We start from the raw sequence: 56,198 nt of genomic DNA on the forward strand, positions 1-56,198 counted from the left end.
GCGGATCGAGCGCACCGGCGAATGGTCGAGCCATGGCAGCAGGGCAATAATCATCACCGACGAACCGAACAGCACCACGCCCCAGAATTTCGCATCCAGCACCTGTGGCAGCATGCCGATCACCAGCACCAGGCCGATCGCAGCGACGATCAGCTTGGTGCGGAAGGCCAGGCGCGACTTGAGCCAGATAAACACGACGTAGGCGGCGACGGCGGCCATCATCACGTACATGAAGTCGGCGGTGGTGGCGCGCAGTACCGAGTAGAACGGCGTGAAGTACCAGGTCGGCGCGATGTGCGCCGGGGTTTTCATCGAATCGGCCGGCAGGAAGTTGTTGTATTCCAGGAAGTAGCCGCCCATCTCGGGCGCAAAGAACACGATTGCCGAGAAAATCAGCAGGAATACCGACACGCCGAAGAAGTCCTTGGTCGAATAGTACGGGTGCGACGGGATCGCATCGACCGGATGGCCATCCGGACCGATGTTGTCCTTGATGTCGATGCCGTCCGGGTTGTTCGAACCGACTTCGTGCAGCGCGATCAGGTGGGCGGCGACCAGGCCCAGGATCACCAGCGGCAGCGCGATGACGTGGAAGGCGAAGAAGCGGTTCAGGGTGGCGTCGGAGACGACATAGTCGCCGCGGATCCAGAGCGACAGGTCAGGGCCGATCAGCGGGATCGCGCCGAACAGGTTGACGATCACTTGTGCGCCCCAGTACGACATCTGGCCCCATGGCAGCAGGTAGCCAAAGAAGGCCTCGGCCATCAGGCACAAGAAGATCGCAAAGCCAAAAATCCAGATCAGTTCGCGCGGCTTGCGGTAAGAGCCATACATCAGGCCGCGTGCCATGTGCAGGTAGACCACGATGAAGAACATCGAGGCGCCGGTCGAGTGCATGTAGCGCACCAGCCAGCCCCACGGCACTTCGCGCATGATGTATTCGACCGAACCGAAGGCCAGGTTGGCGTCCGGCTTGTAGTGCATGGTCAGGAAGATGCCGGTAACGATCTGCAGCACCAGCACCAGCATCGCCAGCGAGCCGAAGATGTACCAGAAGTTGAAATTTTTCGGAGCGTAGTACTTGCCCCACTGGTCGTTCCACAGCTTCGACAGCGGGAACCGGTCGTCAACCCAGGCCAGGGCCTTCTGGCCGGCCGGTGCGGTGTCCGGGAGCTTCGTTTCTTTGAATGCGCCTGCCATGTTACGCCTCGCCTTTCTCGTCTTTGCCGATCACCATGCGCGTATCGGACAGGTACATGTACGGTGGGACGTCCATATTGGTCGGCGCCGGCTTGTTCTTGAACACGCGCGCGGACAGGTCGAAGGTCGAGCCGTGGCAAGGGCACAGGAAGCCGCCCGGCCAGTCGTCGGGCAGGTTCGGCTGGGGGCCGGAGGCCAGGCGCGACGACGGCGAGCAGCCAAGGTGGGAGCAGATCCCAACCGTGACCAGCACTTCCTTGTGTTCGGTACGCGCGCGGAAAGGGTTCTTGGCGTATTCCGGCGTCGGCAGCTGGTACTCCTTCTCGGAGTGCGGGTCGGCCAGCTCGCCCGTATCTTTCTCGAGGGTGGCCATCATTTCGGGCGTGCGGCGCAGGATCCATACCGGCTTGCCGCGCCATTCGACGACCTTCATTTCCCCCGGCTTGACGTCCGCGATATCGACCTCGACCGGAGCACCGGCGGCTTTCGCACGCTCGGACGGCTGGAAGGTACTGACGAGGACGCCCGCCGTGGATACTCCAACGACGCCGCCTGCCGCGCATGTAGCGACGAGCAGCCCGCGTCGGCCTGAATCGACCTGTTTTTCGTTACTCATACCAACCCCACTCCGTGAAAATACGAACTTTAAGAATCAAGTAAAGAGCTTTCAGCAACACAAAATTATATGTGAACGGCAATAACGATTGGAAAATAATTATCAACCGGACACAACAAGCTTGAAATCTGAAGCGGTTTTGCTGTCGTGCGAGGGCGTGCGTAGCTGCCCCAAGGCTTGCGGTATGATGAACACCATTGCCTCAATAGTAACGAAAGGGCTGGCATGAGCATGGTGGAAGAGTTTAAAAAGTTCGTAACGCGAGGCAACGTCGTCGATCTTGCCGTCGGCGTGATCATTGGCGGCGCGTTCGGGCGGATTGTCGATTCTCTGGTCAAGGACATCATTATGCCGCCGATCGGAGCGTTGTTGGGTGGCCTCGATTTCGCCAATTATTATGTGCCCCTGAACGGCCAGGGCACAAGTTTGCCACTGCTCGAGGCGCAGAAAGCCGGCGCCGTGCTCGCTTACGGCAATTTCTTGACCATCCTCCTGAACTTTATCCTGCTGGCGTTTGTCATCTTTCAGATGGTGCGCATGGTGAACCGCCTGCGCAAGCCGGTCGTCCCCCCCACCGTGGCCGAGGCTGAAGAAATCCGGCTCCTGCGCGAAATTCGTGACGCGTTGACAAAGTGAAAGACGGCAACCTCACTCCCATCCAGCCAGTCCGCCCCGTCAGGCGGCTGTGGCTGCTATTTGCCCAGACAGTCACGGTCGCGCTGGCCATTTATGTCGTGGTGGCCGCGATGCGTCCCGAATGGCTCGAACGCGCCCCCACGCAAGTGACAATCGGCACCGCGGGCAAGGCCGTGCCAGTCCTGCAGGGGCCGCCCCTGCCGGCCAGCGGCAGCTACCGCGATGCCGCCGGACGCGCCATGCCGGCGGTCGTCAATATCCTCACCAGCAAGGCGTCGCGCGAGACCCATCCGCTGATGAAAGACCCGTTATTCCGGCGTTTCTTCGGCGACCGCCTGCCGCCCGAGGAGCAGCTGGCCAGTCTCGGCTCGGGCGTGATCGTCAGTGGCGATGGCTATATCCTGACCAATAACCACGTGGTCGAAGGCGCCGATGCCATCGAAGTCGGACTGGCCGATGGGCGCAAGATCGCGGCGCGCATCGTCGGCACCGACCCTGAGACCGACCTGGCCGTGATCCGCATCTCGGCGCGCGACCTGCCGGTGATGGTGCTGGGCGACCCCGAGCGGGCGCGCGTTGGCGACGTGGTGCTGGCCATCGGCAACCCGTTCGGGGTTGGCCAGACGGTCACGCTGGGCATCATTTCTGCGCTCGGGCGCAACAACCTGCACATCAACCACTTTGAAAACTTCATCCAGACCGATGCCGCGATCAATTTCGGCAACTCCGGCGGGGCGCTGGTCGATACCAATGGCCAGCTGCTCGGGATTAATTCGGCGATTTATTCGCAGACCGGCGGCTCGGTTGGCATCGGGTTTGCCATTCCTGTCAACACGGCAAAGACCGTGCTTGACTCGATCGTCCAGCACGGCACGGTGGTGCGCGGCTGGATCGGCGTCGAATCCCAGGACATCACGCCCGAACTGGCCCGCAGTTTCAGCCTGGGCCGCGAGAGCGGCACCATCATCGCCGGGGTGGTGCGCGGCGGCCCGGCCCACCGCGCCGGGGTGCAGCCGGGCGACATCCTGGTTGCCGTCGGCGCAAAGCCGGTGGCCAATACCCGCGAGATGCTCAACCTGATCGCTCAGCTCGAGCCGGGAGAACAGGCGCAACTCCGTATCCTGCGCAAGAACCGCGAGGCCACGCTCGACGTTACCGTCGGCACGCGCCCACGCCCGCCCCAGTAACTTTATTTTTTGGAACCCGCATGCACCTGCGCGACCTGACGCAATTTTTAAGCGAGCTCAGCGAAAACAACAACCGCCCCTGGTTCATCATGAACAAGCCGCGCTACGACATCCTGCGCGCGGAATTCCTCGACGTCGTCACCGAGCTGATCCGCGAACTGGGCAGCTTCGACAAGCAGGTGGCCGGCTGCGACCCCAAGAAGGCGATGTTCCGCATTCACCGCGACGTGCGCTTTGCCAAGGACAAGCGGCCCTATAAAACCCATTTCTCGGCTGGCATCGCACCGCTCGACAAGCGCCGCCCGAGCGCGGCCGGTGGTCCGACCTATTATTTCCACATCGAGCCCAATGGCAATTTGCTGTTTGGGGCCGGCGAATACCTGCCGCCGGCGCCACGCTTGAAGGCGATCCGCGAGCATCTCGTCAACGATGCGCCAGGCTTCACCAAAATGTTGAAGAATAAGCATCTACGGACGACCTATGGCGACTTGCAGCAAGAAGACAAGCTGCAGCGTCCTCCAAAAGGTGTCGATCCGAATCATCCCCTGGTCGAATACCTGAAGCTCAAGAGCTTTTTCGTCTGGGTCGAGGTGCCGCTGCTGCTGAACGCACCCGAGCTACTGGTGCCGCAACTGGCCAGCGGCATGAAGGACGCATTCGCGCTGGTCAGCTGGCTGCGCACGGTGCCGCAACAGCACGACGAGCCGCAATAACACCCTGTTCATACATTCATTACGGAGGGCGACTATGGCCTTGCAACATGCAGTTTCGGGCGAACGTATTGCCTTGCAGCGCGACGACACCGACATCGCCCATTTCACCTCGATTGCACTGATCAAGACCGATCACCTGGAATTGATCCGCTTGGTGCTGCCGAAAGAAAAGCCGATGCCTGAGCACCGGTTGGAGGGCGAAATGACGCTGGTCTGCCTCGAGGGCGAAATTGCGGTTGACGCGCATGGCCGCACCACCATCCTGCAGCCCAACGAGATGGTCTACCTGGCGGGCGGAGAGCCGCATGCGATCCGGGCAAACCAGGATGCGGTGGCCTTGATGACCATTTTGCTGGGACAGGGGCGCTCGGGTGGGGCGGCCAGCGAAGCCAGGGCCGCCAGACCCGATTCCACCGGTCCAGCCTAGGTTCCGGCCGGCACCGGCACCGGCACCGGCATTAGCGGGTGTGGCGCTGGCGTGCAATGCGCAGCGCCATCGCTTTACGCTACCTCATCCCTCGGATCGCGTGCCAGCAACTGCTGCGCCATCTCGGTTGCCGCTACCCCTTCGAACAGTACCGCCGCCACGGCGTCGGTGATCGGCATGTCCACGCCCAGCCGCTGCGCCAGCGCGCGCACCGACTTGGCGCAGGGAACGCCTTCCGCGACATGCCCGAGTTCGGCCACGATGGTATCGAGCTGCTTGCCTTGCGCCAGCGCCAGCCCGACGCGCCGGTTGCGCGACAAATCGCCCGTGCAAGTCAGGATCAGGTCACCCATGCCGCTCAAACCCATGAAGGTGCCGGGTTGGGCGCCCAGGGTTACGCCCAGGCGGGTGATCTCGGCCAGTCCACGCGTGATCAAGGCCGCACGCGCGTTCAGGCCCAGCCCCAGTCCGTCGGCCGCGCCGGTGGCGATCGCCATCACGTTTTTCACTGCGCCGCCGACTTCCACGCCGACGATGTCGTCGCAGGCATAGACCCGCAGGTTGTTGCCGTGGGCTGCGGCAACCACGCGCTCGCGCAGCGCGCCCGAGGTCGACGCCACGCTCAGCGCGCAGGGCAGGGCGCGCGCGACTTCTTGGGCAAACGATGGCCCGGACAGCGCCGCGCCGGGTACCGTCTCGCCCAGTATTTCGAGCACGACCTGGTGCGGCAGCAGGCCGGTGCCGGCTTCGAAGCCCTTGCACAGCCACACGACGTTGGGAATCGCGCGGCCCTTCAATTGTTGCAGCAGCGGGCGCAGGCCGGCCACCGGGCAGGCCAGGATCAGCAGCGGCGCTTCGTCTTCGTGGGCATCGATGACATGCGCCAGCGCGGCTTCGAGATCGGCGCCGACGCGCAGGCTGGCAGGCAGCGCAAAGCCCGGCAGGTAATGCAGGTTCTCGCGCGCGGCAGCGGTCTCGGCCATCTGTTCTGGGTTGCGTCCCCACAGCAAAACGTCGTGGCGGTCCGCCAGCGCAATCGCTACGGCGGTGCCCCAGGCGCCAGCGCCGAGGACGGTAATCTTGGAAATGTTTTTTGTTTGTTGCATGTTTTTTAAGCAATCGACATTACAGGCCCCAGACGTCGGACGGGCGCACGAAGCCCATGATGCCATCGCGATGGCGCACGCGCACCCAGGTCGATGCGGTCGGGTCGACCAGTTCGAGTACGACGCCCTTGTCGGCAGTCATGAGCACAGCTGCAGATTCGTCCGGCGCGGCAAATACCCTGGCCCCGGGCGTGCTGACGAGCACGTTGCGGCGGGCCCGCAGGCCGGTCGCTTCGGTCCAGGCCAGTTCGCCACTCACGTCGCGTACCTTGACCCAGTCGCCATAGCTGAGCACTACCTGCAGCGGCATGGCGCGCGGGGCGATGTACAGCTTGACGCCCCTGGTAGTGGGGGTGTCGTACAGGATCACCGGGGCCGGGCCGACGCTGCGAAATTCGGCCGCGAGCGCTGACGGTGCTGCCAGGACGAGCACGCATGCAAGGCGGCAAAATGGGAACATGGCGGGCCTGGGAAAGGAACGGAACCGCAGTGTAACCGGGGACGACCACCGTAGGGGGGCCGGAAGGCAGGCGGGCACCAGACTGCGGCGCCCGCGAAGAGTGGCTTACTGCGCCGGTGCTGCGGCAGCTTCGGTCATTGCCTGCTGGCGCTGCTGGTAAAAGGCTTCGAAGTTGATCTCGGCCAGGTGTACCGGCGGGAAGCCAGCGCGGCTGATCACGTCGGCGATGTTGGCGCGCAGATATGGGTAGACGATGTTCGGGCAACCGATTCCCAGCAGCGGATCCATCTGGTCAGCAGGGATGTTGCGCGCTTCGAAGATGCCAGCCTGCTTGCCTTCGACCAGGAAAGCGACCTTGTCCTTGACCTTGGCGGTGACGGTGATGGTCACGGTCGACTCGTAGATGCCGTCGGCCAGGCTGTCGGCACCGACGTCGAGCGACACTTCGATGGTCGGAGCTTCCTGCTCAAGGAAGATTGCCGGGGAATTCGGTTGCTCCAGCGACATGTCTTTCAGATAGACGCGTTGGATTTGGAAGACTGGTTGCAGGTTTTCGTCGGACATGGAACGCTTTCGTGAATGTTTGAATGGACGGACGCGCCGTCACGGTGCTTTGGTCAAACGCGACGGTAATTGTATCAAAATCAATTTGGAAGCAATACCCCTCGTGCGGCAAGCCGGAAGCCCGTCAATACGGGCTGGGCGCGGCGCGCACGAAGTTCAAGGCAGACTCAGGCGCCCTGGAGCATGGCATCGAGCCGGCCGGCCTGGTCGAGCGCATACAGGTCGTCGAAGCCGCCCACGTGGGTATCGCCCACGTAGATTTGCGGCACGGTGCGGCGGCCGGTGCGCTGCATCATGATCTGGCGTTGCTCCGGGTCCAGGTCAACGCGGATGCGTTCGATCTCGGTCACGCCTTTGCCTTCGAGCAGGCGCTCGGCGCGGACGCAGTATGGGCAGCTGGCGGTGTGGTACAGGACGACGTGTGCAGCCATGGTGATTCCTTCCTAAAGTTGTTTACTTGGTTACCGGCAAACCAGCCGCGGTCCATGCCGCCAGGCCGCCTTCGAGCGCATGCGCTTCTTCGAAGCCGGCAGCCTGGAGCTGGCGCACCGCCTTGTCGGCGCGCGCGCCGTTCTGGCACACGACGATGATGGTGCGGCCCTTGGACTTGTCCAGTTCGCCGATACGATTGCCCAAGTCTGCCAGTGGGATGTTTTTTGCGTCGCGCACATGGCCGGCTGCGAATTCGTCGGCGCTGCGCACGTCCAGCACGACGGTCTTGCCACGGTTGATCATCTGCGTGGCCTGCAGCGGCGAGGCGCGCTTGCCGCGCGGCGCCAGGGCTGGCCAGAGCAGGGCAGCGCCCGAAACGACAGCGATTGCCACAACGAAGATATTATCGATAATGAAATTCACAAGGCTTCCAATGGTTGAACTGAATCGGCGCATTATAAAATAGATGCACGACCGGATATCAATCGCAGTATTTTCTTCATTTAAAGTTGAGCTTATGTACAAAATCGTATTCATGCGCCACGGCGAATCCACCTGGAACCTGGCCAACCGGTTCACCGGCTGGGTCGACGTCGACCTGACCGAAAAAGGCATCCAAGAGGCCAAGAACGCTGGCCGCGCGCTGCGCGACGCTGGCTTCACCTTCGACCTGACCTATACCTCGGTGCTCAAGCGCGCCATCCGTACCCTGTGGCTGGCCATGGACGAGATGGACGCGATGTATTTGCCGGTCAAGAACGACTGGCGCCTGAACGAGCGCCACTATGGCGCCCTGCAGGGTCTGGACAAGGCTGAAACGGCAGCGAAATACGGCGACGAGCAGGTGCTGGTCTGGCGCCGCAGCTACGACACCCCGCCCCCGGCCCTGGCTGCCGACGACGAGCGCACCTCGTTCCACGACCCGCGCTATGCCGGCCTGGACAAGGCGCAGATTCCCTTGACCGAATGCCTGAAAGACACCGTGGCGCGCGTCATGCCTTGCTGGAACGAGGAAATCGCGCCTGCAATCCGTGCTGGCAAGAACATCCTGGTCTCGGCCCACGGCAACAGCCTGCGCGCCATCATCAAGATGCTGGACAACATCAGCGACACCGATATCGTCGGCCTGAACATTCCAAACGGCCAGCCGCTGGTGTACGAACTCGATGCCGATCTCAAGCCGATCAAGAGCTATTACCTGGGCGACCAGGCCGCCATCGCCGCTGCCGTCGCGGCCGTGGCCAACCAAGGGAAGGCCAAGTAAATTTGCGTTTGCCATTCATGAAGTCGGCCGCCGGCGCACTGTTGTGCGCCGCCTTGTGCACATCCATGGCCATCGCGCTGTCCAGCCCTGCCTACGCCCAACGCCAGACCGACCGCAGCCGCCAGAAGGTGACGGCGGAAAAGCAGCGCGCCGGGATCCAGCAGCAGCTCAAGGCGATCAAGCGCGAGATCGCCCGCACCGAAAGCGAGAAAGAAGACGCGGCCGACGAGCTGGCCGAGTCCGAGGCCGCCATTTCCGACGCCAACCGCGCGCTGCGCGATCTGGCCGAAGAGCAAGACCTTACCAGCACCCGCGTCAACGCCCTGGCGCAGGAACAGGCGCAGCTCGGACAAACAATTGTTAATCAAAAGAAACAATTGTCCAGTCTCTTGCGCGAGCACTACGTGGCCGGTAACGAAGACCGGATCAAGCTGCTGCTGTCCGGCGACAATCCGAACCGCATCAACCGCGACCTGCAGCTGATGGCCTATGTCTCGCAAGCCCAGGCCAGGCTGCTCGCTTCGCTGCGCACCAATCTGGCCCAGGTCGAAGCCAACCGCGACAAGGTCGAGAACGCCCAACAAGAGCTGCAAGAAATCGCCGATGAGCAGCGCGACCAGAAAGCGCTGTTGGAAAAGGAAAAAGGGCGGCGCACTGCGCTGCTGCAGAATTTATCGACCAAGCTGTCCGACCAGCGCAAGCAGGCCGACCGCCTGCAGCGCGACGAACAGCGCATGAGCGGCCTGGTCGACCGTTTGACGCGTCTGCTGCGAGAGCAGGCCGAGGCCGAGCAGCGCCGCCAGGTGGCGCTGGCTGCTGCCAGGGCCAAGGCACAAGCCGAGGAAAAAGCCCGCGCGCTGGCACGCGCCAAGCTCGCGGCCGAGCGGGCCGAACGCGAACGTATTGCGCGCCAAAACGCCAAACCGGGCACCAAGCCAGCACCCGAGCCTGAGCCCGAGCCACCGCAAGTGGCCGAGCAAGCCAAGCCGGTCGAGAAACCGGCGGCCGAGATCACGCTGGCCCCGGCAGCGCCAAGCGGCGCCTTTGCCAGCCTGCGCGGACGCCTGAGCGCGCCGGTTAGCGGCAGCATTGCTGCCAGGTTCGGCGCCCGCCGTGGCGAAGGGCCGACCTGGAAAGGCATGTTCATCAAGGCACCCGAAGGAACCGAGATCCGCGCGGTCGGATCGGGGCGCGTGGTGCACGCCGACTGGATGCGCGGCTTCGGCAACCTGATCATCATCGACCACGGCGGCGAGTACCTGTCGATCTACGGAAACAACTCGGCGCTGCTGAAACGCCCGGGCGACATGGTGCGCGCTGGCGAGGCCGTTGCGAGTGCCGGCAACACCGGCGGCAACGCGGAATCGGGGCTATACTTTGAACTCAGGCATCGCGGCAAGGCCTTCGATCCGGCAAGCTGGATCAAATTCTAAGGGCACATTTATGAGCAGCAAAGCAAAGAATTTCAGCCTGATCGGCCTGGGGATGGTGGCTGGCGTGGCCGCGTCGTTCCAGTTCTCGGCCCATGCGCAGAAAGACGTCCAGTCGCCGTTGCCGCTGGACGAGCTGCGCCAGCTGGCCGATGTGTACGGCCTGATCAAGACCGATTATGTCGAACCGGTCGAAGACAAGAAGCTCTTGTCCGAAGCCATCGGCGGCATGGTCGGTTCGCTCGACCCGCACTCCACCTATCTCGACCGCAAAGCCTTCCGCGAGATGCAGGAAGCGGTGCAGGGCAAGTTCGTCGGCGTGGGCATCGAGGTCGCCAGCGAAGACGGCTATGTCAAGGTGATTGCCCCGATCGAGGATACGCCGGCGCACAAGGCCGGCATCAAGTCGGGCGACCTGATCACCCGCATCGATAATGTGCCGGTGCGCAATATGTCGATCGACGATGCGATCAAGCGCATGCGCGGCAAGCCCGGTACCAAGGTCACGCTGACGATTGCCCGCCGCGGTGAAGACCGCCCCTGGGTGCTGCCGCTGGCGCGCGAGCAAATCGTGGTCCAGAGCGTCAAGGCCAAGATGGTCGAGCCGGGCTATGCCTGGCTGCGCGTGAGCCAGTTCCAAGAAAACACCGTCGACGAACTGGCGAAAAAGGCCAAGGCGCTGTATGCCGAGAACCCGGACATCAAGGGTTTGGTACTCGACCTGCGCAACGATCCGGGCGGGCTGCTGCCGGGTGCGATTGGGGTGTCGGCCGCCTTCCTGCCCAACCCAGATCAATTGATCGTCTCGACCAAGGGTCAGTTGCCTGATTCTAACCAGCAGTTCTACGGCCGCCGCGAGCACTACGCGCCGCGCGGCGCCGATCCGCTGGCCGGACTGCCGGCAGGCTTGAAAACGGTGCCGATGGTGGTGCTGGTCAATGGTGGCTCGGCCTCGGCCTCGGAAATCGTCGCCGGCGCGCTGCAAGACTACAAGCGCGCCATCGTCATGGGCAGCCAGACCTTCGGCAAGGGCTCGGTGCAGACCCTGCGCCAGCTCTCGGCCGATACCGCGGTAAAGCTGACCACGGCGCGCTACTACACGCCGCAAGGCCGTCCGATCCAGGCCACCGGCATCGCGCCCGACCTGCGCGTGGACGAGACCCTGGAAGGCGACGCGCTGGCCGTGCTGCGCGTGCGCGAAGCAGACCTGCAAAGGCACCTGGCGAGCGAAGCCGAAGCTGCCGATGAAAAAGCCCGGACGCCGTCGGCCAAGGATGCCCGCGTGGCACTCGAAGCGCAGCAGCGCGCGCTCGCGCAACTGAAAGACCGCAAGCCGCTCGACTACGGCAGCAAGGACGACTTCCAGCTGGCCCAGGCGCTGAATCATTTCAAAGGGCAGAAGGTCGTGCTGGCCAAGGTCGATGCCGATGCCGCCAAGCCGGCGGCCCCGAAGGTGCTGCCGGGGATGGAGACCAAGCCGCCGGAACTGAAGGCGCCGCCGAAAAAATAAGCATCGGCAGTGCGCTGCTGGCTCTTGAAGCAATGAACGACACCCAACTGCTGCGCTACTCGCGCCACATCCTGCTCGACGACATCGGCATCGACGGCCAGCAGTGCCTGCTCGATGCGCATGCGCTGGTCATTGGCGCCGGCGGCCTCGGTTCGCCGGCCGCGCTCTACCTGGCCGCGAGCGGCATCGGTCGTATCACCCTGGTCGACGACGACGAGGTCGACCTGACCAACCTGCAGCGCCAGGTGATGCACACGACCGCCCGCATCGGCCAGCCCAAAGCCGAGTCCGGCCGCGAAGCGCTACTGGCCATCAATCCTGGCATCGAGGTGGTCGCCCTGCGCGAACGGGTGAGCGGTGAGCGCCTGCGCGAACTGGTGCGTGGCGCCACTGTCGTGCTCGATTGCAGCGACAACTTCGCCACCCGCCACGCGGTCAATCGCGCCTGTGTGCTGGAAGCCAAGCCGCTGGTGTCGGGCGCCGTGATCGGCTTCGACGGCCAGCTCTCGGTGTTCGACACCACCAGGGCCGACGCCCCGTGCTACGCCTGCCTGTTCCCTGAAGACAGCCACTACCAGGATGCCGCCTGCAGCAGCATGGGCGTGTTCGCGCCGCTGGCCGGGGTGGTCGGTGCGATGCAGGCAGCCGAGGCGCTCAAGCTGGTCGCGGGCATCGGCCAGCCGCTGGCGGGGCGCCTGCTGCTGCTCGATGGGCGGGCCATGGATTGGACCGCGATCGGCGTCGCCCGCAATCCATCCTGTCCGGTCTGCGAGGACCGGATAGCGCCACACAATTAACAAAGGCGGCGCACGGCAAGCTGGCATACAATTGCTAACCCTTGCCAGCCGCTCCGGTGGCAGTGGCGCCCAACATAGTTCGCACTTAACGTTCCTGCAAAGAGTATCTATGCACATTGATTCGCAACGTAAGCAAGGCCGCGCACGCGGCTTCACCCTGGTCGAGATCATGGTCGTGGTGGTCATCATTGGCATCCTTGGCGCACTGGTCGTGCCAAAGCTGCTGGGCCGCACCGGCGAGTCGCGCGTGACCGCCGCCAAGGTCGATATCGCCACCATGATGCAGGCACTCAAGCTCTACAAGCTCGACAACCAGCGCTACCCGACCACCGAGCAGGGCCTGAACTCGCTGGTGACCAAGCCTACCTCGGGCCCGGCCGCCAATGGCTGGAAGTCGGGCGGCTATCTCGAGAAGCTGCCAAAAGACCCATGGGGTAACAGCTACCAATACCTGTCGCCAGGCATTCATGGCGAAGTGGACATCTTGTCGCTGGGCGCCGACGGCCAGCCCGGCGGAACCGGCGAGGACGCCGACGTCGGCTCCTGGGAGTAAGGTTTTCCATGCGGGCTCGTGGCGCCCTGCTCAGGACCGGCGGCTTTACCCTGGTAGAGCTGCTGGTCGTGATGGTCATTATCGGCATCACGCTGGGGCTGGCGTCGCTCAACGCGATTCCGTCGCCGCGCCAGAACCTGCAACAGGAAGCCCAGCGCATCGCCTTGCTGCTGCAACTGGCGCGTGACGAGGCCATTGTGCGCAACCGCCAGGTGGCGTTCGAGGCCAATCCCGAACGCTACCGCTTCACCGTGCGCAACGATACCGGCTGGGAGCCGGTCACGCGCGACGACCTGCTGCGCGAACGCACGTTCAAGAGCGGCCCGCTGCGCCTGGTGCTCGAACCCAACAACAGTGCCAATCCCGAATCGCTGCGCATCGTCTTCGGCCGCGAGCCGGTCGACAAGCCCTTCGTGCTGACGCTTGCCAACGGTCCCGACGCGGTCGCGATCCGCGCCGACGGCGTCGGGCACTTTACGGTCGAATGAGTAGTCCGATGAGCATGCATGCACCTCGCCATTGCGCCGCATCCGGCTTCACCCTGCTCGAAGTGCTGGTGGCGCTGGTGATCGTCGGCACTGCGCTGGGCGCCGGCCTGCGCGCGGTTGGCAGCCTGACCTCGAACAGCGCCGGCCTGCGCGCCTCCATGATGGCGACCTGGTCGGCCGAAAACCGGCTGGTGCAGATTCGCCTGGGCCGGGAATTCCCGCAAGTGGGCAAGCGCAATTTTCCGTGCGCCCAGGGTGACCTCCAGCTCGTTTGCGAAGAAGAAGTCATCACCAGCCCCAACCCGCAATTGCGCCGGATCGAAGTATCGGTATTCGACGCCGAACGCCCCGAACGCCGGATCGTCAAACTGATACAACTCGTCCTGAGGCCGTCGCGTTCATGAGCCAAGCCGATCGTTCACCGAAGCACTTGCCCATGCCGCGGCGCGGCGGCTTTACGCTGGTTGAGCTACTGGTGGCGATCAGCATCCTCGCCATTCTGGCCGTGCTCGGCTGGCGCGGGCTCGACGGCATCGTGCGTGCCCGCATTGCGCTCACCGAAAACATGGAAGTCACGCGCGGCATGCAGCTCGCGTTCGCCCAGATGCAGAGCGACTGCGAGCACCTGGCCGAGCGCGAACTTATCGGCCGTCGTCTCAACCTGCAATGGGACGACAACCGCCTGACGCTGGTGCGCAAGGTGTACAACGAAAACGAACCTTCGCAGCTGGCGGTCGTGTCCTACCGCGTGGTGAACGGGGCCCTGGTGCGGCGTGAATCGCGCGAGACGCGCGACCTGGCCCAGCTCGAGGCGCTGTGGCAGGCAGCGGCCAGCGACGCGCCGTCCGAATCGGCCCCGCCAGTCATCCTGCAAACCGGGGTGGCCGCGATGCAGGTCCAGTCCTGGCAAAACAATGCGTGGCAACAGCAAGCGCCGGCCCCGGTCGAAGGCGCGCCAGACCAGGAGCCGACCGGCATCCAGGTCGGCCTCACTTCGCTGGGTGTCAACGGACCCATGGTCAAGTCCTTCCTGCTCGGAGGAAGCTGATGGCCCGCGCCCAGCGTCCGGTGCCGCCACCTTCCCTGCGCCAGCGCGGCGTCGCGGTGGTGACCGCCTTGCTGCTCACCACGCTGGCAATCTCGATCGTGGCCAGCCTGTTCTGGCAGCAGCAAGTGCAGGTGCGCTCGATGGAAAACCAGCGCCTGCAACTACAGACGCAGTGGATCCTGCGCGGCGCGCTCGACTGGGCCAGCCTGGTGCTGCGCCAGGATGCCTATACCTCGCAATACACGTCGCTCGACCAGGTCTGGGCCACGCCGCTGGCCGAGACCCGGCTTGACCAGTACATCGAGCGCGAACGGATCGAAGGGGAAACCTTCGATGCCTCGCTGTCGGGTAATATCGTGGACGCCACCTCGCGTTACAATCTCGGCAATTTGGCAAAAGACCGCATCAAGAACCCGGCACAGGTAAGGATCTTCGGCCGGCTGCTGGAGAACCTGCGCCTCGATGCGCGCCTGGCCGAGCGGGTGGCCAATTTCGTCGCGCAAGGGCAGCAGTTGCCGATGGTGTCCGATGGCCAGGGCGCGCCAGGGGGCCAGGCTGGGCAAGGTGAACAGGCTGGGCAAGGGGAGCAAAACGGGCAAGCTGGGCAAAACGGGCAAAACGGGCAAGGCGGGCAAGGCGGCGTCATCATGCAGCCGGTGCCGCCCACGGCCGGCGTGCCGATGCCATTGCTGATGGCAGACGACCTGCTGGCGGTAGAGGGCGTTACGCCGGAGATCATGGCCAAGCTGCGGCCCTTCCTGATCGTGCTGCCGGCATCGCCGACGCCACTGAATGTGAACACCGCGCCGCCAGAACTGTTGTCGGCGCTGGTGCCGAACCTGTCGCTGTCCGAGGCCAACAGCCTGGTGGCGCGCCGCAAGACGGCCGCCTGGCGCGACCCTGAAATGTTCAAGAGCCAGGTGCCGAACGCAAGCACGCTGACCGATGAATTCAGCGTAAAAAGTAACTGGTTCCTGGTGCAGAGTCGAATCCGGCTCGACCGCGCCGCCTTGAACGCCGAGTCGCTGATCCAGCGCAAAGACGGCGTGATCGGCGGTGGCGGCACCGATGTGGTCTGGACCCGCCAAAACTAGAAGAAAGCGAGACAGTTTGACTACTCTTTATATCCGGCACCCGGCCCGGGCCGAGGGCGAGGGCGCGTTGTGCCGGTTCGCGCTGGTGTCCGATACCGGCGCCATCGAGCAGCAGGGAGAAGGCGCCTTGCGCAACCTGGCCGATGTGGTCGCCGCCTGCCGCCGCGTGGTGCTGCTGCTGGCCGGCGCCGACGTCACGCTGCTGGCGGTCAAGGCCCCGCCTTTGAGCCAGGCGCGCCTGCGCACGGCCCTGCCGGCGCTGGTCGAAGAACAGATCCTGGGCGATCCGCTCGATTGCGTGCTGGTCGCCGGTCCGATGCTACCCGACGGCCGCCGAGTGGTGGGCGTGGTGCACCGCAACTGGCTCGAGGCCATGGTGAAGGCCTTGCTCGGGATGGGTGCGCGCGCAGTCGCCGCCATGCCTTCGCAGTTATGCCTGCCACTGCTGCCGGGCAGCGTCAGCGCCGCCATCGGCCACGGCGAACTGCTGCTGCGCCAGGGCCAGTACGAAGGCATCGGCCTGGAGCTCGACGGCAACCCCGCGGCGGCGCTGCAGACGGCGCGCGCGCTGTCGGGCGATGCGCCGATGGTGCTGTACGTGCCGCACGAGCAGCTGGGCGAATACCAGGCGCTGCTGGTCGAGGCCGGACCCGGCGTGACGCTCGAAAGCGACGCGTGGCAACACTGGATTGCCGGATCAAAGACCAGCACCCTGGACCTGGTGCCGGGCCTGGGCACCTCTGGCGTTGCCCAGCGCGACTGGAGCCGCTGGCGCTGGCCGATCCGCCTGGTGCTGGCCGCGGTGGTGGTCAATATCATCGGCATCAACATCGAATGGCTACGCCTGGAGCGCGAGGCCGATGCGGTGCGCCAGGAAATGGCGCAGACCTTCCGCAACGCCTACCCGAACCAGCCGGTAATCGACCCGGTGGCGCAGATGCGCCAGAACATCGCGCGTGCCAAGCTGGCCGGCGGCCAGCTCAGTGCCGACGAGTTCGGTTGGATCGTCGGCGTCTTCGGCGAAGCAGTACGTGGTCTGGGACGTCCACCCGGAATTGCGTCAATGGAGTTCCGGGAACGTGCCCTGACGGTGCGCGTCAAACCAGAAACGGTTGACCCGGGGTTGGTCAGCCAGCTGCGCGCCGCCCTCGGGTCGCGCAACATGAGCCTCGAAGAAACCGCGCCCGCCACCTGGGTGATCCGCAGTGCCGGTCTCAGTACCGGACTCAGCACAGGAGCGACGCAATGACGCCAGCAGCAAACATCGGTGCACGTTTCAGTGCCAGGGTCGGCGCAGTGCGCGAACGCGCTTTGACCTACTGGCTGGCCCGTACCGAGCAAGAGCGCAAGTTCCTGGCAGTTGGCGCCGTCATTGTCCTGGTCGCGCTGGTCTACGCGTTGCTGCTGGCGCCGGCCCTGGAGGGTCGCGACAATCTGCGCCGCTCGCTGCCAGTGCTGCGCCAGCAGGCCGCCCAGTTGCAGACGCTGGCCGCCGAGGCCTCCACCGTGGCCGCCAACCCGGCGCCTGCCGCGCCTCCCATGACGCGTGAGGCGCTGCTCGCCAGCATGGGACAACGTGGCCTGGTGGCCGGTTCGATCACCATGACTGGCGAATACGCCAAGGTCCAGTTCAATGGCGTGTCCTTCGCCAACCTCGCCACCTGGCTAGATGCCCAGCGCCGCGAGAACCGGGTGCAGGTGCAGGATGCCGCCTTTACCGCGCTGGACGCCGCAGGACAGGTCGATGCCACGCTGACACTGCGCCAGAACAATGGCGCAGCCCAATGAAGCGGTTCTTCTTGTGGCTGGTGCCCATTGCGCTGGCAGTCATGGTAACGGTGCTCGCTTTCCTGCCCGCTTCGTGGCTGGGCCCGCTCGTCGAAAAGCAGACCGGCGGTCGTTTGACTCTGGGAGATGCGCAAGGTACGCTCTGGAACGGCTCAGCCTTTATAGGCGGGGCGCCGGGCCAGGGCGGGGCGGTGACGCCGCTGCTGCCGGGACGCTTCGCCTGGCGCCTGTCGCCGCTGGTGCTGTTCGGCCAGGTCAGCATGACGCTGGAAAACCCGCAGGCGCTGGTGCGGCCGGTTGCCATCGAAGGCAGTTGGTCGCAGTGGCAGGTGAGCAGCGGTGAGCTGCTGCTGCCGGCCGAAGGCCTGGCCGGGCTCGGCGCGCCGCTCAATACACTGGCGCCCTCCGGCAGCATCCGTCTGGTCTGGAACACGCTCGACCTGCAGCGCCAGCCGGGTGCGCTCGCCGTGCATGGCCGTACCGTGCTGACCCTGTCGGACATGGGCTCGCGCATGTCGCCGGTCAAGCCGCTGGGCAGTTACGAGATGGCCTTCGACTGGCGCGGCAACGCGGCCGACCTGAACTTGCGTACCGTGCGCGGTGCGCTTTTACTGTCGGGCTCCGGTATGCTGCAACATGGCCGCCTGCGCTTTTCCGGCCAGGCTTCGGCCGCGGAAGGATACGAAGCGACGCTGGGCAATATGCTCAACCTGCTGGGCCAGCGTCGCATGGTGAACGGCAAAAACATAATCGCACTCGAGTTCAGATAATGAAAACAATGATCCGCTCCACGTTCGCCCTTGCCACCCCCACCGGCGCCCGGCGTTTCCCGGCGCTGCGCCGCCTTGCGGCCGGCGCCATGCTGTGCTGCGCCACCGCCGGCGCCATCGCGCCGCTGCCCGCCTCGGCCCAGGACAGTGCGAACGCCGCGGCGCTGAGCTTTGTCAACGCCGACATCGAGTCGGTGATCAAGGCGATCGGCCACTACACCGGCATGACCTTCATCATCGACCCGCGCGTCAAGGGCACGATCACGCTGGTCTCCGAGCGCTCGCTGTCCAAGACCCAGGCCTTCGGCCTGCTGACCTCGACGCTGCGCCTGCAGGGCTATGCCGTGGTCACCAGCGGCGACGGCTACGCCAAGGTGGTGCCGGAAGCCGAGGCCAAATCCCAGTCGTCGCCGACCCAGATCGGCGGCGTGCGCGCCAGCAAGGCTACCGGCGACCAGATCGCCACCCAGGTGTTCTACCTGTCGTACGAGTCGGCTGCCAACCTGACCGCCGTGCTGCGGCCACTGATTTCGCCCAACAATTCGATCATGGCGAACCCGGGCAACAATACGCTCGTCATTACCGATTACGCCGACAACCTGCGCCGCCTGGCCAAGATCATCGGCGCGCTCGATGCCCCGGTCGCGGCCGACCTCGACGTCATCCCGATCCGCAACGCCATCGCTACCGACATCGCCGCGCTGGTCAGCCGCCTGATGGAGCCTGCCGCCGGCGGCGACTCGGGGCGCGTGAGCGTGCTGGCAGACCCGCGCACCAATTCGGTGGTCGTGCGCGCCCCCTCGCAGGCTCGCGCCAACCTGGCCAAGTCGCTGATCGCGCGTCTCGACCAGCAAACTTCGTCGCAGGGCAATATCCACGTTGTCTACCTGAAGAACGCCGAGGCCAGCCGGGTTGCCCAGACCCTGCGCGCCGTGGTGTCGCAGGATTCCTCGGCGGTGCCGGTGCCGCAGCAGGGCACCTCGGGCGGCTCGATCCAGGCCGGCAGCACCACCGGCGGCGGCGGCCAGGGCGGTCTCGGCGGCCAGCAGGGCCAGCAGGGCAGCGTCGGCATGGGCGGCTCCGGCAACTCGTTCGGCCAGCAGGGCCAGCTCGGGGCCGGCGGCGCCGGCGGCGGCCAGGGCTCGGGCTTCATCCAGGCCGATGTCTCGACCAACAGCCTGATCATCACCGCGCCGGACGCCATCTACCGTAACCTGCGCGGCGTCATCGACATGCTCGACGTGCGCCGTGCCCAGGTCTATATCGAAGCGCTGGTGGTCGAGGTCACCTCCAACCGGGCGTCCGAATTCGGCGTGCAATGGATTGGCGCCAGCGGCGATTCGGACAGCAAGTACCGGGTCGGCGGCCTGCAGTCGTTTGCCACCAATGGCAACAGCAATATCGTCAACCTGGCCGCCGCCGCTAGTGCCGGCCTGAGCGGCGGCTCGGTGCCGAGCCTGCCGGGTGGCCTGTCGATCGGCCTGTTCCGCCAGGTGGCCGGCGACCTCGGCCTGGGAGCGGTCGCCCGCTTCCTCGAGAACGACGGCAACGCCAACATCCTGTCGACGCCAAACATGATCACGCTCGACAACGAACTGGCCACCATCAAGGTCGGCCAGAACGTGCCGATCATTACCGGTTCGTTCACCACCGGCACCAGCGGCAGCTCGAACCCGTTCCAGACCATCGACCGCAAGGACGTCGGCCTGCTGCTCAAAGTGCGCCCGCAGATCTCGGAAGGGGGTACCATCAAGATGGCGATCTACCACGAGAATTCGAGCGTCGACACGTCGACCCGCACCTTGTCCTCGGGCGTGACTACCAACGTGCGTGCGATCGAAACCAATGTGCTGGCCGACGATGGCCAGATCGTCGTGCTCGGTGGCCTGATCGAAGACACCGAGGGTGATGGCGAGGAGAAAGTACGCGGCCTGGGCGATATCCCGATCCTGGGCAACCTGTTCAAGTACCGCAGCCGCAACCGGACCAAGACCAACCTGATGGTGTTCCTGCGTCCGGTGGTGGTGCGCAGCAAAGAGGCCTCGGCCTCGCTGGCAATGGACCGTTACGAATACATGCGCGGGGTGGGCGCTGCCGGCCAGACTCAGCAGGAATCGATCCTGATGCGCGACCTGGGCGCGCCGCTGCTGCCACCGCTGACCAACGGCCAGCCGCCGACCGGCGGCGCGATGGCGACCGCGCCGGTGCAGACCACCCCGGCGGCAGGCGCCGCGCCGGGCGCAGCCAGCGGACAGCCAGTGCCGCAAGGACAGCCGCAGGCACGTCCCGGCTCGGAGTTCCGGCCGCTCACGCCTTCGAACCGGAAATAAGCCACCATGAACAACTTGTTGCCTTACGCCTTCGCCCGTGACCACGGCGTGCTGGCGCGCAGCGGTGACGAAGGGGCCCCGGCGATCGAGGTGCTGGTCTCCGGCGCCACGGCGCCTGCCGCGATCGCGGAAGTCTCGCGCCGTTTCGGCCGCATCACCCTGCGCCGCCTGGAGCGCGACGAACTCGACGCCGCCATCGCCAAGGCCTATGCCGGCGCCGGCGGCGATGCCTCGCAGGTGGTAGACGAGTTCGATGCCGACCTCGATCTGACCAAGCTGCTGCAAGACGTTCCCGCCATCGAAGACTTGCTCGAGTCGTCCGACGACGCGCCCGTGATCCGCATGATCAATGCGCTGCTGACGCAGTCGCTGCGCGAAGGCGCCTCGGACATCCATATCGAACCGTTCGAGCAGACCTCGGTCGTGCGCTTTCGGGTCGACGGCGCGCTGCGCGACATTGTGCGGCCGAAAAAAGCCATTCACGCGTCCTTGATTTCGCGCATCAAGATCATGTCGCAGCTCGATATTGCCGAAAAACGCCTGCCGCAAGACGGCCGCATCACCCTGCGCGTGGGCGGTAAGCCCGTGGACGTGCGGGTCTCGACGCTGCCTACCGGCCACGGCGAACGCGCCGTGCTGCGCCTGCTCGACAAAGAGGCCGGGCGTCTCGACCTGAGCCATCTGGGCATGGCGCCCGACATGCTGCCGCAGTTCGACCGCCTGATCAACCAGCCCCATGGCATCGTGCTGGTGACCGGCCCGACCGGTTCCGGCAAGACCACCACGCTGTACGCCGCGCTGTCGCGCCTGAACGCCTCGACCACCAACATCATGACGGTGGAAGACCCGATCGAGTACGACCTTACCGGCGTCGGCCAAACCCAGGTCAATGCCCGCATCGACATGACCTTCGCCAAGGCCCTGCGCGCCATCTTGCGCCAGGACCCGGATGTGATCATGATCGGCGAGATCCGCGACCTGGAAACCGCGCAGATTGCGGTACAGGCCTCGCTCACCGGCCACCTGGTGCTGGCGACCCTGCACACCAACGACGCCGCCTCGGCCGTGACGCGCCTGCTGGACATGGGCATCGAGCCCTTCCTGCTGTCGTCCTCGCTGCTGGGCGTGATGGCGCAGCGCCTGGTGCGCAAGCTCTGCTCGCAGTGCAAGGTCCAGGACGCTTCCGGCTGGCACGCGGTCGGTTGCGAACGCTGCGGCCACACCGGCTACCATGGCCGGGTCGGGGTCTACGAGCTGCTCGAAACCACCGAACTGATTCGTGCCCAGATCCACAACCGCGCTTCTGAAGCCGAGATCCGCGGCGCGGCGCAAGTGACCGGCATGAAGATGATGCGCGAAGACGGCGAGCGCTGGCTGGCGGACGGCACCACGACGCGCGCCGAGCTGGTGCGCGTGACCAAGGATTAACCGGTGATAGTCAACTAATGCCAGCATTTCGCTACGAAGCCGTCGACGCCGCGGGCAGCACCCGCAAGGGCGTGGTCAATGCCGACAATCCGCGCGCGGCGCGCGCCGACCTGCGCACGCAAGGCCTGACGCCGCTCAATGTCGAGCAGATCGCGGCCCAGCTCGATGAAGCCGGCGTGGCCCGCTCGCGCGGCTTCGGCGAGCGCCTGTCGCAGGTCGAGCTGGCACTGTTCACGCGCCAGCTGGCCAGCCTGCTCGAGGCCGGCCTACCGCTGGAACAGGCGTTTACCGCATTGCTGGAACAGGCCGAGCGCCCGTATGTGCGCGACCTGATCGCTTCGATCCGCTCCGAAGTCATCGGCGGGGCGGCGTTCTCGAGCGCGCTCTCGCGCCATCCGCGCGATTTCGCCGAGATCTACCGCGCGCTGGTGTCGTCTGGCGAGCAGATCGGCCAGCTCGCCCGCGTGCTGTCGCGCCTGGCAGACTACATCGAACGTCGCAACGCGCTGGTGCAAAAGGTGCGCCTGGCGTTTACCTATCCGGCCATCGTCACCGTGGTCGCCTTTGCCATCGTTATCTTCCTGCTCACCTACGTGGTGCCGCAGATCGTGTCGGTGTTTGCCAACACCAAGCAAAAGCTGCCGCTGCTGACCACGATGATGCTGGCAGTGTCGGATTTCGTGCGCGACTACGGTATTTATGTGGGCATCTTGCTGGCCGCTGCATTCTGGATGTGGCGGCGCGCGCTGCGCAACCCCGACCTGAAGCGGCGCTGGCATACCTGGCTGCTCACCGCACCGGTCTACGGCAAGTTCGAGCGCAGCCTGAACACCGCGCGCTTTGCCAGCACGCTGGCGATCACCACCGGCTCCGGGGTGCCGATCCTGCGCGCGCTGGAAACCAGCCGCGACACCTTGTCCAACGTGGCGATGGCCGAGCTGGTCGAACAGGCAACGGCCAGCGTGCGCGAAGGCGTGAGCCTGGCGCGCGCGCTGTCGGCACAGAAACTGTTCCCGCCAATGCTGGTGCACATGATCCGTGCTGGCGAAATTACCGGCGAATTGCCGGCCATGCTGGAGCGCGCCGCCAATTCGCAACAAGCCGACCTCGAACGCCGCACCCTGACCATTGCCGGCCTGCTCGAGCCAGTGCTGATCCTGGCGATGGGCCTGGTGGTGCTCTTGATCGTGCTGGCAGTGCTGATGCCGATTATCGAAATTAATCAACTGGTTCAATGATGAACAAGCGTTTGCCCATCCTGTTTACCCTGCTGGCGCTGATCCTGCTGGCGGTTTCGATCGCCTACTGGTTCTTGCAGCTGTACAAGCCCGCGCAGCGACCGCTGGCGCCGCCCCCGATCGTGGCGCAGGCCGAGCCGAGCATGGATGCGGCCGCAACTTTGTTCGGCGGCCAGCCGTCGGCGGTGATGATTTCCAACTACCAGCTGACCGGCGTGGTCTCGGCCGGGCGGGACAGCGCCGTGATCCTGGTGGCCGAGGGCTCGCCGCCGAAAGCGGTCCGGATCGGGCGCGAGATCGTGCCGGGCGTCACGGTAGCTGAGGTGCATGCCAACTACGTGATGCTGTCCGAAGGGGGTGTCATGAAGCGCGTCGACCTGGCCCAGCCCAACGGGGCGCAAAATAGCATGGGCATGCAGCCGTCGGCACCCCAGCCGGTGGGTGCCGAACTCGGGCCGGGCGTCGAGCCGCAAACCGCGCCGGGCGCGGTCGCCGCGCCGCCAGGCATGGTGGCTGGAGACCCGGTCGGCAGGGAACCTGGCCCGCCACCGCCCGAGACCCCCGCGGTGCCCGAGCCGCAAATGGATCCGGGTGTTGCCGACGGCACTGCCCCGCAACCGCCGCCTCCGCCAGAGCAGGTGCAGATGCCGCCACCGACCAGGTCGGTCAACAGCCCGGTGGGACAGCCGGGCCAGGTACAGTAAAAACCGACGCCGCAGCAATGCGGCGTTTTTCAGCCTGCCAGTTACCCCCGGCGCAAGGCCGTGAACGCCGCCAACTCCCACGATCTGAATCCCAGTAGCAGCGTATAGCCGTCGCGCTCGTCCGCCGGCAGGCGCCGGTCATTGCGGTGCAGCCGCGCCAGTTCTCCAGCCAGTTGTCCGATCTTCTGCCCCAGCTCCTGGGCACTTGCCAGGGACAGCCGCGCGGGCAGGCACATCAGGCTTTCGCCGGGTCCGTCGAACCCGCCGGCAAAATAGTCTTCCACCACGTGGTTACGGAAATGACGCTGCACCGGCCCGTCCGGTAGCCAGCGGAAGGCGTTCGACACACGCAGGCGGTAACGGTTCAGCGGTTTCAGTTCGATCAGCCCGAGCCGGTCCAGCTCGGCCAACAGCGTGATGCATTCAGGTTCAGTGAGGCGATAGGTTTCAATCACTTGCTCCAGGCTCCAGTGGCCGAGGCAGCAGATCGCCATCAAGAGCAGGCGCGGATTGGCCACCAGCGAGGTTTCCTGTGGCAGGGTCAGGGTAGCCGCCTGCGGCCTTGCATCGGCTGCGCGCCGCAGTATGTCTTCGAGTGCGATACCGGTCACCTGGCAGATCTGCGCCAGCCGCGACAGCGCCATGTCTTTTTGCCCGAACATGCGCTTGACGCTCGATTCGCTCACACCGATGCGGGTCGCCAGCTCCTTGTAGGTGATGCTGGCGGCGCGCAGTTCGGCGCGCAGCACGTCGAGTATCAGGTCGGGTGAGCTCATGACAATTCCTGGAGGTGGTGGTGACGGCCGACTGTAATCCTGAACGGTGCGCTGTGCCCAGCGCCCCGACCCAGGACGAGGGCGCTTCAGTCGTCGTCCGACACCAGCTTGGCCTGCTTGAGTGCACGCTTGGCCTGCTGGCGCTCGCTCGACAGCGGCTTGGCGTGCGCGCCCGCGGCCCTGGCCTTGGCCAGCGCCGCGATCGGGTTGCGCGGCTTGCCGGCTTGCTGGGACGGCTCGATCCGCAGCCGCAATTTCTGCCGCGTCGCCAGTGCCTTGTTCGCCATCGGGCCCTCCTTTCGTGCAATTACAGCACGTACCTCGACAGGTCCTCGTTTTCCGCGAGCTTGTCGAGCCGTTCGTTGACAAAGGCCGCGTCGATCGTGACGACCTGCTCTTTTTCGGCGCCGGCGCTGAACGAGATTTCTTCGAGCAGCTTTTCCATCACCGTGTACAGGCGGCGCGCGCCGATGTTCTCGGTGAGCTCGTTGACCGAGAACGCGATCTCGGCCAGCCGGTGGATGCCCTCGCCGGTGAAATCGACGGTCACGCCTTCGGTGGCCAGCAACGCTTCGTACTGCTTGGTCAGGCTGGCATCGGTCGAGGTCAGGATGCTCTTGAAGTCTTCGATCGACAGCGATTCGAGCTCGACCCGGATCGGGAAGCGTCCCTGCAGCTCGGGGATCAGGTCGGACGGCTTGGCCAGGTGGAAGGCGCCCGAGGCGATGAACAGGATATGGTCGGTCTTGATCATGCCGTACTTGGTATTGACCGTGGTGCCCTCGACCAGCGGCAGCAGGTCGCGCTGCACGCCGGCGCGCGAGACGTCGGCGCCGCCATGTTCGGAGCGGGTGGCGATCTTGTCGATTTCATCGAGAAACACGATGCCGTTCTGCTCGACGTTATTGATCGCCTTTTGCTTGAGCTCATCTTCGTTGACGAGCTTGGCGGCTTCCTCGTCGACCAGCAGCTTCATGGCGTCCTTGATCTTCAGCTTGCGCGGCTTCTTGCGGGCACTGCCGACGCCGGCGAACATCGACTTGATCTGCTCAGTCATTTCTTCCATGCCGGGCGGCGCCATGATTTCCATCTGCGGCGCCACGTCGGCGACGTCGATCTCGATCTCGCGCTCGTCGAGCGCACCTTCGCGCAGGCGCTTGCGGAAGGTCTGGCGCGTGGTGTCGCCTTCCTTGAGGTCGCCGCCGGCGCTGGCATTGAAACCGAAGTCGCGCGCCGGCGGCACCAGGATGTCGATCACGCGGTCTTCGGCGGCATCTTCGGCGCGCTGGCGCACTTTCTTTTGCTCGCTGGCGCGGGTCTGCTTGATACCGATGTCGATCAGGTCGCGGATGATGGTGTCGACGTCGCGGCCGACATAACCCACTTCGGTGAACTTGGTCGCCTCGATCTTGATGAACGGCGCGTCGGCCAGCTTGGCCAGGCGGCGCGCGATCTCGGTCTTGCCGACGCCGGTCGGACCGATCATCAGGATGTTCTTCGGCGTGATCTCGTGGCGCAGCGGTTCATCCACCTGCTGGCGGCGCCAGCGGTTACGCAGCGCGATCGCGACTGCGCGCTTGGCCTTGCCCTGGCCAACCACGTGCTTGTCCAGTTCCGAGACGATCTCGGGCGGCGTCATGTTCATGATGGGGGACGGGTTCATTCCAGGGTCTCGATGATGTGGGACAGATTGGTATAGATGCACAGCTCGCCCGCGATGGTGAGCGCCTTCTTGACGACCTCGGCTGGCGACATATCGGTGTTCTCGTACAGCGCTTTCGCCGCCGACTGGGCGTACACGCCGCCTGAGCCGATCGCGCCGATGCCGTCTTCGGGTTCGAGCACGTCACCATTGCCGGTGATGATCAGGGTCGATTCGCGGTCGGCCACGAGCAGCATCGCCTCGAGCTTGCGCAGCATGCGGTCGGTGCGCCAGTCCTTGGCCAGCTCGACCGAGGCACGCAGCAGGTTGCCCTGGTGCTTTTCCAGCTTGCTTTCAAAGCGGTCGAGCAAAGTAAAAGCGTCGGCGGTGGCGCCGGCGAAGCCGCACAATACCTTGCCCTGGTATAGCGTCCGCACCTTGCGCGCCGAGCCCTTCATGACAATGCTGCCCAGCGTGACCTGGCCATCGCCGCCCAGCGCAACCTGGCTGCCGCGCCGTACACTGACGATGGTAGTGCCGTGAAATTGTTCCATTTTTAGCCTCGTGATTGTCTAGCACTCCGCAGATGGGGTGGGTGCATAAAATTGCAAGATAAGCTCAGCGTTAATTAACGGCAGTCTCGCGGCGTTGGCATCGACTCGAAGCAGGTAGTCGCCAGCTTGCGCGTTTCCGGGCTGTGGCGGCTGGCGGCCGGCGCGGCTAATACCGGTGCGGATACAGCCCGATGCCGCCGCCATCGCCCCCGCCCAGCAACCGCAGCAGGGCAGCGGCCAGGTGGTTCAGTTCGCGCAGTTCGACGCGCCGGCCCTGCAGGGTATGCACACGTAGCCGTGCCAGCAGAGCGCTCGCGCAGGCGTAGTCGATGCGCGCCAGCCGCGAGCAGTCCAGCACCAGCAGCGTGCGCCCATCGGCATAGGCATCGATCGCGTCCAGTAGTGGCCCGCAACTGCCGGTGGCGAGCGGCGGCAACAGGAAGCGGTCGCCGCCCACTGGCGCTGGCGCCGCGGTGCTCACGTGACGCGGGCTTTCGAACGAGGGTGGCGATACCTCGAAGGTGACGCAGTAATCCATTGCCGCTTCTTCGAAATCCTTCTCGCGGCCGGTCAGGAGCAGCAGCTCGAGCAGCAGCAGCCAGGGCGCCTGGCCAGCGCCGCGCTCGCCGATGACCAGCATCGGCCGCAGGGTCGTTAGCAAAGTGTCGGCGCCGGCCAGGACCAGGTCGCGTCCCTGCTTGCGCAGCGCCTGCAAGGCTGCCAGCAATTGCGCGCAGCCGCCGGCGTCGGCGCTGCGCACTGCGCCGACATCGACCCGTACCAGCGGCGAGTTCGCCGCGAGCAGGCGTTCCAGGCGCGGTGCAATGCCGGCGTCGAGCATGGGGCCGAACGATTCGGCGGCCGCGATGCCTGCCTGCGGCAAGCTATCGGCTATCGGCTGCAACGGCTGCCAGGTCGGCGGCGAGGTTTCGAACTGGCTGGCGTAGTCGATCGCGATGCTGTCGAAATCGGACTCGCGCCCGCTGGCCTGGTAGAGGTCGAACAACATCCACCATGGCAGGCGTTCGGCCTGGCCGAAGCCGGCCAGGCTCTCGCGCAACAGGGTTTCGGCGGCCGCGGCCTGGCCGTTGGCGTACAAGATGGCGCTTTCCTCCACCGCTGGCGCACTTGCCGGCAAGGCGGCGGCCTCGGGCAGCTCGTCGGCACCTGGCTGCGGCGGCTGATCCGCAAGCGGGGCGGCTGGCCGGTGACGCACTGGGCTGCCCCAGGCCGGCTCATCGTCGAAGATGTCGGCGCTCATCGCCAGTTCGATTTCATCGATCTTGGCGGCCGTGGCGCGCGCGATGTCGCGTTGGCGTTCGCGCTCGGCCTCGCTGTGCAGGCGTGAAGGTTCGCCGGCGCGCATGTGCGTGTCGGCCGGAGCCAGGACAGCTTCGCCAGGTGCATCGCTCTTTTTCTTCAGGAAGGAGAACAGCCCCATCGGATCGCCAGTGGATAAATGAACAAGTTCCAGAACGTGCATGACGGTAGCACGGCCGCGCTCGGCGTGTGCTGCGCGCACGCGTTCACCCGACGCCATTCATGCAACGCGCTGGTCAGCCGATAGTGTATCCCATGAGAAACGAAACAAGGGCAAACGCGCCAAACCGGCGCGCACAAGAAAAAAGCATGCCCGTTGCGGAGCATGCTTTTCGTGGCAGGCGCTCAGGCGAATTAGTCGCCGTAGAGCTTTTGCTTGAGTTCGCGGCGCTGCTGGGCTTCCAGCGACAGGGTCGCGGTCGGACGCGCGATCAGGCGCGGGATGCCGATCGGCTCGCCCGTTTCCTCGCACCAGCCGTATTCGCCGCTGTCGATAGACTGCAGCGACTGCTGGACTTTCTTGAGCAGCTTGCGTTCGCGATCGCGGGTGCGCAGTTCGAGCGCATGCTCTTCTTCGATGGTGGCACGGTCGGCCGGGTCTGGGACCAGGACGGTTTCGCGCAGGTGCTCGGTGGTTTCACCGGCGTTTTTCAACAATTCCTTTTCCAGCTCCTGGAGCCGGTTGCGGAAGAATGCCAGCTGGGCCGGATTCATGTAGTCGTCGTCACCCATGGCCCGAATTTCATCTTCCGTCAGAAGGCGTTCTTCGAGCTGCGCGGCGGTATTCGGTTTCGTTGTTTTAGTCATGATGCCTTCGATACGACAGAGGTTTTCATTTTAGCAGCAAACTCAGCAAGATCACCCATGCCACAAGGTGAGCGTGATGCTGCTGCCCGTACGGCGACCGCCGTCCTTTTCACTGCCTGTTCCGGCCCGCTGCGACACGATGCTGCGATAGAAACAGATGCCAGGATGCACGTGGCGCCGGTATTGCCGGCACCTCAGTCCGGCCTGCCAGAGACGTTCGTGGCAGGTCGTCAAACGGGCCCTGGCCGGCCCGCAAAACTGATGTAGTTTATACCAAACACTGTTCGAGTCCGCGGATAAATACGTCTTTCGGTAAATTTTTACCAATAAACACCATTTTGCTGCCACGCGTTTCTTCATCGCCCCACTTTGCCCCGAGGTCGCTGCCCATGATTTGATGCACGCCTTGGAATACCACCTTGCGCTCGGCGCCAGCCATCGACAGCACGCCCTTGTAACGCAGCATCTGCGGACCAAAAACCTGGACCATACTGCCCAAAAATTGATCAAGTCGCTCGGGGTCGAAGGCGCGCTCGTTCTTGAACACGAAGGCAGCGATGTCGTCGCTGTGGTGGCCATGATGGTGGTCGTGGGTGGTACAGGCGTCGCTGTGGACATGGTCGTGGCCGCATCCTTCGCCATGAGCGTGTTCGTGCTCCGGAGCGTGCGCCTCACTGGCGCCCAGGAATTCCGGATCGAGTTCGAGCTTGTCGTTCAGGTTGAAGCCGCGTAGGTCGAGCACGTCAGAGATCGGCGCGCGGCCGAAGTCGCTGTGGGCAATTGGTGCGCGCGGGTTGATGCGGCGCAGGCGGCTCTTGAGCGCATCGACCGCGGCGGCATCGACCAGGTCGGTTTTCGAGAGCAGGATCTTGTCGGCAAAACCGACCTGGCGCTGGGCTTCTTCGTGCTGGTCCAGTTGCATCATGGCGTGGCGCGCATCGACGACGGTGACCACCGCATCGAGCATGTAGTTAGCGCCCACTTCTTCGTCGACGAAGAAAGTCTGCGCCACCGGGCCGGGATTGGCCAGGCCGGTGGTTTCAATGACGACGCGATCGAAACTGATCTCGCCAGCGGCGCGCTTCTGGGCCAGGCTGTTGAGCGCCACGATCAGGTCGCCGCGCACGGTGCAGCAGATGCAGCCGTTGTTCATCTCCACGATTTGCTCGCCGGTATCGCGCACCAGGATCTCGTTGTCGATGTTCTCTTGCCCGAATTCGTTCTCGATGACCGCGATGCGCAGGCCGTGATCCTCGTGCAGGATGCGGTTGAGGAGGGTGGTCTTGCCGGCACCGAGGAAGCCGGTGAGGATGGTGCTGGGAATGGGTTCCATGTTCGCCGTGTATCTGGTTGGGCCCATAGCGGGGCCGAGAATCGGGCGATTATGCCGTATTTCGTGTCGCATCACTATCAACCCGTGTGGCGTCATGATGCAGATCACATCGCTGCCACACTCCCGCACTACTTGGACCGTCTATTTGCTTTTGGCACGCGGATGGGCCCGATCATAGACGGCTGCCAGGTGCTGGAAGTCGAGCGACGTATAGACCTGGGTCGAGGTGATGCTGGCATGGCCGAGCAATTCTTGCACCGCGCGCAGGTCGCCCGACGATTGCAACAGGTGCGACGCGAACGAGTGGCGCAGCACATGCGGATGCACGTGCACCGGCGTGCCGGCCCGCAGCGCGTGCTTGTTCAGGCGGGTTTGCACCACGCGCGGGGTAATGCGGGTGGCGCGCGCCGACAGGAACAGCGCCGCGCCGCCATCGCGCGCAGCCGGACGCACCGCCAGCCAGGCGGCGAGCGCCGCCCGCGCCTGGGCGCCGACTGGCACGCGCCGCATGCGCCGGCCCTTGCCGGTTACCACGACCTCGCCGGCCTGCGCATCGAACCAGCCGAGCGAGGCGTCAATGCCATTGCCGCCTTCGGTATAGGCCATGTCGAGGCTGGCAAGTTCCGACACCCGTAGGCCGCTCGAGTACAGCAATTCGAACATCGCACGGTCGCACAGCTCGGCCGGCTCGGGATGACCGTGGGCATTGGCCTCCATCAACTGCACGGCGGCGTCTACCGACAGCGCCTTGGGCAGGGTCTTGGGGCGGCGCGGCGCGCGCACGCCGTCGACCGGATTGGCCGCCAGCGCGACCTGGCCCGACAGCCATGCATAGAAGCCGCGCCAGCCGGACAGCTTGCGCGCGATGGTGCGCGCCGACTGGCCGCCGGCATGCAGTTTGGCGGCGAAGCGGCGGATGTCGTGGTGGGTCAGGCGCGCCCAGTCGTCATGGCCGGCCAGGGTGGCCAGTTCGAGCAGGTCGCGGCGGTAGGCGGCGACCGTGTGCGGCGAGAGCTGGCGCTGGGTGGCCAGCTGGCCCAGGTAGCGTGCCGGCGTATCGTTGTGCGACAGCTGCGGCGCCGCAGTCATGGGTTCAAGCGCGCAGCGGCGCCAGCGCCGTGCTGGCGGTGGCGGCAATGTGGGCCAGGAAATCGGTTGCCATTGTCGCGGTGAAGCGGTCGGCGTCGGGCGCGCCCAGCACCAGCAGGCCGAAGGTCTTGCCATGTGCCTGCAGCGGCATCAGCACGGTCGAACGCACCGCGGCCGGATCGTCGAGCCAGCGCACGGCTTCGAAATCATTGTTCAGTCCGCAGTACGGGGCGCGCAGCCCAGCCGCGAACAAGCGGGCGTCGCTTGACACGCCAGCGGCGAACCAGGCATCTGCATGCTCGGGTGCCAGGTTCCACAGGCGCAGCGTGACTTGCGGCACCATGAATTCGGTGCGCAGCGCGTCGACCAGGTCGCGCGCCATCGCGGCGCCGCCTTCGGAGCCGAGCAGGGCCTGGTTCCAGGCATGGAACCGGTTGGCGATCGCGTGGTTTTCCTCGGCGCGCCGGGTCAGGTCGGACAGGCGCAGTTCCAGCACGCGGTACTTGTCTCGCATGACCTCCATCTGACGCTCTTGCAGCGACACCGCGCGCCCGGTCAGCGGGCTCGACAGCTTAACTTCACCCAGCAGGCCGGCGTGCTCCTCGAAGAATTGCGGATGGTCCAGGAGGTATTGGGCGACGGCGTTGGCGTCAAGCGTGTCAGTGGTCATGAATGTGGTCGAAGGTGAGGGAATCCGGCGCTCATTTTACCTGAGAGCTAGCCGTGCGGCCGGCGTGGCTTAGCGACAAAAAGAAAAGACGCCCGCGGGCGTCTTTTTTGCCAAGAGTAAAAACTCTTAGAAGCGGTGGCGGATGCCGACCTGCAGGGCGCGGCCGTCTTCGCCCGGACGCTTGGTGAAGCCGCCTGGATTGCCGGCGGTGCCCGGTGCATACTGGCCGTCGTTCTGGTTCTTGATGATGGCGGCGACGGTGTAGATGTCGGTGCGCTTCGACAGGAAGTGATCGTAGCCCAGTGCGAACAGGTCCGCATCGCTGTTCGACGAGGTGCGGTCGTTCTGGTGTGCGTACGAGGTCATGATGCGGCCGCTGCCCAGGTTGTAGTGCAGGCCGACCTGGTAGCTGTTGGCGTCTTGCTGGGTGTTGGCGGTGATCGCACGCACGAAGATGCCGCGCAGTGCAGCCTGGTTAGCCGCAGGCACGCCCTGCTGGGCCAGGACCGGCGCCACGCCAGCGTCCCAACCGCCGATGTAATCGGCCAGCAGTGCCGAGTTGGTGTTGCGCTGGCTGTGGAAACCGGCGAAGAACTTGAACTGGTTCATCGTGTACGAACCACCGACGGTGGTGGTGCGCAGGCTCGGACGGTCTTGCTGGTCGTAGCCGTGGTTGTAGCCCACGCCAACGTCGAAGCCATTGGCCTTGTAGGTGATCGCGCCGGCGCGGAACTTGTTGTAACGGCCGAGGTAGCCCGAACCCTTCGGACCGTACATCACCGAGCCGCCGATGCCGTTTGGCAGTGCGATGCGGTACTGGATGGCTTCCTGCGAGCGAATGTCGGCGCCCAGCGCGGTGAAACCGGCGGTACCGCCGGTGATGTGGCCCCACTGGCCGGCAGTGCCGGACTCGAAGGTGTCGGCCATGTTGAAGACTTCATAACCCGGGGTGTACATGCGGCCGAGCAAGACGGCGCCGACCGGGGTAATCAGGCCAACCATCGCGGTACGGTCGAACAGTGCGCGTTCCTGGTTGACGGCCGGGCCGCCTGGCGGCTGGAGCAGGTTCTGCAGGCGCGACAGGATCGTCGGCGGAATGCCATTCATGCCACGCAGCAGGTAAGTGCCTGGGTTGTCGTTCATCAGGGTCGGCTGCTGGGTGCCGGTGTCGAGTTCGATGCGTGCTTCGAGGTTGAAGATCGCCTTGTAGCCGTTACCGATGTCTTCGGTGCCCTTGAAGCCGAGGCGCGATCCGTCGGCGCCGCCGCTGAAGATTTTGGTCGGGCCGCCCTTTTGGAACATCACGCCTGCGTCGGCGATGCCGTAGATTTGCACGCTCGACTGTGCGACGGCGGAAGTTGCGAAACAGGTGCCGAGCAGCGCGGCCAGAATACTCTTCTTCATTGTATCTCCAATGTAATTTTGCGAACGAGCGTTTGATTACTCGACTGCCAATATGCCACTGGTTTGGCGAGCTGTACAGGCAATGAACACAGCGCAGACCGCCCAAGCCATTGTCGTTGCTTAAATACTACAGAATTTGATGCCGGTAGGGTAGTGCTCGACATAACAAGGGCGGCCATGGTTGCCCATGTCCGCCCCCTCTTGCCGGGCCGAGGCCCGCGCCGGTTCGCTGAAACTTAGAACGAGTGGTTCACGCCGACATCGTAATGGTTGACGCTCGATTGCAGGGCGTTGATGCCCTTTTTGCGCGACGCGTCGATATACAGGTAGGTACGCTTCGACAGGCTGTACTCATAGCCCAACGACAGTTGCTTGACCTTTTGCAGACCGTCGACATCTTTCTGGCCATAACCGGCCAGTACCTTGCCCGGACCCATCGTGTAGTTCGCGCCCAGCACCCATGCCTTGGTGGTGGCATTGGCGATGCGGCTGTGTTCCTGGTCTTGCTCGGAGTAGGTGCCCATCAGCTTCAGTTCCGGGGTGGCGGCGAACGACGCGCCGACCGACCAGACCTTCGATTCGATGGCATTGCGCTCGTAGGCTGCCATGAAGGCGGCCGGGCCATTGTTGTAGGTGCCGCTGATCGAGAACGGATTGGCCGATGCCTCGGCCGCTGCCGGGTACTGCGGGTTGGCCAGGCTGCCGCGGCCAATCACGGCGGGGCCGCCGCCGCCTTCCTTGGTCGCGATCGCGGTATTGAGCTGGACACCGCTGATGATCGGCGAGTTGTACCAGGCGGCGTTCGAGAAGCGGTTGTTCGAGTAGCCGGCCACGTCGAGCGGCTGCGAGGTGTAGCCGGCGACGCTCAGGTCGGTCCAGAAGCCAGCCGGGCTCGGCGAAGCGTGGAATGGGTCGAAGGCGCCGATGGTTTCGTGGTAGGGGGTCAGGCCGCGACCGATGCGGACGATGCCGAAATCGCCCTGCAGGCCGACGCGCGACTGGCCCTGGAACAGCGGACGCTGGCGGCCGTTGCTGCCAATCTCATTGGTGCCGGTGTCTGGCTCGTAACGCATTTCTAACTGGAACAGTGCCTTGAGGCCATTGCCCAGGTCTTCGGTCCCTTTGAATCCGAGGGTGTTCGAAGCACGCTTGCCGATGTTCAGGGACTCGCCACTACGCTTGATGATGCCAGCGTCGATGGTGCCATAGATCTGGACGGCGGTTTGTGCTTGCGCCACGCCGGCGAATGCGCCTAGCAGTGCCACGGCCATGAGGGAGTGTTTCATTGTTTCTAATCCTTTTTTTCTTTGCTTGACGATTCCCGATCGTCCTGGCATCGAGACGCAATTGCGGGTGCCAAGACCATCTTCACCATAATTTACTTGAGTTATCAAGATTAACGGTTCCATCAATTATGACGTTCGCACTTGGTTGAAAGCCAATAATTCGATTCGTGCTGTTGTATTTTTGAAACGTACCTGACACAGGAATTAACAATTTTTTCTAAGCAAAAGACCGCGTTGCGCAGGAAAGCGTTTGCGCCGTCTCAAGGAAGAAGAGGATTGAATCGGAATGGCCAGGCAGGCGGCTTAGACTCTGCTCTCATCCAGTGCACGGCGGTGCAACAGCATGCTTTTATCCGTGCCAGTTTCGCCGTGCTGGCCGACATCCATCCATGAAACCTCACCATGGCTAACCGCGAAGAACTGGCGATCATCCGCAATGCACGCGCCGGGCAGGCTGCCGCCCAGCTCGAGCTGGGCAAGCTCTACCTGTTCGGCAGTGCCGGTCTGCCGCAGAGCCTGCCGACGGCGCTGCACTGGCTCGAGCGCGCCGCCCGGCAAGATTGTCGCCAGGCCTGGCAACTGATCGGCAATCACATTCCCCTCGAACTGGCGCAACCCGGCGCGCAAGCACTCGCGCCCTGGTACGAGCGCGCCTATGACGACGGCAGCGTGTACGCCGGACTGGTATTCGCCCAACTGGTATTGAGCAGGCCAGTGCCGGGCGCGCCAGACAGCGCCAAGGCGCTGCGCGCGCTCGAAGATGCGGCGCGCGCCGGCTTTCCCGAGGCGCAGCAGCTGCTGGCGCGCCAGCATGCCAAGCCGGTGCCCGTAGTCGCTGAGGTCAGGGGACTCGCCGCGGCGCAGCCGCCGACGCGGGACGGGCGCCAGCGCGCGGCCGACGCCGATCGGCCTGAAGCCCAGCATGCAATGCTCGAGCAGGCCTGGACGAGCGGACAGCGGGCCGATTTCCTGGCGCGCGCGCTGCCGCTGGCGCGCGCTCTCGTACAGGCCGCCGCGGCCCAGGACGGGTTGCAGCGGCTGGCGCCGGGCGACATCGCGCTGCTCTCACGCGTCGCGCGCCTGCTCGACGGTAGCAAATGCAGTAGCGAATTCAGCGGCGAGCCCGGCGGCGTCCCCGGCGGCGAACGCGCCCTTGCACCGGCGCCCGGCGAGCCCCTGTGCTTCTTCGAGCTTGCTGCGGCCGAGCATGACCGCCATGCCCAGCTGGCGCTGGGGCTGCGCTGCGCCCGCATGGACCTCGACGGTCGTCGCATCGCCAACGACAGCGGCGGTGGCGCCGCCAATTTCAAGAAAGCGATCCGGTGGCTGACGCTGGCGGGCGAGCAGGGACTGGCCCAGGCCTGGTATGCGCTGTCGCGTATCTATATCAAGCCCGAATTTTCGCAGCGTAACGTCGGTGACGCCCAGCGCTACCTCGAGCGCGCGGCCGACATGGGTTACCGCGACGCCCAGCTCGAATGTGGCCATCACGCCTGGCGCGCGCGCCGCGAGAACGAAAGCAACGATGTGCGCGCCGCGTACTGGCTGCAAAAGGCGGCCGCCCAGGGCTGCGCCGAGGCGGCCGCACTGCTGCGCAAGATCGCGCCGCGGCTGTCCGCCCCGGCCTATGTCGACACCGGCCTGCTGCTGGCCCGTCACCCCCACCTCGCCCGCGCGCATCCGCTGCTGGCGGCGCGCCTGGAGCTGGCCACGCAGTTCAGGCTCTCACGCGCCGAGGCCCTGCTGCTCGACGTCGTGGCGGCAGACCACGGGCATTGCCTGGTGATCGACATCCGCGCCAGCTATGGCCGCAGCAAGCGCCGCCTGGTGCTGGTCGAGACGCAAGCCGAACGAGAATTGCTCGACCGCATTACGCGCCTGTTCGGCGGGATCGATGCTGGCCCGTCCGGCCCCGAAGGCAACTACCGGCAGCGCCTGTATCGGCTGCGCACGCTAGTGGGCGCGTCGCCTGGCGACGGCAAGCAAGGCCACGAGGCGCAGGCCGATTTCGATCTGGCCGCCTAAATATTCCGGACGTCGCAGCAGCTGGTAGCCCCGGTCGAGCCGATGCTCAGATATCGACTTCGCCTTCGAAGACAGTGACCGCAGGTCCGCTCAGATATACCGGCTGGCCGTCACCGGCCCAGGCAACACCGAGCTCTCCGCCGCGGGCCGATACCTGAACCGGGGAATCGAGCAAGCCGCGGCGGATGCCGGCCACGACCGCGGCGCAGGCGCCGGTGCCGCAAGCGAGCGTTTCGCCGGCGCCGCGCTCGTAGACGCGCAGGCGGATATGGTGGCGATCGACCACTTGCATGTAGCCGGCGTTGACCCGCTGCGGAAAGCGCGGATGCGCCTCGATCGCCGGGCCGGTCTGCTCTACCGGCGCGCTGTCGACGTCGGCGACCACCTGCACTGCGTGCGGGTTGCCCATCGAAACCACCGATACGAAGACCGTCTTGCCGTTCACCGGCAGCGGCCAGGTCGTGTCCTCGCCTTCGGCCCAGCCGCCCAAGCCAGCGCTGTCGAAAGGAACCGCCGCCGGTTCCAGCAGCGGGGCGCCCATGTCGACCGTGACGCTGCCATCGTCTTCGAGCCGAGGTGCGATGATGCCTTTCATGGTTTCGACGCGGATGCTGCGCTCGCTCGACAATCCCTTGTCGCTGACGAAACGCGCAAAAGCGCGCGCGCCATTGCCGCATTGTTCGACTTCGCCGCCGTCGCTGTTGAAGATGCGGTAGCGGAAGTCGCAGCCGTTGCCGCTGGGCCGTTCGACCACCAGGATCTGATCGGCGCCGATGCCGAAGCGGCGGTCGGCCAGGCGCCGCCATTGCTCCGTGCTCAGCGACACTTGCTGGTGGATCGCGTCGACGACGATAAAGTCGTTGCCGGCGCCGTGCATCTTGGTAAATTTCAATTTCATGGCGATGCTCAGTTCAAATGCTAAAAGAAGACGGGCTGCAGGATAGTCCAGCGGCCCCTGGCTCACTCGTAGAACGAGGCTTCTCCTGGCGGGCGGGTCTTGAAGCGCTTGTGGGTCCAGAAGTATTCAGCTGGCGCTTCGCGCGCGCGTTCCTCGATAAAGGCGTTCATGCGGCGGGTCGCCTCGACCATGTCGTCGCCCGGATAATTTTCCCACGCCGGGTAAAAGCGCACGCGCCAGCCCTGGTAATTGGGCAGATAGGTGGCGACCACCGGGATCACCTTGGCGCCGGTAGTCGCCGCGATGCGCCCCAGTGCGGTGAGCGTTGCTGCCGGAATGCCAAAGAAGGGCACGAACTCGGCATCCTTCGCGCCAAAATCCATGTCTGGCAGCATGAAATACGGCAGGCCGTCGCGCAGCGCGCGCAGGATCGGCTTGATGCCTTCCTTGCGCGTCACCAGCCGCACCGGTCCGTAACGTTCGCGCCCGTGGCGCAGCAGCGCATCGAATGCGGCATTCTTTTGCGGCACATACATGCTGCACACCGGAATGACCCGCGCAGCCACGCCTGCCACGTCGAGGCAGACGAAGTGTGGGCACAGCAGGATGGTCGGGCCGTCTTCCATCGCCGCCTGCGGCACTGCCGGCTCCACATGGATGAGTTTCCGCACGCGCGCTTTCGGCGCCCACCACAGGATCGCGCGCTCGAAGATGCTGCGCGCATAGGCGCGGAAATGCTGTTTCGCAAGCACATGGCGCTCGGACTCGGACTTCTCGGGGAAGCACAGGCGCAAGTTGGTCAGCGCGATGCGGCGGCGCTTGCCCAGCACCACGAACATCAGGCTGCCGACGGCTTCGCCCAAGCGACTCAGGATGGGTAGCGGCAAGAAATGCAGCAGCCACATAAAACCAAGCAAGACCCTCATGCCGCGGCTCCGCTTTCTGGCGCGGCCACGCCGTCCGGCTGCTTATAGCGGTTATAGCTCCAGAAATACTGCGCCGGGCAGCGTGCAATCAACTGCTCCATGGCGCGATTGATTTCGGCTGCCTGTTGGGCCGCCGGGCCTGACAGGTCACCCTCGAACGGAACGAAGCGCACGACATAGCCGGCGCCGCGCGGCAGGCGCTCGGCATACACCAGCACAATATCCGCCTTGCCCAGCTGGGCCAGCTTGCTGGGGAGCGTCATGGTGTAGGCGCTGCGCCCGAACCAGGGCGCCCAGACGCCTTCGCCTTCCTGTGGCACCTGGTCCGGAAGCAAGCCGATTGGCTGGCCGCCCTTCAGGGTCTTGGCCAGAATGCGCACGCCGCTGAGCGTGGCCGGCGCCAGATGCAGGTTGTGGCGCGCACGGGCGCCTTCGACCAGGGGTTTGAGCGCGCTCTTGCGCGGGGGGCGGTACATGACGGTCAGCGCGGTCTTGAGCGCAATCTGCTGCGCCGTCATTTCGAAGCAGCCCAGGTGCGGAGTCAGGAACACAATGCCGCGCCCGGCATCGAGGCCTTGCTGCACCAGTTGCCAGTTTTCGACGCTGGCATGGCGCGCCACGCGCTCGGGCCGCGCGCACCAGACAAAGGCCAGTTCGATGATCGCCTTGCCCGATTCCGCCACGGCCGCACGCAAGTGGCCTTCGTAGCCGGCTTGTGCCAGGTTGGCGCGCAGGCGCCGCCGATACGAAGAAGAAAGCAGGTAGACCAGCCAGCCGAGGCCAGACCCAAGGACGTGCAAAACCGGTAATGGAAATACCGATAGTGCACGGAATAAAATAACTAACATGCGATTGACCAGATTTGAAAGGAACGAGGCTTGCACCAGCAAAATTCTCGAAGGAAGCGTAAAATACCACCGAATGCAGGATCCGCCGAGTTAATAGACAACTTGCGAAGCGGAATATAAATGTCGCTAAAGCGTCGCAGGCACCCGTTGCTGCGGCATGTATACACCTATACAAAGTAACCGGAGCCTTCATGTCCAACGACTATCTCTTCACTTCCGAATCCGTCTCGGAAGGCCATCCCGACAAGGTCGCCGACCAGATTTCCGACGCCATCCTCGATGCCGTCCTGGAACAGGACCCGCGCGCGCGCGTCGCCGCCGAAACCCTGTGCAATACCGGCCTGGTGGTGCTGGCAGGTGAAATCACCACCCATGCCAACGTCGACTACATCACCGTGGCGCGTAACACCATCAAGCGCATCGGCTACGACAACACCGATTTCGGCATCGACTATAAAGGTTGCGCGGTGATGGTCTGCTACGACAAGCAGTCGCCCGACATCGCCCAGGGCGTGAACGAAGGCGCGGGCCTCGACCTCGACCAGGGAGCGGGCGACCAGGGCCTGATGTTCGGCTATGCCTGCGACGAAACCCCAGAACTGATGCCGGCTGCAATTTATTACGCGCACCGCCTGGTCGAGCGCCAGTCGCAGCTGCGCAAGGACGGCCGCCTGGCCTGGCTGCGCCCGGATGCCAAGTCGCAGGTCACCCTGCGCTACGTCAATGGCCGTCCGGTCGCGGTCGACACCGTTGTGTTGTCGACCCAGCACCATCCGGACGTGACGCATTCGCAGATCGAAGAAGCGGTGATCGAGGAAATCATCAAGCCGATCCTGCCGCGCGAGTGGCTCGAGGGCACCAAATACCTGGTTAACCCGACCGGCCGCTTCGTCATCGGCGGTCCGCAGGGCGATTGCGGCCTGACCGGACGCAAGATCATTGTCGATACCTATGGTGGCGCAGCTCCCCATGGCGGTGGCGCGTTCTCCGGCAAGGATCCTACCAAGGTCGACCGTTCGGCAGCCTACGCGGCGCGCTATGTCGCCAAGAACGTCGTGGCCGCCGGCCTGGCGCGCCAGTGCCAGGTGCAGGTCAGCTACGCGATCGGCGTGGCGCGTCCGATCAACATCACCGTCTACACCGAAGGCACCGGCGTGATTCCAGACGACAAGATCGCCCAGCTGGTCATGGAACATTTCGACCTGCGCCCGAAAGGCATCGTCCAGATGCTCGACCTGCTGCGCCCGATCTACGCCAAGACCGCTGCCTATGGTCACTTTGGCCGTGAAGAGCCAGAATTCACCTGGGAGCGCACCGACAAGGCAGCGCTGCTGCGGGCCGAGGCAGGCCTGGCCTAAGCCGGCGTCGAGCTTGGCGGATGCCGTCATCCGCCAAGCAGTTATCGTATTTCTGTATCCTTCCCCGCAGCCGGCTACCGGCGGCGCGCACGACGGTCCCCCCCCAGGCACCCTAGCCCGGGACCACGGCAGCGTTGTTCTAAAGTTACATTTCGGAACAAACTATGCTGTATTCCTCCGAACACTGTTGCATAATCCGATTTTTCATTGCGTCTGAGCATTGATCGATACGCGCAGCTGTGCCGCGCGATCCATCGCTGGCCCGCCTGGTTACCCGAAAGGCACATGCAACACCCTATCTTCAGCTCCAGTATTGCGTGCGAACTGGACGTCATCGCCTCACGGCAACGGGCGCGCCAGATCGCGACCGCTTGCGGTTTCAGCTCGCACGACCAGGCGCGCATCGCCACGGCAGTGTCCGAGCTGGCACGCAACGTGTTCAGCTATGCGCTCGAGGGCAAGGTGGGCTTTTCCCTGGCCGGCATGGCGGGAGCGCAGACGCTGGTGGTCGTGATCGAAGATGCGGGGCCGGGCATCGAAGGCTTGGACCGCCTGCTCGCGCGCGGCGATTCGGTGGACCAGCTCGCCGGCAGCGGGTTGCTGGCGGCGCGCCGTTTCATGGATACCTGCGACATCACGACCGGCAATTGCGGCACCCGCATCGTGCTGACCAAGCGGCTGCCGGCCAATGCCCGCATGGTATCGGCCGTCGAAGTCGCGCAGGGCATGGCCGGGGTTTCCCTGCCGAGCAATGTAGCGCTGTCCGAAGCCCATCACCAGAATCGCGAACTGACCGATGCACTGGCCGCCCTGCAAGAGCGCCAGGACGAGCTGGTCGAGGTGTCGCGCCGGCTGGAACAGACCAATGAGCGGGTCGAGCAACTCAATCACCAGCTCAATGAAAAAGCGGCATCGCTGATGTCCGCGGACCGCCAGAAAAACGAATTCCTGTCGATGCTGAGCCACGAGCTGCGCGGTCCGCTGTCGGCGGCGTCGATGGCGGCTCAACTGCTCAAGCAGCATCCCGAGGCTGCGCCCCAGACCATCAGCCTGAGCGACCTTATTAGCCGGCAAGTGAGCCACATGAGCCGCCTGGTGGAAGACTTGCTCGACGTCTCGCGTGTCAGCCGCGGGCTCATTTCGATAGTCCAGGCCGAAGTCGACATGCGCGACGTGGTACACGCCGCCATCGAGCAGATCATGCCGGCAGCCCAGCGCAAGGACCAGCGGGTCGACCTGACGTTGCCTGCTACCGCGTGCATGGTCGACGGCGATGCGACGCGCCTGGTCCAGGTCATTGGCAATTTGCTCGGCAATGCCATCCGCTACACCGGGCCGGGCGGCCAGATTGCATTGACGCTGGAAGAGCAGGGCGGACGCTGCGCGCTGCGTGTTGCCGACAATGGCCAGGGGATCGCCCCTGAGCTGCTGCCCCATCTGTTCGACCTGTACGTGCAGGCCGAAACGTCGTCGGATCGCCAGCATGGCGGCCTCGGGCTGGGGCTGGCACTCGTCAAGAGCCTGCTTGAACTACACGGCGGGACCGTGCTGGCGGCAAGCGAGGGCATCGGCCGCGGCAGTACCTTCGACATCAGCCTGCCACTGGCGCAGGCAGGTGCCATGGCGCGCGAACAGGAAGCACTGACCTCGGCTTGACCCGGACTGCAAGGGCCAGCACCTCTCGCATCGCGCCCACAGTCGTGTTAAACTTGCGCATTCCGAGGAGCGTTGCGACGAAGACATTGTTCTTCGCCAGGCTCGGATATCAACACCGCGCTCACGTATCTTTTTTCAACCCATTGAAAGGAGCGCGTGATGAGCGCCGTACTTAAAGATCTCAAAGACTTCCATATCGCCGACATCTCCCTGGCAGCCTGGGGCGAGAAGGAAATCCGTATTGCAGAAACCGAAATGCCGGGCCTGATGGCGATTCGCGAAGAATACGCCACCGCCCAGCCGCTCAAGGGCGCGCGCATTGCCGGTTCGCTGCACATGACCATCCAGACCGCGGTCCTGATCCGTACCCTGGAAGCCCTGGGCGCCGACGTGCGCTGGGCATCGTGCAACATCTACTCGACGCAAGACCACGCCGCCGCCGCGATCGCTGCAGTCGGCACGCCGGTGTTTGCGGTCAAGGGCGAAACCCTGGACGAATACTGGGAATACACCCACCGCATCTTTGAATGGCCGTCGGACAATCACGCCAACATGATCCTCGACGATGGCGGCGATGCAACCCTGCTGCTGCACCTGGGCGTGCGCGCCGAGCAGGATATCTCGGTGCTGGACAAGCCAGGTTCGGAAGAAGAAATCTGCCTGTTCAACTCGATCAAGGGACGTCTCGCACGTGATCCGTCGTGGTATTCCAAGCGCCTGCCATGCATCCTGGGCGTGACCGAGGAAACCACCACCGGCGTGCACCGCCTGTACCAGATGCACCTCGAAGGCAAGCTGGCCTTCCCGGCCATTAACGTCAACGATTCGGTCACCAAGTCGAAGTTCGACAACCTGTACGGCTGCCGCGAATCGCTGGTCGATGGCATCAAGCGCGCCACCGACGTCATGATCGCCGGCAAGGTCGCCGTCATCGCCGGCTACGGCGACGTGGGCAAGGGCTCGGCCCAGGCCATGCGCGCGCTGTCGGCCCAGGTATGGGTCACCGAAATCGACCCGATCTGCGCACTGCAGGCGGCGATGGAAGGCTACCGCGTCGTGACCATGGATTACGCGGCCGAACACGGCGACATCTTTGTCACCTGCACCGGCAACTATCACGTCATCACCGAGCAGCACATGCTCAAGATGAAAGACCAGGCGATTGTCTGCAACATCGGCCACTTCGACAACGAAATCGAAGTTGCCGCGCTCAAGAAATATGAGTGGGACAACATCAAGCCCCAGGTCGACCATGTGATCTTCCCGGATGGCAAGCGCATTATCTTGCTGGCCGAAGGCCGCCTGGTGAACCTGGGCTGCGGCACCGGTCACCCGTCGTACGTGATGAGCTCATCGTTCGCGAACCAGACCATTGCCCAGATCGAGCTGTTCGTCAACACCGCCCAGTATCCGGTCGGTGTCTACACGCTGCCGAAGCACCTGGACGAGAAAGTCGCGCGCCTGCAACTGCGCAAGCTTAACGCGCAGCTGACCGAGCTGACCGAAGAGCAGGCTGCCTATATCTCGGTGAGCCAGGCGGGTCCCTACAAGCCGGACCACTACCGTTACTGATCGGTAACTAATTGACGCGGGCGCTGTTGACAGCGCCCGTTTTTTCAACAGCCGGGCGTATCCAGACCGATGCGCCCGCGTACCACGAAAGCCGAAGCAATGCGCCTGCTCGTCACCTGGCTGATCAACGCCGCCGCCCTGATGGCCCTGCCATACCTGATGTCGTCCGTTTCCGTGTCCACCTTCACGACCGCGCTGATCGCCGCGCTCGTGCTGGGGCTGGTCAATACCCTGATCCGCCCGCTCCTGGTGATCCTGACGCTGCCAGTGACGGTCATCTCGCTGGGCCTGTTCATCCTGGTCATCAATGCCTTCCTGTTCTGGGTGGTCGCCCGGTATATCGACGGCTTCGCAGTAGCCGGATTCGGATCGGCCTTTATCGCCGCCATCCTGTACAGCATCATTTCGTGGGCGCTCGCTACCTTGCTCCTTAGAGATAAAGATGGAATCGCATAATTTTAGTATCGAATTTTTCCCGCCCAAGACCGACGAAGGCGCCGAGAAATTGCGCCTCGTGCGCCAGAAGCTGGCGCTGCTCGCGCCGAAGTATTTTTCGGTGACCTTCGGCGCCGGCGGCACGACCCAGCAGGGCACGCTGCAGACCGTGCTCGAGATCAAGTCCGAAGGTTTCGAGGCCGCGCCGCACCTGTCCTGCGTCGGCGGCACCCGCGAGTCGCTGCGCGCGATCCTGCGCCAGTTCCAGGATGCCGGCATTCGCCGCCTGGTGGCGTTGCGTGGCGACCTGCCAAGCGGCTATGGCGGTGCCGGCGAGTTCCGTTACGCCAGCGAGCTGGTCGAGTTCATCCGGCAAGAAACCGGCGACTGGTTCCACATCGAAGTGGCGGCTTATCCGGAAATGCACCCGCAGGCACGCTCGCCGCAAGACGACCTGCAAGCCTTTGCACGCAAGATCCAGGCGGGCGCGGATGCCGCGATCACGCAGTATTTCTACAATGCCGACGCGTATTTCCAGTTCGTCGACAACGCCCGCAAGCTGGGCGTCGACGTGCCGGTCGTAGCAGGCATCATGCCGATCACGAACACGACCCAGCTGCTGCGTTTCTCGGACATGTGCGGCGCCGAGATCCCGCGCTGGGTGCGCGTCAAGCTGGCCAGCTTCGGCGACGATTCGGCTTCGATCAAGGCCTTCGGGCTGGACGTGGTCACGGCGCTGTGCGAACGCCTGCTGGCCGGTGGCGCGCCGGGGTTGCACTTCTACAGCATGAACCAGGCCGTGGCGACCACGGCGATCTGGCAAAGGCTGGTGAAGTAATCGACGCTACGATTCCGTCATGATCTCATCGAGGGGGATGTCATATTCATTCAGATCGAATTCCACGAGCTGGGATGAATAGGCCACCCCCAGCGTCCTGGGGCGCGGCTCGGGCGCGAGCGTGCGGTCGTAGAATCCGCCTCCATAGCCCAGTCGGTAGCCCTGCGCATTAAACCCCAGGCAAGGAATGAGCAGGGCCTGCGGCCGCGCGACCATGCGCAAATCGGCCGGTACCGCCAGGCCCATGCTGTCGGCCACGGTCGGCTCGCCGGGCATCCAGGCGGCGAAGCCGAGCGCCGCGTCGCGCGCCAATACGATAGGCAAGGCCAGCCGTACGCCTTCCCCGGCCAATTCCGCGTACGCTGCACCCAAGTCGGGTTCGCCTTCGAGCGGCCAATATACTGCCAGTGAACCCGACGGATTTGCCCGTGACCAGGCCAGCACGCGCGCACCGATGCGCGCGTCCCAGGCGCGCTTGAGGTCCGGCGCGATGGCGCGGCGCCGCTCCTTGAGGGTGCGGCGCAACAGTGGTTTGTCGGGTGGCGCTTCCAGCCCTGGCAGCTGGCGCGATGCGCGTGATATTCTTGATTCGCCGGTCATGTTTGTATGCAGCGTAGAGTGAAAGTTGTAGATGGTTCAATCAAAATTGACGACCGGTTCCGTGCCGGGTGCCCTTGCCCTTGTGCTTGCTTCGTGGACGTTTACTGTCGGTAACGCCCAAGCCCAAGCCCTGCCTGACGCCGCCCGGACGAGCGCGCCGGTTCCGGCTGCGCCCGCCGTACCTGGCGCGGCAGCCCAGGATGTCCAGGCCGATGACGACACCTTCTTGCTGCTGCGCGAAGCGGCGCGCCAGAACGACGCGGCGCGCGCCAATGTCCTGGCCGCGCGCCTGCCGAATTATCCGCTGGCATCCTATGTCGACTATTATCGTCTGAAACCCCGCTTGCGCGACGCCACGGCCGAGGAAGTGCGCGAGGTGCTGCGGCGCCACGACGGCAGCGCGGCCGCCGAGCGCCTGCGCAGCGACTGGCTGCTCGAGATGGGGCGGCGCCGCGACTGGGCCGGCTTCGAGCGCGAACTGGGTCCGCAGGGCGGTGGCGAGCTGCAGGTGCGCTGCTACGCGCTGCTGGCGCGCGCCAGCCGCGGCGAGCAGGTCGCCACCGAGGCGCGCGCGCTGCTGCTCAACCCCGACAACTACGGCGAAGCCTGTGCCGCGCTGATCGCGCAGCTGTCCCAGGGGGGCCAGTTCACCCAGGACGATCTACTGTGGCAGCTGCGCATCGCCGGCGAAGCCAATGCCACCGGCCCGGCGCGGCGCGCGGCGGCGCTGCTTGGCGCCTCCGACGCGCGCGCGGGGCAGGCAGTCGACGTGCCAGCAGTCGCCATGGCGCGCGGCGTCGGCGATACGCGGGCCGAACGTGCGATCTACCTGGTGGCGATCGGCCGCATGGCGCGCACCAGCATCAAGCTCGCCGCGGTTGCGCTGGAAAAAAATAGTCCGAACCTGGGGCGCGAAGAACGCGCGATCGGCTGGGCCGGGATTGCCCATGCCGCCTCGATCGTGCTGGCGCCCGAGGCCCCCCTCTATTGGCAGCGCACCGATGGGGTCGCGCTGACCAGCGAACAACAGCAGTGGAAAACCCGCATCGCCCTGCGCAGCGGTGACTGGAAGACAGTGCGCGCCACCATCGAGGCAATGCCGGCCTGGCTGCGCGCCGACGGCTCCTGGACCTATTGGCTGGGCCGCGCCGACAAGCACGAAGGCAAGATGCTGGAAGCGACCGCACTGTTCGAGCGGATCGCCGTCCCGCACCATTTCTATGGCCAGCTTGCAATGGAAGAGCTAGGCCGCACGATTTCGGTGCCGCCCCCCGTGCTGCCTGTCAGCGCAAACGAGCTGGCCCAGGCCGGCGCCAACCCGAGCCTGCAGCGCGCGCTGAAGTTCTACGCCTTGCGCCTGCGCGCGGAAGGCAACCGCGAATGGAACTGGGCGCTGCGCGGCATGTCTGAACGTCAGTTGCTGGCCGCCGGAGAACTCGCGCGCCGCAATGATTTGCTCGATCGCATGGTCGAGACCTCGCTGCGCACGCGCACCGAGCTCGACTACGGACAACGTTTCCCGGCACCCCATTTCGAGGTATTGCAGCCGACCGCGCAGGGCCTGGGCCTTGACCAGGCCTGGGTCTATGGCCTGATTCGCCAGGAATCGCGTTTCATTACCGATGCGCGCTCCGGCGTTGGCGCTTCCGGCCTGATGCAGGTGATGCCGGCCACTGCCAAATGGGTGGCAGGCAAAATTGGAATGGATAACTTTGTTCAAAGCATGCTCAACGACTTGCGTACCAATATCACACTCGGCGCCAACTACATGAACATGGTATTAGGAAACTTCGACGGCAACCAGATCCTGGCCACCGCCGCCTACAACGCCGGGCCTTCACGGGCACGCAACTGGCGCGGCGTGCTCGAGCAGCCGATGGAGGGGGCCATCTTTGTCGAGAGTATTCCGTTCTCGGAAACGCGCGGCTATGTGCGCAACGTGATGGCCAACGCCACCAATTACGCCGCCGTATTCGAGCAAAAGCCGCAATCGCTCAAGGCGCGCCTGGGCTATGTGCAGCCGCGCGAACGCACCGCCATTCTTCCCTGATCCTGCCAAGGACAATGCCATGCGCGACCTGAACGTGGTGGTATTCGGTGCTACCGGCTTCATCGGCGGGCACCTGCTCGCACGCCTTGCCGAAGACGGCGTCAACACACTGGTGCCGACGCGCCACTATGAAAGCGCCAAGCACCTGAGCACCTTGCCCTACCTCGACCTCGAGGTGGCCGACATCCACGACGACGCCACCCTGCGCCGCCTGCTGGCCGGACGCGATGCCGCCATCAACCTGGTCGGGGTGCTGCATGGCGGCCATGGCACCCCCTATGGCCCGGGCTTTCGCAAGCTGCACGTCGACCTGCCGCGCCGCATCGCCGCGGCCTGCGCCGACGTGGGCGTGGCGCGCTACCTGCACATGAGCGCCCTGGGTGCGGACAGCGCCGGCCCCTCTATGTACCAGCGCTCCAAGGGCGATGGCGAACTGGCCGCGCGCAGCCAGCCGCGGGTAGCGGCCACCATCTTCCGCCCCTCGGTGGTGTTCGGCGAAGGCGACCATTTCCTGACCATGTTCGCTTCGCTCCAGCGCTACCTGCCGCTGGTGCCGCTGGCCGGCAGCGGCGCCCGCTTCCAGCCGGTGTACGTGGGCGACGTGGCCGCCGCTTTTGCGGCTGCACTGCGCGACCCGCACACCGCCGGCGCCACGATCGAGCTGGGCGGCCCGCAGGTCTATACCCTGGCCGAGCTGGTGCGCCTGGCCGGGCGCTATGCCGGCCACGAACGCCACGTGCTGGGCCTGCCAGACTCGGTGGCGCGCCTGCAGGCGAGGCTGTTCGAGCTGCTGCCGGGCGAGCCTGTCATCAGCCGCGATAATCTCGATTCGATGAAAACCGATAATGTGGTCCAAAAGCAAACAGGTGTCTTGACAGCCGAGGCGCTGGGAATCAAGCTCACCTCCATCGAGGCCGTTGCGCCGCACTACCTGGGCACAGGCAAGGGTCTCGACGACTACCGTGCGCGCGCGGGCCGGTAGTTGGCCGGTCTTTACCCGGCCTTTACCGGCACTTTCGCTCACCGCTTCGACCACAGGAAACCATGCAGACCATCGACCTCGACCCGACCCTGACCACCACCCTCGACCAGGCGCGCCAGCCCGGCTTGACGCTGGTAATCGGCAACAAGAACGTGTCGTCGTGGTCGATGCGGCCCTGGGTGGCCGCGGTTGCATTCGGCATCCCCTTCACCGAAGTGCGCGTGCTGCTCGACCAGCCCGATACTTCTACCAACATCGCGCGCTTTTCGCACGCCGGGCGCGTCCCGGTGCTGCTGGCCGGCGAGATCACCATCTGGGACAGCCTGGCGATCACCGAATACCTGGCCGAGCAGTTTCATGACAAGCCCATGTGGCCGCAAGACGTGGCCGCACGCGCGATGGCGCGCTCTATCGTGGCCGAGATGCACTCGGGCTTTGGCGAGCTGCGCAGCGCAATGTCGATGAATATCCAGGCCCGGCTGCCGGGCCGCGGCCGCACGCCGGGCGCCCAGGCCGACATCGGCCGCATCTGCGAGATCTGGGAAGACTGCTTGTCGCGCTACGGACACCACCGCTTCCTGTTCGGCGAGTTCTCGATCGCCGACGCCTTCTATGCGCCAGTGGTGTGCCGTTTCAAGACCTATGGCGTGGCGCTCGCGCCGGCGCTGCAGGCGTATTGCGAGCGTGTGCTGGCCCACCCGGCGGTGGCGCGCTGGATCGACGAAGCGATGCGCGAGGTCGATGCGACCCCGCAGCACGACCTCGACCTGCCGCAGCAATAAAGTGAGCGACAGCATCCGCAGCTTCGTGGTTGGCGGCGCCGTGCGCGACGCGCTGCTCGGGCGCCCGGTGACCGACCGCGACCACGTGGTGGTTGGCGCCACCCCCGAGCAGATGGTGGCCCAGGGCTTCAGACCGGTCGGCAAGGATTTTCCGGTCTTTTTGCATCCCGACACGCACGAAGAATACGCGCTGGCCCGCACCGAGCGCAAGACCGCGCCCGGCTACCATGGCTTCGTGTTCCACACCTCGCCCGAGGTCACGCTCGAACAAGACCTGGTGCGGCGCGACCTGACCATCAACGCCATGGCGCGCGCCGACGACGGCAGCATCGTCGACCCGCATGGCGGCCTGGACGACCTGCGCGCGCGCGTTTTCCGGCACGTCTCCGATGCCTTTGCCGAAGACCCGGTGCGCATCCTGCGCCTGGCGCGCTTTGCCGCGCGCTTTCCCGACTTTACCGTGCACCCGTCCACCAATGCGCTGATGAAAGCCATGGTCGACGCCGGCGAGGTCGACGCCCTGGTGCCGGAGCGGGTCTGGCAAGAGCTGGCGCGCGGCCTGATGGAAGCACGGCCGTCGCGCATGTTCGACGTGCTGCGCGACTGCGGCGCGCTGGCGCGCATCCTGCCCGAACTCGACGTGCTGTGGGGCGTGCCGCAACCGGCGGCGCACCATCCCGAGATCGACACCGGCGTGCACATCATGCTCGTCATCGACTACGCGGCCGCGCAGGGCTGCCCGCTCGAGGTGCGCTTCGCAGCCTTGACCCACGACCTGGGCAAGGGCACCACGCCGCCCGAACACTGGCCGGCGCACCACGGCCACGAAGGAGAGGGCGTCAAGCTGCTGGCGCACGTGTGCAAGCGCCTGAAAGTGCCCAACGAATGCCGCGACCTGGCCCTGATGACCGCGCGCGAGCACGGCAACGTGAGCCGCGCCCTGCAGCTGCGCGCCAACACCATCGTCACACTGTTCGAGCGTTGCGATGCCTTCCGCAAGCCGCAGCGCTTCGTCCAGATGCTGCTGGCGTCCGAGTGCGATGCGCGCGGACGCGGCCACCCCGATCACCCGATGCGCCACCAGGTGTATCCGCAACGGCCTTACCTGGAGCAGGCCCTGGATGCCGCGCGCGCGGTGAACGCGGGCGAAGTGGCGGCGCGCTTTTCCGCAGACCGCGCAAAAATTCCCGAGGCAGTGCATGCGGCCCGGGTGTCGGCGGTCAAGGCCGTGTTGCGCGAGGTGGACGCTTGATGCGCTCCACGAGGTGCGCGACTGATCCGCCGGCTTGCGTTATCCTGCGTGCATAACAACACCTGAGTAATGGAGAACACATGGTAGCCGTGCCGGCGCAGCGCGTAGCGAACTCGAGCGCGCGTCGCCGCCTGCAAATTGCCGCCGTCGCGGTGCTGGTGCTGGCATCGCTGCTCGCCTTCCTGTACATCCGGTCCGACGCGGCCGATCCCGCCGTGCGCAACGAAGTCATGCTCAACCTGCGCGAGCTCGAAAAGCTCGACGCCGAATGGGATGCCAATATCCTGCGCGCCCATATTGGCCGCGCCCCGGCCGCGCCGCAGCTGACCACCGGACTGCCGCGCATGCGCGACCTGATCGCCCGCGTCGGCGACGCCGTGTCCGAGGCGTCCAGCCCCGCGGTGCATACCGCCTATACCCAGCTGCGCGACGCCGTCCAGCGCAAGGAGATGCTGGCGATGCAGTTCGCGCGCCACAACCCGCAGCTGCGCGAAGCCTTGCTGTTCATGCCGCCGGCCGTGGCCGATCTCAAGACCGAGCTGGGTGGCATCGAAGGTGCGCTGGTGCCGGCCCGCATCGTGGTGCGGCTCGATGCCTCGCTCAATGCCCTGCTGACCGAGATCCTGCGCTACAACGTGACCCCGAGCGGCGCGCTGGCGGCGCGTATCGACCAGGTCCTGGGCGAGATCGCAGCGCAGAAAATCGCCTTTTCGCCGGCCCTGATAGAAAAGGTGGATGCCATCATCAAGTCTGCGCGCACCATCCTGGAGAAGCGGCCGCTGGAGAACCGGCTGGAAGGGCAGATCGCCGCGGCCGGCACCGGCGCCGCGCTCGACCGCCTCAGACGTGAATTCGACCGCTCGTTCGACACCGTGCTGCGCGAGCGCGAGCGCTATCGAACCTTTCTGTTCGCCTATTCGGCGCTACTGCTGGTGCTCTTGATGTATGCCGCCACGCGCTTGCGGCGCAGCTACCGCATCATTGGCGAGGTCAACCACCGGCTGCAGGCAGCCAACGAGACCCTCGAGCAGCGCGTGGCCGAGCGCACCGCCGAACTCGAGGCGCAGTCGAAGAAGCTCGAGCGCCTGGCCCAGCACGACAGCTTGACCGGCCTGATCAATTATCGCCAGCTGACCCGCCTGCTGGAGCGGGCGCTGGCGCGCGCCAACCGCCGCGATTCGGTGGTGGTGATCATGTTCATCGACCTCGACGGCTTCAAGCTGGTCAACGATACCTGGGGCCATGCCACCGGCGACCTGGTGCTGCAGATGGTGGCGCGCCGCGTCGAGCAAAAGCTGCGCGCCGAGGATGCGCTGGCGCGCCTCGGCGGCGACGAATTCGTGATCATGCTCGAAGAGGTCGCCTCGCGCGAGGGCGCGCTGCGGGTGGCCCAGCTGGCGCTCGACGAGATCCGTGCGGTGACCGAGGCCGACGGCCATCCGGTGACGATCTCGGCCAGCATCGGCATTTCCAGCGCCCGTGGCCAGGCTGGCGCTGCACGCGGCTCGGCCGCGCTGCTGGCCGAAGCCGACAAGGCCATGTACGAGGCCAAGCAGGCGGGCAAGGGTGGGTTCGTGGTCAGCCCGGCGGCGCAGTGGACCAGCGCCGCCGGCAATTGACCAGCGAGCGCGGCCGGCCGGCGTCCCGCATGTAACTGAAGAATCCGCTACAATCGCGCTATTGTTGCACTGCACAAAATAGGATTCATCATGCTGGACACTCCCTTTGGCCGCTGGCTGCGCGGCCTTGGCGGCAAACCCGGTCGGCCGGCCGTGCTGGTCAAAGAGCTCGGCGAGCGCGACCGCCGCCGTATCTTGCGCCATTTTCTTGCGCTCGACCCGAAAGATCGCCTGTTGCGCTTCGGCAGCATGATCCCGGACGACGCCATCGCCGCCTATGTCGGCAAGCTCGACTTCAAGCACGACATCGTGTTCGGTGTCGTCAACCGGGTGTTCCAGCTCGTTGGCGTCGGCCACCTGGCGTTTGCCCGGGCCGACAGCGCCAAGCCGACCACCAAGCAGCGGGTGGCGGAGCTTGGCATATCGGTATCGGCATCGGCCCGGGGCAAGGGCGTCGGTTCGCGCCTGTTCGACCGCGCCGCGATCCATAGCCGCAATTCCGACGTCGACACGCTGTACATGCAATGCCTGTCGTCGAATCAGACCATGATGCATATCGCCCGCAAGGCCGGCATGCAGATCAAGCGCGAGTTCGGCGAAGCCGATGCGTATCTGCAGATTCCCCCGCCCAGCCCGGGCAGCGTGATGGCCGAGGCGCTCGAAGAGCAATGGGCAGTCATCGATTACAACCTCAAGGCCAACGTCAGGGCGGCGGCGAAGTGGTTTTCCAGATAGGCGGCGCGCCAGTGCGCCCGCCTGCAACATTCACAGCGCTACCGGAAGTGCCGTGGTCTCCTTGATCCGCTGCAGCGCGAAGCTCGATTTCACATCCAGCACCGCCGGATGCTTGAGCAGCGTTCCCATCATGAAGCGCGAGAAATGGTCCATGTCCTCGACATGCACGCGCAGCAAAAAGTCCATCTCCCCAGTCATTGCATAGCAGGCCACCACTTCTGGCCAGGTACCGACCGACACGGCGAAATCGTTGCGTGGCGACGTGGCCGGCAAGCCCGGCGTGCCGCGCGCGCCACCCGCCACTTCGCTGTGCTTTTCCAGCCGCACGTTGACATAGGCCAGCAGGCCCAGTCCGATCTTGTCCGGGTCGACCAGCGCCACGTACTGGCGGATCACTCCGGCCTCTTCCAGGCGCTTGATGCGCCTCAGGCAGGGCGATGGCGACAGGTTCACGCGCTCGGCCACGTCCTGGTTTGACAGCCTGCCGTCCGACTGCAGCACCGCCAGGATTTTGCGGTCAGTCTTGTCGAGCTCGATTTTTGACATGTTTTCCTCTCTGAATTCGCCAACCCGGCAATTTTATTGCGCAAATCACCTGGCGGGGTGAATTGTTTGGAATTTAATGCCGGAGGGGCAGGACTATACTGTGCGCCATACGGGAGGAGGCTGGCCCAGCCCAGCCGCGTGCGCCAATGATGACCATCAAGAGTCTTCGGCGCGCGTCTTGATAGCCCTGGCGAACAAATACGGAGACACCGCATGAACGCACCCATCGACCGCGCCAATTTTGCGCAGCCGCAGCACGACATCACGCTGGACGACAAATGGACGCTCGAGCGCGGCCGCGCGTTCATGACCGGCACCCAAGCCCTGATCCGACTGCCGATGCTGCAGCGCGAGCGTGACCAGAAAGCCGGCCTGAACACCGCAGGCTATATCACCGGCTACCGCGGCTCGCCGGTCACCGCCGTCGACCAGACCGCGATGAAGGCGAAAAAGCACCTCGAAGCGCACCACGTCAAGTTTCACCCGGGCATGAACGAAGACCTGGCGGCGACCGCCGTCTGGGGCACCCAGCAGACCAACCTGTACCAGGACGCCAACTACGATGGCGTGTTTGCCATGTGGTACGGCAAGGGCCCGGGCGTGGACCGTTGCGGCGACGTCTTCAAGCATGGCAACAATGCCGGCTCGGCCAAGAATGGTGGCGTGCTGGTGCTGGCAGGCGACGACCACGCGGCCAAATCCTCGTCCACCGCGCACCAGTCCGACCACATCCTGACCCACTGCGGCATTCCGGTGCTGTATCCGTCGTCGGTACAGGAATACCTCGACTACGGCCTGCATGCCTGGGCCATGAGCCGCTATACCGGCCTGTGGGTGTCGATGAAATGCGTCACCGATATCATCGAGTCGGGCGCCGTGGTCGACCTCGATCCGGACCGCGTGCAGATTGCGCTGCCGACCGATTTCCAGGTGCCTGAAGGCGGCCTGAACATCCGTTGGCCAGACGCCGTGCTGGACCAAGAAGTGCGCATGAGCAACTTCAAATGGTATGCGGCGCTGGCCTATGCCCGTGCGAACAAGCTCAACAAGATCATCTGGGACAGCCCGACGCCAAAAATCGGCATCATCACCGCCGGCAAGAGCTATGTCGACACGCGCCAGGCGCTGGCCGATCTGGGCATCGACGAGCAGGCAGCGCGCGACATTGGCCTGCGCCTGTACAAGGTCGGCATGACCTGGCCGCTTGAATCCGAAGGCGTGCACGAATTCGCGCGCGGGCTCGACGAGATCCTGGTGGTCGAAGAAAAGCGCCAGGTGATGGAATATGCGCTGAAAGAAGCGCTCTACAACCTGCCCGATGCGCAGCGTCCGCGCGTGGTTGGCAAATTCGACGACACCGGCGAGTGGAGCAACAAGGACCGCATGGGCCACGGCGACTGGCTGCTGCCGGCCACCTACGAGCTGAACCCGGCGCAGATTGCCCGCGCCATCGCTTCGCGCATTTCGCATTACTGCGCCGGCCATCCGGTCGAGCAGCGCGTGAAAGAGCGCATCGCCTTCCTGGAAGCCAAGGAACTGGTGCTGCGTAATATCCCGGCCAAGGCCAACCCGGAAACCGACCGCATTCCGTATTTCTGCTCGGGTTGCCCGCACAACAGCTCGACCAAGGTACCGGAAGGCTCGCGCGCCATGGCCGGCATCGGCTGCCACTACATGGTGCTATGGATGGACCGCGAAACGTCCACCTTCACCCACATGGGCGCCGAAGGCACGACCTGGATCGGCCAGTCGCCGTTTACCAGTGAAAAGCACGTGTTCGTGAACCTTGGCGACGGCACCTATTTCCACTCGGGCATCCTGGCCATTCGCGCGGCCGTGGCCGCGAAGGTGAACATCACCTACAAGATCCTGTACAACGACGCGGTCGCCATGACCGGCGGCCAGAACGTCGACGGCCCGCTCGATCCGGGCATGATCACGCGCCAGATCGCGGCCGAAGGCGTGGGTCCGATCATCGTCGTCACCGACGAGCCAGAAAAATACCCGAGCGATTACGCCTGGGCCGCCGGCGTGACCGTGCGCCACCGTTCGGAACTGATGGACGTGCAGCGCGAACTGCGCGAGCTGCCGGGCGTGACGGCCGTCATCTATGACCAGACCTGTGCGTCGGAAAAGCGCCGCCGCCGGAAAAAAGGCGAATTCCCCGACCCGGCCAAGCGCGCCGTGATCAACGAAGCGGTTTGCGAAGGCTGCGGCGACTGCTCGGTGCAGTCCAACTGCCTGTCGGTCGAGCCGCTGGAAACGGAGCTGGGCCGCAAGCGCCAGATCAACCAGAGTTCGTGCAACAAGGACTTCTCGTGCGTGTCGGGCTTCTGCCCAAGCTTCGTTACCGTCGAAGGCGGCGGCCTGAAGAAGCCGAAGAAAGCTGCGGCTTCGGAGGCCGCGCCTCCG

General features: G+C 64.8%; 56 protein-coding genes and 1 riboswitch (2 of these 57 running past the window's edge). Of the genes, 33 read left to right on the top strand and 23 right to left on the bottom strand.

Annotation, left to right across the window (positions count from 1 at the left end):
* Positions 1-1,200, bottom strand: partial view of a cytochrome b N-terminal domain-containing protein gene (locus NRS07_RS02035; RefSeq protein WP_259210718.1) — the 5' portion only. Its footprint begins 216 nt before the window's first position; the window shows 1,200 of its 1,416 coding nt (coding positions 1-1,200); the start codon lies at positions 1,198-1,200; the stop codon falls past the left edge of the window.
* Between the two features lies 1 nt (position 1,201).
* Positions 1,202-1,816 (bottom strand): ubiquinol-cytochrome c reductase iron-sulfur subunit, encoded by a 615-nt coding sequence (gene petA, locus NRS07_RS02040; protein ID WP_259210724.1) that lies wholly within the window; start codon positions 1,814-1,816, stop codon positions 1,202-1,204.
* Positions 1,817-2,041: 225 nt separating this feature from the next.
* On the opposite strand from petA, the gene mscL reads away from it, so the two are divergent.
* The 4 genes from mscL to NRS07_RS02060 are packed head-to-tail and all read left to right on the top strand — an operon-like array spanning position 2,042 to position 4,779.
* The gene (mscL, locus tag NRS07_RS02045; RefSeq protein ID WP_259210729.1) at positions 2,042-2,452 is read left to right on the top strand and encodes a large conductance mechanosensitive channel protein MscL; all 411 of its coding nucleotides are present in this window, start codon (positions 2,042-2,044) and stop codon (positions 2,450-2,452) included.
* Positions 2,449-3,639, top strand: a complete 1,191-nt coding sequence (locus tag NRS07_RS02050; RefSeq protein ID WP_259210741.1) for a Do family serine endopeptidase — start codon at positions 2,449-2,451, stop codon at positions 3,637-3,639. The genes mscL and NRS07_RS02050 overlap by 4 nt, the downstream gene beginning before the upstream one ends.
* Positions 3,640-3,659: 20 nt before the next feature.
* Positions 3,660-4,352 carry a DUF2461 domain-containing protein gene (locus NRS07_RS02055; RefSeq protein ID WP_259210743.1) on the top strand — a complete coding sequence of 231 codons (693 nt, stop codon included), beginning with the start codon at positions 3,660-3,662 and terminating at the stop codon, positions 4,350-4,352.
* Between the two features lie 34 nt (positions 4,353-4,386).
* A complete protein-coding gene (locus NRS07_RS02060) occupies positions 4,387-4,779 on the top strand; it encodes a cupin domain-containing protein (protein ID WP_259210745.1) in 393 nt (130 codons plus the stop codon).
* A 74-nt stretch (positions 4,780-4,853) separates the two neighbouring features.
* Here the strand turns inward: NRS07_RS02060 and NRS07_RS02065 are convergent, their stop codons facing one another.
* The 5 genes from NRS07_RS02065 to NRS07_RS02085 all read right to left on the bottom strand — a co-directional run bounded on the left by NRS07_RS02065 (position 4,854) and on the right by NRS07_RS02085 (position 7,764).
* The gene (locus NRS07_RS02065; RefSeq protein ID WP_259210746.1) at positions 4,854-5,885 is read right to left on the bottom strand and encodes an NAD(P)H-dependent glycerol-3-phosphate dehydrogenase; all 1,032 of its coding nucleotides are present in this window, start codon (positions 5,883-5,885) and stop codon (positions 4,854-4,856) included.
* Between the two features lie 19 nt (positions 5,886-5,904).
* Positions 5,905-6,345 (bottom strand): SH3 domain-containing protein, encoded by a 441-nt coding sequence (locus NRS07_RS02070; protein WP_259210748.1) that lies wholly within the window; start codon positions 6,343-6,345, stop codon positions 5,905-5,907.
* A 105-nt stretch (positions 6,346-6,450) separates the two neighbouring features.
* Positions 6,451-6,909 (bottom strand): protein-export chaperone SecB, encoded by a 459-nt coding sequence (secB, locus tag NRS07_RS02075; protein ID WP_259210750.1) that lies wholly within the window; start codon positions 6,907-6,909, stop codon positions 6,451-6,453.
* A 167-nt stretch (positions 6,910-7,076) separates the two neighbouring features.
* On the bottom strand, positions 7,077-7,340 hold the full coding sequence (gene grxC, locus NRS07_RS02080; protein ID WP_259210752.1) for a glutaredoxin 3: 264 nt from the start codon (positions 7,338-7,340) through the stop codon (positions 7,077-7,079).
* Between the two features lie 22 nt (positions 7,341-7,362).
* Complete coding sequence (locus NRS07_RS02085; protein WP_259210754.1) at positions 7,363-7,764, bottom strand: rhodanese-like domain-containing protein; 402 nt, start codon at positions 7,762-7,764, stop codon at positions 7,363-7,365.
* Between the two features lie 94 nt (positions 7,765-7,858).
* Between NRS07_RS02085 and gpmA the strand changes: the two genes are divergently transcribed.
* The 16 genes from gpmA (at position 7,859) to NRS07_RS02165 (ending at position 23,783) form a co-directional block, all read left to right on the top strand.
* Complete coding sequence (gpmA, locus tag NRS07_RS02090) at positions 7,859-8,605, top strand: 2,3-diphosphoglycerate-dependent phosphoglycerate mutase (RefSeq protein WP_259210755.1); 747 nt, start codon at positions 7,859-7,861, stop codon at positions 8,603-8,605.
* A 65-nt stretch (positions 8,606-8,670) separates the two neighbouring features.
* Positions 8,671-10,038: a murein hydrolase activator EnvC gene (locus NRS07_RS02095; protein ID WP_373889879.1), complete on the top strand. Its 1,368-nt coding sequence runs from the start codon at positions 8,671-8,673 to the stop codon at positions 10,036-10,038.
* A gap of 10 nt (positions 10,039-10,048) precedes the next feature.
* Positions 10,049-11,545, top strand: coding sequence for a S41 family peptidase (locus tag NRS07_RS02100; RefSeq protein ID WP_259210757.1), 1,497 nt, complete (start codon positions 10,049-10,051; stop codon positions 11,543-11,545).
* Positions 11,546-11,577: 32 nt separating this feature from the next.
* The gene (locus NRS07_RS02105; RefSeq protein WP_259210758.1) at positions 11,578-12,342 is read left to right on the top strand and encodes a HesA/MoeB/ThiF family protein; all 765 of its coding nucleotides are present in this window, start codon (positions 11,578-11,580) and stop codon (positions 12,340-12,342) included.
* A gap of 109 nt (positions 12,343-12,451) precedes the next feature.
* The gene (gspG, locus tag NRS07_RS02110) at positions 12,452-12,895 is read left to right on the top strand and encodes a type II secretion system major pseudopilin GspG (RefSeq protein WP_259210760.1); all 444 of its coding nucleotides are present in this window, start codon (positions 12,452-12,454) and stop codon (positions 12,893-12,895) included.
* A gap of 8 nt (positions 12,896-12,903) precedes the next feature.
* Positions 12,904-13,383: a GspH/FimT family pseudopilin gene (locus NRS07_RS02115; protein ID WP_259210762.1), complete on the top strand. Its 480-nt coding sequence runs from the start codon at positions 12,904-12,906 to the stop codon at positions 13,381-13,383.
* Between the two features lie 14 nt (positions 13,384-13,397).
* Positions 13,398-13,787 (top strand): type II secretion system minor pseudopilin GspI, encoded by a 390-nt coding sequence (gspI, locus tag NRS07_RS02120; protein WP_373889880.1) that lies wholly within the window; start codon positions 13,398-13,400, stop codon positions 13,785-13,787.
* Positions 13,784-14,431, top strand: coding sequence for a type II secretion system protein J (locus NRS07_RS02125; RefSeq protein ID WP_259210766.1), 648 nt, complete (start codon positions 13,784-13,786; stop codon positions 14,429-14,431). Before gspI ends, NRS07_RS02125 begins: the two co-directional genes overlap by 4 nt.
* On the top strand, positions 14,431-15,525 hold the full coding sequence (gene gspK / locus NRS07_RS02130) for a type II secretion system minor pseudopilin GspK (RefSeq protein WP_259210767.1): 1,095 nt from the start codon (positions 14,431-14,433) through the stop codon (positions 15,523-15,525). The genes NRS07_RS02125 and gspK overlap by 1 nt, the downstream gene beginning before the upstream one ends.
* Positions 15,526-15,541: 16 nt before the next feature.
* Positions 15,542-16,774 carry a type II secretion system protein GspL gene (gene gspL / locus NRS07_RS02135; protein ID WP_259210768.1) on the top strand — a complete coding sequence of 411 codons (1,233 nt, stop codon included), beginning with the start codon at positions 15,542-15,544 and terminating at the stop codon, positions 16,772-16,774.
* Positions 16,771-17,313 carry a type II secretion system protein M gene (locus tag NRS07_RS02140; protein ID WP_259210769.1) on the top strand — a complete coding sequence of 181 codons (543 nt, stop codon included), beginning with the start codon at positions 16,771-16,773 and terminating at the stop codon, positions 17,311-17,313. Before gspL ends, NRS07_RS02140 begins: the two co-directional genes overlap by 4 nt.
* Positions 17,310-18,083: a type II secretion system protein N gene (gene gspN / locus NRS07_RS02145; RefSeq protein ID WP_259210770.1), complete on the top strand. Its 774-nt coding sequence runs from the start codon at positions 17,310-17,312 to the stop codon at positions 18,081-18,083. Before NRS07_RS02140 ends, gspN begins: the two co-directional genes overlap by 4 nt.
* On the top strand, positions 18,083-20,413 hold the full coding sequence (gene gspD / locus NRS07_RS02150) for a type II secretion system secretin GspD (protein ID WP_259210771.1): 2,331 nt from the start codon (positions 18,083-18,085) through the stop codon (positions 20,411-20,413). Before gspN ends, gspD begins: the two co-directional genes overlap by 1 nt.
* Positions 20,414-20,419: 6 nt before the next feature.
* On the top strand, positions 20,420-21,841 hold the full coding sequence (gspE, locus tag NRS07_RS02155) for a type II secretion system ATPase GspE (RefSeq protein ID WP_259210772.1): 1,422 nt from the start codon (positions 20,420-20,422) through the stop codon (positions 21,839-21,841).
* Between the two features lie 17 nt (positions 21,842-21,858).
* Positions 21,859-23,079, top strand: a complete 1,221-nt coding sequence (gspF, locus tag NRS07_RS02160) for a type II secretion system inner membrane protein GspF (RefSeq protein ID WP_259210773.1) — start codon at positions 21,859-21,861, stop codon at positions 23,077-23,079.
* On the top strand, positions 23,076-23,783 hold the full coding sequence (locus NRS07_RS02165; RefSeq protein WP_259210774.1) for a type II secretion system protein N: 708 nt from the start codon (positions 23,076-23,078) through the stop codon (positions 23,781-23,783). Before gspF ends, NRS07_RS02165 begins: the two co-directional genes overlap by 4 nt.
* Positions 23,784-23,824: 41 nt before the next feature.
* Here NRS07_RS02165 and NRS07_RS02170 read toward each other — a convergent pair whose 3' ends face one another.
* From NRS07_RS02170 to NRS07_RS02220, 11 genes are all read right to left on the bottom strand, one after another.
* On the bottom strand, positions 23,825-24,559 hold the full coding sequence (locus NRS07_RS02170) for a helix-turn-helix transcriptional regulator (protein ID WP_259210775.1): 735 nt from the start codon (positions 24,557-24,559) through the stop codon (positions 23,825-23,827).
* Between the two features lie 86 nt (positions 24,560-24,645).
* Positions 24,646-24,846 carry a hypothetical protein gene (locus NRS07_RS02175; protein ID WP_259210776.1) on the bottom strand — a complete coding sequence of 67 codons (201 nt, stop codon included), beginning with the start codon at positions 24,844-24,846 and terminating at the stop codon, positions 24,646-24,648.
* A 20-nt stretch (positions 24,847-24,866) separates the two neighbouring features.
* Positions 24,867-26,204 carry an ATP-dependent protease ATPase subunit HslU gene (hslU, locus tag NRS07_RS02180; RefSeq protein ID WP_259213446.1) on the bottom strand — a complete coding sequence of 446 codons (1,338 nt, stop codon included), beginning with the start codon at positions 26,202-26,204 and terminating at the stop codon, positions 24,867-24,869.
* 14 nt (positions 26,205-26,218) lie between these two features.
* A complete protein-coding gene (gene hslV / locus NRS07_RS02185) occupies positions 26,219-26,755 on the bottom strand; it encodes an ATP-dependent protease subunit HslV (RefSeq protein ID WP_259210777.1) in 537 nt (178 codons plus the stop codon).
* 166 nt (positions 26,756-26,921) lie between these two features.
* The gene (locus NRS07_RS02190) at positions 26,922-28,277 is read right to left on the bottom strand and encodes a hypothetical protein (protein WP_259210779.1); all 1,356 of its coding nucleotides are present in this window, start codon (positions 28,275-28,277) and stop codon (positions 26,922-26,924) included.
* 152 nt (positions 28,278-28,429) lie between these two features.
* Positions 28,430-28,882: an RNA polymerase-binding protein DksA gene (gene dksA, locus NRS07_RS02195; RefSeq protein ID WP_259210780.1), complete on the bottom strand. Its 453-nt coding sequence runs from the start codon at positions 28,880-28,882 to the stop codon at positions 28,430-28,432.
* 268 nt (positions 28,883-29,150) lie between these two features.
* Positions 29,151-30,215 (bottom strand): GTP-binding protein, encoded by a 1,065-nt coding sequence (locus tag NRS07_RS02200; protein ID WP_259210781.1) that lies wholly within the window; start codon positions 30,213-30,215, stop codon positions 29,151-29,153.
* 141 nt (positions 30,216-30,356) lie between these two features.
* Entirely contained in the window at positions 30,357-31,304 is a 948-nt protein-coding gene (gene xerC / locus NRS07_RS02205; protein ID WP_259210782.1) for a tyrosine recombinase XerC, read from the bottom strand.
* A gap of 4 nt (positions 31,305-31,308) precedes the next feature.
* Complete coding sequence (locus tag NRS07_RS02210) at positions 31,309-31,974, bottom strand: DUF484 family protein (protein WP_259210783.1); 666 nt, start codon at positions 31,972-31,974, stop codon at positions 31,309-31,311.
* A gap of 126 nt (positions 31,975-32,100) precedes the next feature.
* Positions 32,101-33,378 carry a porin gene (locus NRS07_RS02215; RefSeq protein ID WP_259210784.1) on the bottom strand — a complete coding sequence of 426 codons (1,278 nt, stop codon included), beginning with the start codon at positions 33,376-33,378 and terminating at the stop codon, positions 32,101-32,103.
* 236 nt (positions 33,379-33,614) lie between these two features.
* Positions 33,615-34,664 (bottom strand): porin, encoded by a 1,050-nt coding sequence (locus NRS07_RS02220; protein ID WP_259210785.1) that lies wholly within the window; start codon positions 34,662-34,664, stop codon positions 33,615-33,617.
* 402 nt (positions 34,665-35,066) lie between these two features.
* Here NRS07_RS02220 and NRS07_RS02225 point away from each other — a divergent pair, with 402 nt between their 5' ends.
* Positions 35,067-36,689, top strand: coding sequence for a hypothetical protein (locus NRS07_RS02225; RefSeq protein WP_259210786.1), 1,623 nt, complete (start codon positions 35,067-35,069; stop codon positions 36,687-36,689).
* A 46-nt stretch (positions 36,690-36,735) separates the two neighbouring features.
* Here the strand turns inward: NRS07_RS02225 and dapF are convergent, their stop codons facing one another.
* The 3 genes from dapF to NRS07_RS02240 form a co-directional block, all read right to left on the bottom strand.
* Positions 36,736-37,587 (bottom strand): diaminopimelate epimerase, encoded by an 852-nt coding sequence (gene dapF, locus NRS07_RS02230; RefSeq protein WP_259210788.1) that lies wholly within the window; start codon positions 37,585-37,587, stop codon positions 36,736-36,738.
* Positions 37,588-37,649: 62 nt separating this feature from the next.
* On the bottom strand, positions 37,650-38,513 hold the full coding sequence (locus NRS07_RS02235) for a lipid A biosynthesis acyltransferase (RefSeq protein ID WP_259210790.1): 864 nt from the start codon (positions 38,511-38,513) through the stop codon (positions 37,650-37,652).
* Complete coding sequence (locus tag NRS07_RS02240) at positions 38,510-39,361, bottom strand: lysophospholipid acyltransferase family protein (RefSeq protein WP_259210792.1); 852 nt, start codon at positions 39,359-39,361, stop codon at positions 38,510-38,512. Before NRS07_RS02240 ends, NRS07_RS02235 begins: the two co-directional genes overlap by 4 nt.
* Positions 39,362-39,552: 191 nt before the next feature.
* Between NRS07_RS02240 and metK the strand changes: the two genes are divergently transcribed.
* The 5 genes from metK to metF all read left to right on the top strand — a co-directional run bounded on the left by metK (position 39,553) and on the right by metF (position 45,220).
* Positions 39,553-40,719 carry a methionine adenosyltransferase gene (gene metK, locus NRS07_RS02245; protein WP_259210793.1) on the top strand — a complete coding sequence of 389 codons (1,167 nt, stop codon included), beginning with the start codon at positions 39,553-39,555 and terminating at the stop codon, positions 40,717-40,719.
* Between the two features lie 285 nt (positions 40,720-41,004).
* The gene (locus tag NRS07_RS02250; protein ID WP_259210794.1) at positions 41,005-42,375 is read left to right on the top strand and encodes a sensor histidine kinase; all 1,371 of its coding nucleotides are present in this window, start codon (positions 41,005-41,007) and stop codon (positions 42,373-42,375) included.
* A 58-nt stretch (positions 42,376-42,433) separates the two neighbouring features.
* Positions 42,434-42,505, top strand: a riboswitch (S-adenosyl-L-homocysteine riboswitch).
* Between the two features lie 29 nt (positions 42,506-42,534).
* Positions 42,535-43,947: an adenosylhomocysteinase gene (gene ahcY, locus NRS07_RS02255; RefSeq protein WP_259210795.1), complete on the top strand. Its 1,413-nt coding sequence runs from the start codon at positions 42,535-42,537 to the stop codon at positions 43,945-43,947.
* Between the two features lie 99 nt (positions 43,948-44,046).
* Positions 44,047-44,403 (top strand): phage holin family protein, encoded by a 357-nt coding sequence (locus NRS07_RS02260; RefSeq protein WP_259210796.1) that lies wholly within the window; start codon positions 44,047-44,049, stop codon positions 44,401-44,403.
* Complete coding sequence (metF, locus tag NRS07_RS02265; protein ID WP_259210797.1) at positions 44,390-45,220, top strand: methylenetetrahydrofolate reductase [NAD(P)H]; 831 nt, start codon at positions 44,390-44,392, stop codon at positions 45,218-45,220. Before NRS07_RS02260 ends, metF begins: the two co-directional genes overlap by 14 nt.
* 6 nt (positions 45,221-45,226) lie before the next feature.
* On the opposite strand, the gene NRS07_RS02270 is transcribed toward metF, so the two are convergent.
* Positions 45,227-45,820 carry a 5-formyltetrahydrofolate cyclo-ligase gene (locus tag NRS07_RS02270; protein ID WP_259210798.1) on the bottom strand — a complete coding sequence of 198 codons (594 nt, stop codon included), beginning with the start codon at positions 45,818-45,820 and terminating at the stop codon, positions 45,227-45,229.
* A gap of 31 nt (positions 45,821-45,851) precedes the next feature.
* Here NRS07_RS02270 and NRS07_RS02275 point away from each other — a divergent pair, with 31 nt between their 5' ends.
* The 6 genes from NRS07_RS02275 (at position 45,852) to NRS07_RS02300 (ending at position 53,240) form a co-directional block, all read left to right on the top strand.
* Positions 45,852-47,870 (top strand): lytic transglycosylase domain-containing protein, encoded by a 2,019-nt coding sequence (locus NRS07_RS02275; RefSeq protein ID WP_259210799.1) that lies wholly within the window; start codon positions 45,852-45,854, stop codon positions 47,868-47,870.
* A gap of 19 nt (positions 47,871-47,889) precedes the next feature.
* Complete coding sequence (locus NRS07_RS02280) at positions 47,890-48,852, top strand: complex I NDUFA9 subunit family protein (RefSeq protein ID WP_259210801.1); 963 nt, start codon at positions 47,890-47,892, stop codon at positions 48,850-48,852.
* A gap of 62 nt (positions 48,853-48,914) precedes the next feature.
* Positions 48,915-49,634, top strand: coding sequence for a glutathione S-transferase family protein (locus NRS07_RS02285; protein ID WP_259210802.1), 720 nt, complete (start codon positions 48,915-48,917; stop codon positions 49,632-49,634).
* Positions 49,635-49,647: 13 nt separating this feature from the next.
* Complete coding sequence (locus NRS07_RS02290; protein WP_259213448.1) at positions 49,648-50,886, top strand: multifunctional CCA addition/repair protein; 1,239 nt, start codon at positions 49,648-49,650, stop codon at positions 50,884-50,886.
* A gap of 80 nt (positions 50,887-50,966) precedes the next feature.
* Positions 50,967-52,505 (top strand): diguanylate cyclase, encoded by a 1,539-nt coding sequence (locus NRS07_RS02295; RefSeq protein ID WP_259210805.1) that lies wholly within the window; start codon positions 50,967-50,969, stop codon positions 52,503-52,505.
* 90 nt (positions 52,506-52,595) lie between these two features.
* Positions 52,596-53,240 carry a GNAT family N-acetyltransferase gene (locus NRS07_RS02300; RefSeq protein ID WP_259210806.1) on the top strand — a complete coding sequence of 215 codons (645 nt, stop codon included), beginning with the start codon at positions 52,596-52,598 and terminating at the stop codon, positions 53,238-53,240.
* A 30-nt stretch (positions 53,241-53,270) separates the two neighbouring features.
* Here the strand turns inward: NRS07_RS02300 and NRS07_RS02305 are convergent, their stop codons facing one another.
* Positions 53,271-53,786 carry an Lrp/AsnC family transcriptional regulator gene (locus NRS07_RS02305; protein ID WP_259210807.1) on the bottom strand — a complete coding sequence of 172 codons (516 nt, stop codon included), beginning with the start codon at positions 53,784-53,786 and terminating at the stop codon, positions 53,271-53,273.
* Positions 53,787-53,999: 213 nt separating this feature from the next.
* Between NRS07_RS02305 and NRS07_RS02310 the strand changes: the two genes are divergently transcribed.
* Positions 54,000-56,198, top strand: the 5' portion of a protein-coding gene (locus NRS07_RS02310) for an indolepyruvate ferredoxin oxidoreductase family protein (RefSeq protein WP_259210809.1). Its footprint extends 1,356 nt past the window's final position; only the first 2,199 of its 3,555 coding nucleotides appear in the window; the start codon lies at positions 54,000-54,002; its stop codon lies beyond the right edge, outside the window.

The organism is Massilia sp. H6 (assembly GCF_024802625.1).
GTDB lineage: Bacteria > Pseudomonadota > Gammaproteobacteria > Burkholderiales > Burkholderiaceae_D > Telluria.

Coding starts and splice junctions, on each gene's coding strand:
- NRS07_RS02105 (WP_259210758.1), top strand. CDS start 11,578: ATGAACGACACCCAACTGCTGCGCTACTCGCGCCACATCCTGCTCGAC.
- hslU (WP_259213446.1), bottom strand. CDS start 26,204: ATGAACATGACGCCGCCCGAGATCGTCTCGGAACTGGACAAGCACGTG.
- NRS07_RS02240 (WP_259210792.1), bottom strand. CDS start 39,361: ATGTTAGTTATTTTATTCCGTGCACTATCGGTATTTCCATTACCGGTT.
- gspD (WP_259210771.1), top strand. CDS start 18,083: ATGAAAACAATGATCCGCTCCACGTTCGCCCTTGCCACCCCCACCGGC.
- NRS07_RS02170 (WP_259210775.1), bottom strand. CDS start 24,559: ATGAGCTCACCCGACCTGATACTCGACGTGCTGCGCGCCGAACTGCGC.
- NRS07_RS02220 (WP_259210785.1), bottom strand. CDS start 34,664: ATGAAACACTCCCTCATGGCCGTGGCACTGCTAGGCGCATTCGCCGGC.
- NRS07_RS02225 (WP_259210786.1), top strand. CDS start 35,067: ATGGCTAACCGCGAAGAACTGGCGATCATCCGCAATGCACGCGCCGGG.
- NRS07_RS02210 (WP_259210783.1), bottom strand. CDS start 31,974: ATGACCACTGACACGCTTGACGCCAACGCCGTCGCCCAATACCTCCTG.
- ahcY (WP_259210795.1), top strand. CDS start 42,535: ATGAGCGCCGTACTTAAAGATCTCAAAGACTTCCATATCGCCGACATC.
- NRS07_RS02065 (WP_259210746.1), bottom strand. CDS start 5,885: ATGCAACAAACAAAAAACATTTCCAAGATTACCGTCCTCGGCGCTGGC.
- NRS07_RS02095 (WP_373889879.1), top strand. CDS start 8,671: ATGGCCATCGCGCTGTCCAGCCCTGCCTACGCCCAACGCCAGACCGAC.
- gpmA (WP_259210755.1), top strand. CDS start 7,859: ATGTACAAAATCGTATTCATGCGCCACGGCGAATCCACCTGGAACCTG.
- NRS07_RS02140 (WP_259210769.1), top strand. CDS start 16,771: ATGACGCCAGCAGCAAACATCGGTGCACGTTTCAGTGCCAGGGTCGGC.
- NRS07_RS02060 (WP_259210745.1), top strand. CDS start 4,387: ATGGCCTTGCAACATGCAGTTTCGGGCGAACGTATTGCCTTGCAGCGC.
- gspI (WP_373889880.1), top strand. CDS start 13,398: ATGCATGCACCTCGCCATTGCGCCGCATCCGGCTTCACCCTGCTCGAA.
- gspE (WP_259210772.1), top strand. CDS start 20,420: ATGAACAACTTGTTGCCTTACGCCTTCGCCCGTGACCACGGCGTGCTG.
- NRS07_RS02270 (WP_259210798.1), bottom strand. CDS start 45,820: ATGACCGGCGAATCAAGAATATCACGCGCATCGCGCCAGCTGCCAGGG.
- NRS07_RS02275 (WP_259210799.1), top strand. CDS start 45,852: ATGGTTCAATCAAAATTGACGACCGGTTCCGTGCCGGGTGCCCTTGCC.
- NRS07_RS02100 (WP_259210757.1), top strand. CDS start 10,049: ATGAGCAGCAAAGCAAAGAATTTCAGCCTGATCGGCCTGGGGATGGTG.
- NRS07_RS02215 (WP_259210784.1), bottom strand. CDS start 33,378: ATGAAGAAGAGTATTCTGGCCGCGCTGCTCGGCACCTGTTTCGCAACT.
- metF (WP_259210797.1), top strand. CDS start 44,390: ATGGAATCGCATAATTTTAGTATCGAATTTTTCCCGCCCAAGACCGAC.
- gspG (WP_259210760.1), top strand. CDS start 12,452: ATGCACATTGATTCGCAACGTAAGCAAGGCCGCGCACGCGGCTTCACC.
- NRS07_RS02300 (WP_259210806.1), top strand. CDS start 52,596: ATGCTGGACACTCCCTTTGGCCGCTGGCTGCGCGGCCTTGGCGGCAAA.
- metK (WP_259210793.1), top strand. CDS start 39,553: ATGTCCAACGACTATCTCTTCACTTCCGAATCCGTCTCGGAAGGCCAT.
- grxC (WP_259210752.1), bottom strand. CDS start 7,340: ATGGCTGCACACGTCGTCCTGTACCACACCGCCAGCTGCCCATACTGC.
- NRS07_RS02165 (WP_259210774.1), top strand. CDS start 23,076: ATGATGAACAAGCGTTTGCCCATCCTGTTTACCCTGCTGGCGCTGATC.
- hslV (WP_259210777.1), bottom strand. CDS start 26,755: ATGGAACAATTTCACGGCACTACCATCGTCAGTGTACGGCGCGGCAGC.
- dapF (WP_259210788.1), bottom strand. CDS start 37,587: ATGAAATTGAAATTTACCAAGATGCACGGCGCCGGCAACGACTTTATC.
- secB (WP_259210750.1), bottom strand. CDS start 6,909: ATGTCCGACGAAAACCTGCAACCAGTCTTCCAAATCCAACGCGTCTAT.
- gspN (WP_259210770.1), top strand. CDS start 17,310: ATGAAGCGGTTCTTCTTGTGGCTGGTGCCCATTGCGCTGGCAGTCATG.
- NRS07_RS02200 (WP_259210781.1), bottom strand. CDS start 30,215: ATGGAACCCATTCCCAGCACCATCCTCACCGGCTTCCTCGGTGCCGGC.
- NRS07_RS02115 (WP_259210762.1), top strand. CDS start 12,904: ATGCGGGCTCGTGGCGCCCTGCTCAGGACCGGCGGCTTTACCCTGGTA.
- xerC (WP_259210782.1), bottom strand. CDS start 31,304: ATGACTGCGGCGCCGCAGCTGTCGCACAACGATACGCCGGCACGCTAC.
- dksA (WP_259210780.1), bottom strand. CDS start 28,882: ATGACTAAAACAACGAAACCGAATACCGCCGCGCAGCTCGAAGAACGC.
- petA (WP_259210724.1), bottom strand. CDS start 1,816: ATGAGTAACGAAAAACAGGTCGATTCAGGCCGACGCGGGCTGCTCGTC.
- mscL (WP_259210729.1), top strand. CDS start 2,042: ATGAGCATGGTGGAAGAGTTTAAAAAGTTCGTAACGCGAGGCAACGTC.
- NRS07_RS02175 (WP_259210776.1), bottom strand. CDS start 24,846: ATGGCGAACAAGGCACTGGCGACGCGGCAGAAATTGCGGCTGCGGATC.
- NRS07_RS02070 (WP_259210748.1), bottom strand. CDS start 6,345: ATGTTCCCATTTTGCCGCCTTGCATGCGTGCTCGTCCTGGCAGCACCG.
- NRS07_RS02260 (WP_259210796.1), top strand. CDS start 44,047: ATGCGCCTGCTCGTCACCTGGCTGATCAACGCCGCCGCCCTGATGGCC.
- NRS07_RS02125 (WP_259210766.1), top strand. CDS start 13,784: ATGAGCCAAGCCGATCGTTCACCGAAGCACTTGCCCATGCCGCGGCGC.
- gspF (WP_259210773.1), top strand. CDS start 21,859: ATGCCAGCATTTCGCTACGAAGCCGTCGACGCCGCGGGCAGCACCCGC.
- NRS07_RS02280 (WP_259210801.1), top strand. CDS start 47,890: ATGCGCGACCTGAACGTGGTGGTATTCGGTGCTACCGGCTTCATCGGC.
- gspK (WP_259210767.1), top strand. CDS start 14,431: ATGGCCCGCGCCCAGCGTCCGGTGCCGCCACCTTCCCTGCGCCAGCGC.
- NRS07_RS02055 (WP_259210743.1), top strand. CDS start 3,660: ATGCACCTGCGCGACCTGACGCAATTTTTAAGCGAGCTCAGCGAAAAC.
- NRS07_RS02250 (WP_259210794.1), top strand. CDS start 41,005: ATGCAACACCCTATCTTCAGCTCCAGTATTGCGTGCGAACTGGACGTC.
- NRS07_RS02235 (WP_259210790.1), bottom strand. CDS start 38,513: ATGAGGGTCTTGCTTGGTTTTATGTGGCTGCTGCATTTCTTGCCGCTA.
- NRS07_RS02285 (WP_259210802.1), top strand. CDS start 48,915: ATGCAGACCATCGACCTCGACCCGACCCTGACCACCACCCTCGACCAG.
- NRS07_RS02295 (WP_259210805.1), top strand. CDS start 50,967: ATGGTAGCCGTGCCGGCGCAGCGCGTAGCGAACTCGAGCGCGCGTCGC.
- NRS07_RS02305 (WP_259210807.1), bottom strand. CDS start 53,786: ATGTCAAAAATCGAGCTCGACAAGACTGACCGCAAAATCCTGGCGGTG.